Origin of the sequence: Zunongwangia mangrovi (assembly GCF_900112105.1) — a bacterium.
GTDB lineage: Bacteria > Bacteroidota > Bacteroidia > Flavobacteriales > Flavobacteriaceae > Zunongwangia > Zunongwangia mangrovi.
Genome location: NZ_FOKV01000001.1, coordinates 516,960 through 574,630, shown reverse-complemented (window position 1 = coordinate 574,630; position 57,671 = coordinate 516,960). Strand labels below are relative to the sequence as shown.

Sequence of the window (57,671 nt, the reverse complement as noted above, 5' to 3'; positions counted from 1 at the left end):
AGCGGAATATCGTATTTATCTAATTCTTGCTCGAACATTGGGAAGTAGTAATCACTTAATGCCATTAAGCGTTCCATAGCCTGTTTATTGCGCTTTAAATACATTTTTATAACACTTTCCAGACTTGGGTTGTATTCAATGTTAAAAGGCGTTCTGGCGTTTAATTTTGCTAATCGAGCTTTTAAAGTATCAGTAGGCAAATCATCAAAAACAACTTCTTCGTAATCCTGTTCTGCTATGGATTTTTGAATAGTTTCATATAGATCTGAATTAGTAAGCTCTGCTCGCCAAACAGAATCTATTTTTGCGGCATGAGGCATATCACTTAGCGAAACTTTGGAAGAATCTCTGATCACTGCAGAAATTGGTAATTTTTCCTGAAATTCTGGATCTGGATCTGCAAGTATGATCTCTGTACTATCTACTTTTTGAAAAATCTGAACTCGGAAATTGGCTTTTTCTACCTGTTTTTTAGATTTTTCTTTTTCCTGAGCACTCACAGCGAAGGCTGCAAATAATCCCAGTAATAAACACACTTGCTTCTTCATATCTCGTTTAGAACCTATTTTTCCTACGTTTAAGGATTTAAATTTAATGTTTACAAACTTTTAATCTCGATTTCTAACTAAGAACCTCGAAAGCTTATTTCGAGGTTCTTAAAATTAGTTAAAATTTTGATCAAAAAGTATACCTTGTTTTATCGAAAATCGGTATTTCAATAAAGGTTTATTTGCTAATAGCTTCAATACCTGGTAAAGATTTACCTTCTAGCATTTCTAGCATTGCACCACCTCCGGTAGAAACATAACTAACTTTATCTGCAAAGCCAAATTGTTTTACCGCAGCTACAGAGTCTCCTCCTCCAACTAGAGAGAAAGCACCGTTTTTAGTAGCTTCAGCAATCGCTTTACCAAGTTCGATCGTTCCTTTTGCGAAAGTTTCCATTTCGAATACTCCTAACGGACCATTCCAAAGAATTATTTTAGATTCTGCGATAACATTAGAGAAATGTTTTAAGGTTTCTGGCCCAACATCTAATCCCATCCATCCATCAGGAATATTATCTACAGATTCTACCTGAGTGCTTGCCTGTTCAGAAAAACTATCTGCAATTATAGAATCTACAGGAAGATGTACCTGTACTCCTTTTTCTTTTGCTTTTTTAAGAATATCTAAAGCTAATTCCTGCTTATCCTCTTCCACAAGTGAATTACCAATAGATCCTCCCTGCGCTTTGATAAAAGTATATGTCATACCACCACCAATAATCAGGTGATCTACAGCATCAAGAATATTTTCGATTACTGTTATTTTAGAAGATACTTTAGCTCCTCCTAACACGGCAGTTACCGGCTTTTCCTTACTATTTAATACTTTATCTAAACTTTTTATTTCTTTAGCTAATAAATAACCAAAGCATTTATCTTCAAAAAATTGCGCTACAATTGTAGTTGAGGCATGAGCTCTATGCGCCGTACCAAAAGCATCGTTTACATAGATATCACCAAGTTCTGAAAGTTGTTTTGCAAAATCTTCGTCACCTGCTTTTTCTTCACTATGAAAACGTAAATTTTCAAGTAAAAGAATTTCTCCAGATTCTAGCTCATCTGCTGCTTTTTTTACATCTGCACCTACGCAGTCTTCTACAAATTTTGGCTCTACACCAACAACTTCAGAAACTTTACTAACGATATTTTTTAAAGAGAATTTTGCTTCTTTACCGCTAGGACGACCAAGGTGAGACATCAATACAACACTTCCGCCGTCTTCTAAGATTTTTAAAATAGTTGGTTTAGCAGCTTCAATACGGTTAGCATCGGTTACTTTAAGATCATCATTAAGTGGTACGTTAAAGTCCACACGAATTAAAGCTTGTTTATCTTTAAAATTAAAATCGTCTACTGTTTTCATAATTTCGGTTTATTACAAATATAATTTTTTCCGAAGATATAAAACCGCATATAACTTTTATATTTGCTCATGCTTTTTTCAGAAATTGTAGGATTACCACATATTAAAAATCATCTTACCACTACGGCAGATAATAATCGCATACCTCATGCCCAGTTATTTGTTGGTAATAGTGGTAGTGGCACCTTGCCAATGGCAGTCGCTTACGCACAATACTTACTTTGTAAAAACCAAGACGGAGAGAACCAAAATGGAAACGCATCCTGTAATTTAAAGTTTACCAATATTTCACATCCAGATCTTCATTTTGCTTTTCCGGTGGCTACTAATCAAACCGTAAAAAGTCATCCGGTTTCAGCGAATTTTATGGAAGACTGGCGTAGCTTTATTAAGAATAATCCCTACGGAAGTTTAACCGATTGGTATGAGCATATTGGTATAGAAAACAAACAGGGACAAATTGGGGTAGATGAAGCCCAGGATATCGTGAAATCTTTATCCTTAAAAGCGTACGAGGGCGGCTTAAAAGTAATGATTATCTGGATGGCAGATCGTATGAACACGGCTGCAGCGAACAAACTTTTAAAGCTTATAGAAGAACCACCAAATAAAACCATTTTTATTCTGATTGCTGAAGACGAAGAGCAAATTATACAAACGATTAAATCGAGATGCCAAACCTTAAGCTTCCCTCCTCTTGCTGAAGCCGATATTGCTGAAAAACTAATAGCTTCACAAAATTTAGAAACTCAGGAAGCCAGTTTAATTGCGCATCAATCTAACGGAAGCTACACAAGAGCATTGCATCTTTTGCAAAATGATACGGCAGATGATCAATATGAACAATGGTTTATCGATTGGGTACGAACGGCATTTAAAGCCAAAGGAAATAAAGCAACCGTGCTGGAATTGATAAGCTGGAGTGAAGAGATTGCTACGATGGGCCGTGAAAAACAGAAAAGCTTTTTGTTGTATTGCCTGGATTTTTTCAGGCAGGCCTTAATGCTGAACTATAAAGCCGAAGATTTGGTGTTTTTATCACCTAAAACCAAGGGATTTCAGCTTAAAAAATTCGCTCCTTTTGTGCATGGCAACAATATTCTACCCATCACAAAAGCAATTGAAGACGCTATTTATCACATCGAAAGAAACGGAAATGCAAAGATTGTTTTAACCGATCTTTCTATTAGGCTTACCAGATTTTTACATATAAAAGCAGCTTAAAAAATGGCTAAAATTTATTTTAATGTCGCTTTACTGCTAATATTGGTCTTTTTGCTTATCACTTTTTTTATGTCGTTTTTAGAAAAAGTAAGTGATTATAAAGGCACAAGATCGTTTATGGAATCTCATTTTAAAGACAGCTTTTTGGCAAAAAAGATAGTCTTTCTTTTACCAATTTTGGTCTTTGTAGAGTTGATCGCGGTTATTTTGCTCATTTTAGCGATCATAAACCGAATATTTAGCTTCAGTAGCCTCAATTTTAGTCAGTTTTCGCTAATAAGCTGTGCGATAAGCCTAATGATGCTTCTTTTTGGGCAGCGCGTAGCCAAAGATTACCAAAGTTCTGCCGGAATTACCATTTATTTTATCCTTGTAATCCTGGGATTCTTCGCTTTAGGCTAATAATTCAAAAAATTACGTGATTATCGAAAATAAAAAAGCCCGGCTAAAAACCGGGCTTCAAAACCTATAATTTCAAGATCTATTATTCTGCTGAAGTTGTATCGGCTTCAGTTTCTTCAGCCGGAGCTTCTATCGTTGGCTCACCACCGTAGCTCTCGTTCAATTCTTTTAAAATTTCATCTGTAATATCTAAACCTTCTTTAGCATACATGATGTTTGCAGATTCGTTGCTTCCAAAAATATAAGTATATCCATTTTCTTCTCCGTACTCTGCTACAAAATCTTTCACTTTTTCAACAACCTCGTCGATAGCTGTATCACTATCGTTTCTTAATTGCTGACCAATCATTTGGCTTTGTTGTTGTAAACGTTGCCCTTTTTGCTGAAGCTCCTGCTCTTTCGCCTGTCTTTGTGAAGCAGACATCGAATTCATGCTTTGCTGATATTCCTGAACTTCCTGCTGAAATTGTTGCTGCGGACCAGTAATTAATTGTGTTAATGAATCTCTTCGGGATTCAAACTTAGCTTCCACATCTTTCATTTCTTTATAATCCTGAATAACTTTTGTAGTATCTACATAAGCTGTTTTTTCCTGGTTACAAGAAATTAATGAAATTGCTACTGCTCCTATTGCGATTAATTTTTTCATCTTAAAAATTTTTTAGTCGGCAGCAAATGTAAAAAAAGTATTTTAAGTGAAATGCTTAGTACAATAAGAGAAAGTAAATCCAAAAACTTTTTAGATTGAAAGTTTAAATTCTTGGTTGATATACTCAATTTCATTGAAATTAAACATTATAAAGTATAATTATCTAAAATTAAAATATAATAAGAATACTTTATTAAAATTAACCAATTATAAGAAGATTTTAGAGCGTTTTAAAATTTCAATATAGAATTTACTGTTTCAAAGGCTAAATAGTGCTTAAATCGGCTTATTTCGCTTACTTCGATGATTTTTTAAAGAAATAGACCATCGAACTGTATTCACCGGTATTAGCAGCAGCTAAATTTGATTTTAGACCATTTTTAAAGGCAGAAAATAATTTTTGCTTTCCCGAGCGATGTTTTTCTGAAAGCATACTTACATAAAATGAATCAAATTTTAATCCGGTAGAATTATAGAGTTGAAATCCATTTTCCAAAAATAATGTCTGAATTCCAATTTTTGAAAAATGCCATAAATGTCGAGGAACATCAAAAGCCGCCCAGTGCTCTTTATAAATTTCAGCATCTTTACTTTTATAATTAGGAACCGCAATAACTAAAATTCCGTCATCTTTTAGTAATCGATGAAATTCTTCAATTTGATGATTAAGATTTGGCACGTGTTCTAAAACATGCCACATACTAATTACATCGTAAGTATCAGAAATTTCTGATAGATCAGATTTTAAATCCAGATCCTTCTTATTAGCATTTGCTCTGGCAATTTCACTTGGCTCTACTCCATTAACTTCAAAATAACGAGAAGCCGCATTTAAAAAATCTCCAGTACCTGCTCCAATGTCCAAAAGTTTTCCGCTAGATTTTTCTTTTAATATCCAGCCGACTTTTTTCTGAAGCATATAGGCTTTTACAATATTGTATAATTTATCGGTAAAAGATTTTGATGCGTCTGTATGAGAAATATAATCTTCACTTTTATAATAAGCGGAAAGATTTTCTGGAACAGGTTCCGTCTTTAAAATATCGTAATGTTTCCATTTTTTTAATCGATATTCTTCTCCGCTTACTAAATGATCTTTGCAATAAATTGTTGAATCTTCCACTTAAGGTAATGCTTTATAATTTTTCTGATATTTGAAAAAGTCGATTTCTAATTGCTGAAGAAAATTTCTAACTCTGCTTGAATATAAAGATGAGGTTGAAATATGATCGTTCCCTTCGTTATCTGAAATTGTAATATTCACAAAGAATTTTATTGGACCTGTATTATCGTCACGACCCTTTTTATTAAACTCTGATTCCTAATAATTATTTTCGTCATCATCATTTCCCAATAAACCATCGAGTATTTTTTCGGCAACAGGAATATCGGTATAGACTTCTCGATCATCTTTAACGTTAATCGTTACCAAAAATTCTTTTTCTAATTCAGGAAAAAGAATAATTTCAGAACGAATTAAATCATCTTCCCTATTTAAATCTAAATAATTTTTGAACCAGGATTTTGCAATTGGGCGTTGAAGTTTTGTTTGAAATAGATAATAATTTTGTCCGCTATCTGTCTCGACAATTCTAGAACCTTCAATATTAGGAACCGAATGTGTTGTAATTCGGCATCCAGCTAAACTAAAAATTAGAGCTAAAATTATACAATATCGATACATAGAAAATTAGATGTTCCACGTGGAACGTTCAGAATTTAACGTCCCATATAAACTAATAAAACAGATACATCGTTTGGACTAACACCACTAATTCTTGAAGCCTGCGACACATTTGCCGGTTGTACTTTATTTAGTTTTTCTCGAGCTTCAAAAGACATAGATTTAATCTTGGAATAATCAAAATTCTTCGGAATCTTTACATCTTCCAAACGATTCAATTTATCGGCATTATTCTTTTCCTTTTCAATATATCCAGAATACTTTACCTGTATTTGTGTTTGCTCTAACATTTCAGTATCCAAAGCATTTTCCTGAATATACTCTTCTACTCCTGGAAATTTCCGAACATCTTCCATCGCAATTTTTGGTCTTGAAAAGATCTTAAAAATCTTATCAGATTGTTTCATTGGTGAGGAATTATAATCAGCTAAAACTGGATTTGCATATTCAGGAATTACAGAAGTATCTTTTAAGAAAGAAACAAAAGAAAGCGATTTCTCCTTCTTCTCTTCCATTTTTCGCATCCTATCTTCAGAAGCCATACCTAAATTATAAGATCTTTCTGTTAATCTAAAATCGGCATTATCCTGTCTTAGTAAAGTTCGATATTCAGCTCTAGAGGTAAACATACGATAAGGTTCTTCTGTACCCTTGGTAATCAGATCATCGATAAGCACACCAATATAAGCTTCATTTCTTTGCAGAATAAAAGGATCTTTTTCCTGTACTTTTAAAGCCGCATTTATACCCGCCATCATTCCCTGGCAAGCTGCCTCTTCATAACCGGTGGTTCCGTTTATCTGACCGGCAAAATATAATCCTTCAACCAATTTAGTTTCTAAAGTATGTTGCAATTGTGTTGGTTGAAAATAATCATATTCTATCGCGTAACCAGGTCTAAAGAACTTCACATTCTCAAAACCGGCAACAGATCGCAAAGCATTATATTGAACGTCTTCTGGAAGCGAAGTTGAAAATCCGTTCACATAAACTTCAACCGTATTCCAACCTTCTGGCTCTACGAAAAGCTGGTGACGATCCTTATCTGCAAAACGATTAATTTTATCTTCAATCGAAGGACAATAACGCGGACCTAAACTTTTAATTCTACCATTAAACATTGGAGAACGATCAAAACCGGAGCGTAAAATATCATGTACCTCGTTTGAGGTATACGTCATATAACAAGAACGTTGTTTACTTAATGGTTTTGTTTCATCTGAATAAGAAAACTTACCAGGAACTTCATCGCCCGGCTGTTCGATCATTTTAGAATAATCTAAAGATCTACCATCAACTCTTGGCGGTGTACCGGTCTTCATTCTACCAGCTTCAAAGCCTGCATCGATAAGATCTTTTGTGATTCCGGTTGCAGCAGCTTCCCCTGCTCTACCGCCACCACGTTGCTTATCTCCAATATGAATTAATCCATTTAAAAAAGTACCATTGGTACATACTACAGATTTAGCTTTTATCTCAATTCCCAGAGAAGTACGAACACCCGTAATCTTATGATTTTCGATAATTAAACCATGTACCATTTCCTGATAAAAATCAAGATTAGGAGTTTGTTCTAAACGCAATCTCCAATCTTCAGCAAAACGCATACGGTCACTTTGTACACGCGGACTCCACATCGCTGGCCCTTTTGATTTGTTCAGCATTTTAAACTGAATAGCGCTGGTATCACTTACCAAACCACTATATCCTCCCATGGCGTCAATTTCCCGAACGATCTGACCTTTAGCAATTCCGCCCATAGCAGGATTACAACTCATTTGCGCGATATTCTGCAAATTCATCGTAATTAGCAAGGTACTACAGCCCATATTCGCGGCTGCAGCAGCAGCTTCACTACCGGCATGTCCAGCTCCTACAACAATAACATCATACTCCGTATTGAACATAAAATCTAATAATATTTAAAATTGTTCCACGTGGAACAATTTAATTTTTTCACTCTCTTTTCTACGCATTAATGCAGCATCCTCTTCAGACTTATCTTTGTAACCACAGTAATGCAAAATACCATGAACGATGACTCTTTTTAATTCCGTGTCAAAGTCTTCATTAAATTCAGCAGCATTCTCCTTCACACGTTCTGTACTTATATAGATATCTCCATTCAAAAGATTACCCATAGAATCATCAAAACTAATAATATCGGTGTAGCTATCGTGATCTAAAAAACGCTGATTGATATCTAACAAATATTCATCGTCACAAAAAATATAACTTATCTCTCCAAGTCGTTTTTCTTCAGAAGAAATTACACGCAGTAACCAATTTTTGTATAAATCAGTATTCTCTAAATTAAAGTCGTTTTCAGAATAAAAATTGATTATACCGTCTTCGCTATTCATTGAAATAAGTATTGATACGTTTCTTTAAATTCGGGCGCAAAGGTAATGTTTGTCTATCTAATATTTCAATGCTATTAAAATAATCTTTAATATCGATATTTGGCTCATAAGACTGATTATCAAAACGGCGTAAATTAGATTTGCTTTTTCTTTCTTCCAATTCCCCTTTCTGATTAATAGACTGTTTAAGGTATAACATTTTTTGGTTTATTCTATCTAAAGATTCAAGAGAATTTTGATTGAGATTGTTGTTGAGAATATCCTTTTCCAAAGAATCATAATCCTGCTTCAAATCCTCTAAATCCATACCATTCTGTTGCAGGATTTCATTAAGCTCATTGCGGATTTCTTCCTGCCTTTTATAAATTTCAAAAAGTTCAGATTGCGCTCCCTCTCCTTCCTGCTGTTGAGAACCCTCTTGACTCTTTTGAATTTGCTCCTGAATATCATCCCCAAGCTGTTGCTGTTTCTTTATAACATCAGGAAGTTGCGGACCTCCACCTTCACCTCCACTTCCGGCAGAACCGGAACCATTACCAGAGCCAGAATTCATTTGATCATTCATATTATCCAAAATCTCGTTTAAAAGCACCGCAAGATCATTGGCTCCGGTAGTTGTGTATTGTTGAGAAGAAAGTGCTTTAGATAAGCGAACATCCGCAAGCTCATCTAAAGAATTATCGAGATTGAATGAAACCTCTTCTAAATATTCGAAAACTTTCTCTGCTATAAACTCATTGTTCAATCCTAAAGTAAATAAACTATCGTCTATATGTTCAAAGTTCTCTTTTAAAACATATTGATTCTTTAATTCTGAAGAAAACTCGGGGCTACTAGAATTAATTTCTCTAAAACGATCCATTAGATTCTCCTGTTCAAAAGAAAATATAACAAGATTGTCCAAAACTTTACGCAAGGCTTCTGTATCAGCCTGTAGCATTTCCATTTCCATACTCGAAGAACTTTGTCTCATTTCCTTTGCAAGCTCTTTCATTTTTTCGCCGGCATTTTGCTGGCCTTTCTTTTTTTGTTCTTCGCTAGAATTATTCTCGTTGGACTTTAAATCTTCTAAATCCTTATTGATATCCTGTTCAGATTCTTTATTCCTTTCGAGGGATTTTGGTCGTTTTAGATCCTGATTTTTATTTTGAAGTTCATCCAAATCCTTTTGTATTTGTTTGAATTTAGAATTTATATCTTCCTGAGAACTTTCAGACTTCTCTAAATTTTCTTGCTCCTGCCCTAACCTATTTATTTTATCAACTAACTGATTATACTTTTGCTCAACATAATATTGTTTAGTTAATTCTACCAGTTGCTCTAAACTTCTTTTTGAAGACTTCTTGTTTTTTGATAAATTTCGAAGCTTTTTTTGAAGATTTTCATCTTGAATTTTATCCGAATATTCCTTTAGCTCGTCCAAAAGCTTGTGATTATCTTTAAGTTTATCCTGGCTATTTTCCAGCCGATCTTTTAAGTTCTTAGCATCTTTATTTTCAGGATCAGCGTCAGAAAGTTTCTTTTCAATGCTCTTAGAAAATTTCTTCATTAACTCATTTTCTCTTTCCTGAGATTTTATAAATGACTCTAACTTTTGCTTTTGCTCATAATCAAATTCTTTATTTTCTAATTGATCATTAAGCAAATTATTAAGCTCATCTTCCTCTTTAAATTTTTCAAATTCCTTAGATAAATTATCAATATTCTCTTCTTGATCTTGTAATTCTTGATCACTAATTTCTTCTGATGTTTTATTATAAAAAGTAAAAAATTCTGAAGAAGCCGATTTACTTCCATTCACCTCATCATTGTCAAAAACCTGAAAAAAGTATTCATAACTACTCCCTTCTTCAACTTCTAAATCTCCAGGAAAAGAAGAATAAAACTGACTTACATTTCCTCTATTAAAACTGATTGATTTAGACTGAAATTCTTCCTCTCCTACTTTTCTATATTTCAATCTTAAATTAGAAATACCATGATCGTCACTAATCTTTCCACCGTAAAATTTTGAAGAACGATTTATAGAATCTACTTTCTCTTCAACCGTAATTTTTGGGGAACGATCTTTTACAATTTCTAACTGAAATGATAGTGGCTGGTAATTTTTTAGAACTGCATTCGAAGTAGATAAAGTATAATTTAAAGATTGGCTAAAATGATCTTTAAAATTATTTTCTACTTCTATTAAAGTGTCAGGAAATTGAAGATTTACAGTTTTTGTATTACGATGCTGAAAGTTCCATTCCAATTCTGTTCCTTCAGGAATAGTTAAACTTCCTTCACCGTTGATTTCTTCATTTTCTAGATCTAAATATTCAGGATATTGAATTTGAATATTAAAATTAACCAATTCAGGAACCGGAATAATTGCTAAATTATAAGTTTCAGAACTTATATTATTAGTTTTAAGTTTAAATTCCTGATTTTCAGTAACATTCCTAAATATATGAGTAAAGCGTCCAGGTTCTAGTTGCTTCATAAAGTATTCGGCATCACCAACATTTATTTTTACCTGATTAGGAACTTCCTCACCTACTACATTAACTTCCAATAAATAATCTTCACTTTCAATAACTTTAAGATCTTCGTTATTAAGGATAAAACTAAAAGGAGCTGGTTTTGTATACACCTGGTCATAATTTTTAATACGATCAAACGAATTGAATAACCACTCCCCTTTTCCACTAATTACAAAAGCTAGAATTAGTAAAACAGGAATCGAAGCTGCCAACATATAATTTCGATATTGGCTAAAATTCACAGCCTTTTTAAAATTATAAAATTTAAGCTCGGATGCTCTTTGTCGAATTGCTGCCTCAAGGAATTCTGAATTTCGTTGAGATTTCAACTCTATTAAATTCAGCAAACGATCATCGATTTCAGGAAAATATCTACCAATTAGAATGGCGGCTTCCTTATCTGAAATAGCACGATTAAGATCTAAAACTTTTAGTAAAGGTAAACCGATAAAGAAGATTAATAGGATTAATTCAACCACCAAAAATGATACGAACAGCACAAATCTAAAACTGGTGTCAAACCAAATAAAATTCTCTAAACTCAATACAAGCAAAAAAAATAACAGCCCACTCAAAACAAACAAAGCACTTCCTTTTATAAGAAGGTTTAATTGATACTTTCTTATAAAGGATTGTAATTGATCTTTAACTGCTTCAAATTCTGCCATAAAATTCATTCTTCATTTCCCCGGGTTTGGGCTAAATTCAATTTTTAAAAGTTCACAGTTTAGAAATTTAAAAAATGAAAAGTAAATAACTCTGCTCCTATCTAATTGATTAGCCTAAATGTAAGTAATATTCAGCATAAATAACAGTCGTTTAATATTTGAAAAATTACCAAAATCCCAACAACACATATTTTAGGATTGCATCATTTAGGTTGTATCTTTGCCACAAAAATAAAACCATTTATGTCTTCTAACGTACGCGTAAGATTTGCACCAAGTCCAACGGGGCCTTTACACATTGGCGGAGTAAGAACAGCTTTGTACAATTATTTGTTTGCTAAAAAACATGGCGGTGACTTTATTTTAAGAATTGAAGATACCGATCAAAACAGATATGTTGAAGGAGCCGAGCAATATATTATCGATTCTTTAAACTGGTGTAATATTCCTTATGATGAAGGACCAGGAAAGGAAAAAGATTGTGGGCCATATCGCCAAAGCGAACGCAAAAGCCTTTATAAAGCTTATGCCGATAAATTAATTGAAAGTGGTAATGCGTATTACGCTTTTGACAGTGCTGAAGATCTAGACAAGCATAGAAAATCTCACGAAGCTGAAGGTAAAACTTTTATTTACAACTGGCACAATCGCGAAAAATTAGACAATTCTTTAGCCTTACCAGAAGCAGATGTTAAAAAAAGAATTGAAAATGGCGAAAACTATGTAGTACGTTTTAAGTCTCCACAAGACGAAATTCTTAAAATTTCTGATGAAATTAGAGGAAATATGGAGATCGATACGAATATATTAGATGATAAAGTTTTGTATAAAAGTGATGGGATGCCGACCTATCACTTAGCGAATATTGTAGATGATCATTTAATGAAGATCTCTCATGTAATTCGTGGTGAAGAATGGTTACCTTCTTTAGCATTACACTTTATGTTGTATCGCGCTTTTGGATGGGATGCACCAAAATTTGCACACTTACCACTTATTTTAAAACCACAGGGTAAAGGAAAATTAAGTAAGCGTGATGGTGATAAATTAGGTTTCCCGGTATTCCCTTTAGAATGGAAAGATCCAAAAAGCGAAGAAGTTTCAGCTGGATATCGTGAAGACGGTTATTTTCCAGAAGCGGTGACCAACATGTTAGCTTTCTTAGGATGGAACCCGGGAACAGAACAGGAATTCTTTTCTTTAGCCGAACTAGCTGAAGCTTTTGATCTTAAAAGAGTTCATAAAGGCGGAGCTAAATTTGATCCAGAAAAAACAAAATGGTTCCAACAACATTATTTACAGGAAGCCGATAATGATTTTATTGCTGAAGAATTTTTAAAGATTTTAAAGCACAAAGAAATTGAAGCTACCAAAGACTACACAAAACATGTAGTTGAATTAGTAAAAGAACGAGCTGTTTTTATTGAAGATATTTGGGAACAGGGATTTTATTTCTTCATCTCCCCTACTTCTTACGATCCAAAAAATGCTAAAAAAGCATGGAAAGAAGGAACCAACGAACTAATGAACGAACTTATTGAAGTTCTGGAAAGTGTTGAAGATTTTAAAGCGGCGATAATTTCTGAAAAAGTAAAATCCTGGATACAATCTAAAGAAGTAGGTTTTGGAAAAGTAATGCAACCTTATAGAATTTCTTTAGTAGGATCTCTACAAGGTGTAGATATTTTTGAAATTTCTGAAGCTATAGGAAAACAGGAAACTATAAACCGAATTAAAACGGCAACAAAAACTTTGAGCTAAAATTCGATTATTTTATAAAAAACAAAAGGCTTCTAAAATTAGAAGCCTTTTTTAATACTTTTAAGCCTATTTCTCTATTTAGATGAAGTTACTACTCGTTTTACTCCAAATATCTTCGCTACAGCCTTTAAAACGATCGCTTTTTGAGCAATTGCTCCAATGGCATTTCCAAAGACACGAACAGGAGAAAGAGAATCTTTAACTTCTTCTACAGTTAGTTTAATTTCCTCTTTATCGATCTGTGTTTGTAGTTTTAGGATCTTTAGATCTCTATCTATTTCTTCAAAACTGGTATATTGTTTCATTAATCGTCTTCATTAAAGATTTCACGTGAAAACTTCTTCAGCATAAACTTCGTTAAAGGTTTTTTGCCAAAGATCACGAACACAACTATCATTACCAGATAAAAACCACCTACAATAAAAAATCCAGAGGATGGCTGCTCTAAAGCTGCGCTAATTGCAAAAGCAATACCCATAGATACAAATGCCACTGCTGTACTTAGCGCAAAAGCAACAATCAAAAAAGTTACCAGTGAAATGGCAGACTTTGATGATTGCTTAAATATTAAAAGTTTGTAATATTCGGCATTAGAATGCGCAAATGCCTTTACATTATCGTTAAGTTCGTCAATACTATTAGTTAGTTTTTCAAACGCCATAAATATTAGACCACTACTTTATTCGCTTTCGTTTCAGCCTCTTCTTTCTTTGCTTCTTTTTGCAGTTTAGCGTTTTGCTTTCTTAACTCTTCAAGTTTAGATTCCATCGCAGATAAGATATCATCAGCTTTATAACTTGCGCTAGATAATGTTTCTTCTAATCTTTCTTCGAAATCTAATTTCGCTTTTTTAGCTTTTTCGGTAAGATTTGATGCTGTTTCGTTGTACTTTTTGTTGAAACGATCCTGAGCATCTAATGCATCTTCTCTTAATTTCTTTCTTGTTTTTTCACCTTTATCGGGAGCATATAATAAACCAACTCCAGCTCCAATAGCTGCTCCGGTTACTAATGCTAACAATGTGCTTCCTGTATTTGCCATAATAAAATAAAGTTTTTGATTAATACTTTCTCTCAAATATACAGTATGAACAGGTTACCCCTTGTTAATAACCGGTTAATATGTATTTTAGCTATACTAAAATATTCTTAAACAAGAACTTATACAAGGATTACTTCTGTTTTTTAGCCCAACTATCTCTTAGGGTTACTGTTCTATTGAACACTAAATGATCTTTTGTGCTTTCTTTATCGATACAGAAATACCCTATTCTTTGAAACTGAAATTTCTCTAATTCTTCTGCAGAACTTAAGCTTGGTTCTACATAACCGGTAATTACATTTAACGAATCTGGATTTACAAATTCTATAAAATCTCTATCCTTTACGCCATCTGGAGCTTCTTCTGTAAATAAGCGATCGTAAAGACGAACCTCAGCTTTTATCGCATGTTTTATAGAGACCCAATGTAGTGTTCCTTTTACTTTTCTAAGAGATTCTTCTGTACCACTTCCACTTTTACTTTTAGGGTCGTAAGTACAGTGAATTTCTAGTATATTACCTTCTTCATCTTTAACTACATCTTCTCCTTTAATGATATAGGCATTTTTAAGCCGAACTTCCTTATTTAATGTTAACCTAAAGAATTTACGATTAGCGCTTTCTTTAAAGTCTTCTCTTTCGATATATAATTCACGGCTAAAAGGAACCTGTCTAGATCCTGCAGCTTCATCTTCAGGATTATTTTCGGCTTCCAGCCATTCTTCTTCTCCTTCAGGATAATTAGTGATCACCAATTTTACAGGATCTAAAACACCCATAACTCGTGGTGCTTTTTTATTTAAATCTTCACGTACACAAAATTCTAAGTGAGAAACATCGATCATATTCTCACGTTTTCCTACACCGATAGATTCAGCAAAATTCTTAATAGATTCTGGTGTGTACCCTCTTCTTCTTAGTCCAGAAATGGTTGGCATTCTTGGATCGTCCCAGGATTCTACAATTCCTTTTTCTACCAGTTGCGCAAGCTTACGCTTACTTACCACAGTATGACTAAGGTTTCTACGCGCAAATTCTCGCTGTTTAGGGATAAACTCTCCCGGTTTGCTCACTTTGCCAATAAACCAGTTATACAATTCTCTATGTGGTAAAAATTCTAGCGTACAAAACGAATGTGAAACCTGCTCGATAAAATCACTTTCACCATGCGCCCAATCATACATAGGATAGATTTTCCATTCCCCCTCTGTACGGTGATGCGGTTTATGTACACAACGATACATAATTGGATCTCGCATAAGCATATTTGCACTGGCCATATCTAATTTTGCACGAAGTACATGAGCACCTTCTGTGGTTTCTCCATTCTTCATTTGCTCGAAAAGATCAAGGTTTTCCTCAGTGCTTCTGCTTCGATAAGGACTTTCTGTTCCCGGTTGGGTTGGTGTTCCTTTTTGCTCTGCAATAGCTTCAGAAGTTTGGCTATCTACATAAGCATCTCCATTCTTAATTAATTCTACTGCCCAATCGTATAATTGCTGAAAATAATCTGATGCATAACATTCCTTAGCCCACTGGTAGCCAAGCCATTGCACATCTCTTTTTATCGCATCAACAAACTCTCTTTCTTCCTTAATAGGATTGGTATCATCAAATCTTAGATTAACAGGAGCGTTATATTTCTCTCCCAAACCAAAATTTAAACAAATCGAAGAAGCATGTCCAATATGCAGATAACCATTAGGTTCTGGTGGAAAACGGAACATTAAATTTTCCTTTTTATAATCTGCCTTTAAATCTTCTTCTATGATTTGCTCAATAAAATTGAGTGATTTTTTTTCTTCAGCCATACGTTAAATCAGCATCCCAATTACAGGATATGAATAAATATTAGTTCAAATTTTATAAAATTTCATCCAAATTTTAAGGATAAAATTAATTGCTCTTTCCTTCAGTTTTCAATTTGAATTCTGATAAAATCAACTACCAGATCAAATCTCGAATACCAAATAAATTACCTAGAAGCAAGCCTACAAGGTATTTGTTGGAAATAAATTTTTAATTTCCAGGCAAACCTTAAGGTATTATACCCTTTGGCGTTGCCCATAAAATAAGTTACAAAGTTATCAAAAATTAATGCATCGCATAAAGTTATCTTAAGCAGAATTATATATCGAATCTTTAAATGAAAATTACTACGGAAGAAAACAATTCAGCATAAATAATTTTAAAGAATTAAAACAGTCCTATCTTTGCTAAAAACATATTTGTGGGAAGTATAAAACTGAAAAATATTAGGGTATTTGCTTATCATGGCTGCCTTGTTGAGGAAGAAAAAATAGGAAGTGATTATCGCGTAGATCTTAAAGTTAAAGGAGATCTGTCTAATTCGGCTACATCAGACGAGTTAATAGATACGATCGACTATGTACATTTAAATAAGATCGTAAAAGAAGAAATGGCTATACGATCTAAACTTTTAGAAAGTGTGGCCGAACGGATTAATAATCGCGTACTACAAGAAATCATTATGGTGCAAAAGGTAAAGGTTTCAGTATCAAAAATTAACCCGCCAATTGGAGGTAATGTGGCTATGGTTAGTGTAACCCGAAGTAAATCCAGATAGATTTTTAGTTTTAGAACTTAAAATTTTTATTACATTTGCGTTCCCAATTAAAAGGGCATCGTGGCCGAGTGGCTAGGCAGTGGTCTGCAAAACCATGTACAGCGGTTCGAATCCGCTCGATGCCTCTTCAAACAAAAGGCTTTCCAATAATCTGGAAAGCCTTTTTTTACTGCTTTTTTTGATAATTGCTATTGAAAAACTTTTTCTTCAGGTCAACTAAACTTCAACTTAAATTCCAGATCATTTTTAAAAAACAAATGCTGAAATTCGATAATTTCAGCATTAATTATTTTCTTCCGAAGTATATAAAATGATCAGGATTTATTTTCGAATAATCCTATCCCGTCACCGGGAGTAATATTATCGATCTGTTCGCGAATCTCGTTCACTTCACCAGGGAAAGCACCCTGTGAAATCAAAACAATCCCAAAAACCACTAACATCACGCTAATTCCCTTCTTCATCACGTAAATTCGCTTAGGCGTAAGTTTTCTATTAAGTTTTTTAGCCAGTAAGATCTTAAATACATCAACAATTAGATAAGTTACTAAAACTGTACTAAAAAACACTAAAATACGATCGCTTTGCATTTCTAGCCTGGGTCCAAAAACAATAATTAATCCCAACCAGAAACCAAGCACACCAACGTTTATAAAATTCAGTAAAAAACCTTTTAAAGCCAGGCCTAAATAATCGCTTTTACCAAGCTTTCTAATATCTGGACTTTCTTCTTCCTGTGGTAATGCCTTTTTGGTTTGAATAAAGGTCATTACACCGTAAGTGGTAAGAATCACACCTCCAAAAATGAACAATGCAGGATCATCTTTTATACGTTCTAAAAGCTTCGTAGTACTTAAATATGCAATAAACAAGAATACCGTATCTGCTATAATTACGCCCAGATCGAAAGATATAGCCGCCCTAAAGCCTTTTATTGCTGCGGTCTCCAGTAATACGAAGAAAACTGGTCCCAACATAAAAGCCAGAAATAAGCCTAATGGCATGGCTGCTAAAATATCATGTAGCATAAGCTGTATTTAGAATGCAAAAATAAAAGATTAGTTTTTTCTCAATACTTTACCACCAAACAATGTGCTTTTATCGATCTCTTCTGGATCACCATACACGTTTACGGTACCTCCTGCTTTAACCTTAGCAGTTACTTTTCCAGACACTGTAACATCAGCCACGCCGCCTGCTTTAATATCTACATTTAGATACTCAGATTGCAGGTTTTTAGCATAATATTTTCCGCCGGTGTTAATATTTACTTCTTGGTGGTTTACTTTTCCTGAAGGTGTTAATTTACCACCACTTCTAATTAGCGCTATTAAATTATCAACTTCAAACTCACCTGTAATATCGCCACCTTCCTGAGCTTCCAGCGTAAAAAATTCAGCATTAATTTTATCGGCTATAATTATCGAAGCATTTTGTTTGGCTCTTACTTCGTCGATACTTTTGTAGTAAAGTAGCACCTGCGTATCATCATCGTCATCAAAAATATTATCGATACCTAACTTTATTTTTAAAGTAGCATTTTCGATATCAAATTCTACATCTTCTCTACTCTCTCCGGTTACCACGGCTTTATTTTCATTCCCTCTAACGAGTTTTACCGGTAAACCATCGTAAACAAATATCTTCTGAAAATCTGCAAGATCGTGTTTGGTTTCCTGTGCACTAAGGTTTAATCCTAAAACCATAAATGCAATAATCATTATCTTTTTCATGCTTTTTAAATTATTCTATCCTTCAAAATCTTCTTTTAGGCCCAACATAGTAAAGTCAAGATGACGTTTTACCAGATCAGCATTTTTTACTTTTACATAAACCTCGTCACCTAACTGATAAGTTTTATTAGTTTTTCTACCAATAACGGCATAATGCTCTTCGTTAAATTCGTAATGATCGTCTGTTAGATCACGTAAACGAATCATGCCTTCACATTTATTTTGTTCAATCTCTACAAAAATTCCCCAATCGGTTACTCCAGAGATCACACCTAAAAACTCTTCGTCCTGGTGATCCTGCATAAATTTAACCTGCATGTATTTTATCGAATCCCGCTCGGCATTAGACGCCAGATTTTCCATTTCACTACTGTGGTGACATTTTTCATCATAAACATCTTCACTGGCAGAATCTGCTCCATCGAGATAATGCTGTAACAAACGATGTACCATAACATCTGGATATCGACGAATTGGCGAGGTAAAATGCGTGTAATAATCGAAAGCTAAACCATAATGGCCAATATTCTCTGTACCATAATAAGCTTTGCTCATCGTTCTAATCGCAAGCGTATCTACAAGGTTTTGTTCCTTTTTACCCTGTACATCCTTTAAAAGACTATTTAGAGAGCTTGTAACACTTTTTCTATCGGTTAGATTAAGCGAATGTCCAAAACGACCAACAACAGTTTGTAAGGATGCTAATTTTTCTTCATTTGGCTCGTCATGGCAACGGTACACAAAAGTTTTCTTAGGCTTTTGTTTTCCTATATATTCGGCTACTTTTTTATTGGCGAGCAGCATAAATTCTTCGATAAGCTTATTGGCATCTTTAGAGGTTTTGAAGAACACTCCTACTGGTTCGTTTTCTTCGTCTAAATGAAATTTCACTTCTACTTTATCGAAAGAGATCGCTCCTTCCCGCATTCTTACCGAACGCATTTTCTTAGCTAAGCGATCTAATTCTAAAACAGCTTCAACGATATCATCATTAACTTGATAAGCACCTTCTTCGCGAATCGAAATATATTCAGGGATCGTATTCTCTTTGGTTTCTATAATATGCTGCGCTTCTTCGTATGCGAATCTAGCATCAGAATAGGTTACCGTTCTACCAAACCACTGGTCTTTTACTTTTGCATTTTTATCTAATTCGAATACTGCAGAAAAGGTATATTTCTCTTCATTTGGTCGTAAAGAACAAGCCCCATTCGATAAAATTTCTGGTAGCATTGGTACTACCCGATCTACTAAATAAACCGAAGTTGCACGTTCGTAAGCTTCTTCATCTAAAATCGTATCGGGTTGCAGGTAATGTGAAACATCGGCGATATGAACACCAAGTTCTATATTTCCGTTTTCTAGTTTTCTAAAACTTAAGGCATCATCAAAATCCTTGGCATCCTTTGGATCAATCGTGAAGGTTAAAACATCGCGCATATCACGACGCTTTTTAATTTCATCTTTAGTAATCGAAAGATCGATCTTATTTGCAAATTCTTCTACTTCTTCTGGAAAATCTGCTGGCAAGCCGTATTGTGCTAAAATCGAATGAATTTCAGTATTATGATGTCCAGGAGTTCCTAAGACCCTCGTAATAATTCCGAAGGGCGAATCGGCACGTTTTGGCCAATCATCAAACTCCACCAACACCTTATCACCATCCTGTGCTTCTCCTAGTTTGTTTTTCTGAACAAAAAAGTCGGTATACATTTTTGGATCATCAATCACTACAAATCCAAAATCTTTCTTCAACTGCAAAACACCAACAAAACTGCTTCGTTTACGTTTGATGATTTTGGTGATTTCACCTTCAGATTTCTTTCTTCTTCGGTGTTTATAAACATAGATCTCTACCTCATCGCCATGAAAAGCAGCGTTTAAGTTTTGCTGCGGAATCATAATATCATCTTCAAACTCATCCACAATTACAAAACCATAGCCTTTGGTAGACATATCTAAAATACCGGTGTGGTAATTCGCACCTTTTTCTACCATAAATTTTCCGCGATCTACCTGGTTGATCTCTTTTTTTGCCGCTAACTGCGCTAATTTCTTGGTAATTTGATTTCGGCTACTAGGATCGCCTACGCCTAATTTTGCCGCAATTTGTTTATAATTATAAGCTTTACCGGCATCCTTTCTTAGAATATCGGTGATCTTTTTATCAAGATTTCCCAGCTTTCCGCCAGATTTATTCTTTTTCTTCTTTCGTTTCATTCCCATATACAGGTAAAATTAGTGTATATAACTGATTTTAGATGAAAATGAATGTAAAGTTTTGTTAAGTCACTTCGTAAAATCTGGCATTCAATTTTTCGAATTCTACGTTTTGGGATAAAATAAAAATGAATTACGTACGTTAAAAATGTTATAGTTATCTTAATAATTTCTTAATTTTGCAAAACGATTTTATAAAGTTATTTAGCTAATTTTAATGTAATGAAGTTGTTAGCCTCCAAATCTAGAAGATTCTTTCTTTTATTTTTCCTCATTTTTTTAGTTGGGGTGATTGGCTTTGTGACCTATATCAACCGCTCTTTAAATCAAAGATCTGAGCTTGATCCCAGACATACTTCCGTTCAGCATAAAATCTCTCATCATAATTAATAAATAAAGTGTATCTTTAAGTACCTATCAATCAGGTGCATGAAAGATTATATTTACCTTCAAAGCTTTACGTATTCTCACGAATGTCACGTTGTTAAACATCTTTTAGACAACGAAGATATTTTCTATCACTTTAAGAACGAAACAGTTATAGATCTTATCCCTTTATCTTCCTTTGGCCTTGGCGGCATTAAACTTTACATTCATCCATCACATCTAACTAAAGCAAAAAAAATCTTAGATCAAACTTTTAGAAACAATAGCCATCTTCGTATCGTTTAATCTTCAGTAGTTATTCACATTATATATATCTATTATTTTTCTTTTCTTTTTTTTAAAACTTAAATGATGATATATGATTGCGTGTTAATTTGTGCAATAAAATTTTGTTGATTTATTTGGAATTTGACTTGTGATTAATTGATAACAACTTATCAACAGGTGTTCATATTCTTAAGTACTTGATGCTCTTATATTTTTAAGCTTTACTTAACAATTCTGAAATTTTAAATTAACATATAGATTCTTGAAATTTTAAAATTCACAGGCTGTTTATAACCTGTTGTTAGTTGCTGAAAACTTGAAGAAAAATAACCGACTTATAATTTGGATATATGCTACCATAGCTGGCTTTGTAATTTTTTCTGAATAAACCAAATTAGGTTTTTATTTTCTCATCAAAGGTTATTCACATGTTATTGTCAATTCTAAATACCTGATAATAAAGGTTATTTTAAAAGTAATTAACAATGCAATATTCTTAGGTTAATAAGCACTTTTTATACCTTTGTAAGTAGTTAATAAAACCAGAATTATGAAAATCTCCATTGGTAATGACCACGCCGGGACGCAGTATAAGAATCTAATACAACTGTATCTAGAAAAAGAAGCCGGTATCGAAGTAAAAAATTATGGTACAAATACAGATGATAGTGTAGATTATGCCGATTTTGTTCATCCCGTAGCAGAAGATGTTGAAAACGGAGAAGCAGATTTTGGAATTATCATTTGCGGTAGTGGTAATGGCGCCAGCATGACGGCCAACAAACATCAAAAAATACGTTGTGCATTATGTTGGACGGGAGAGATCACAAAATTATCAAGAGAACATAACGATGCTAACATTTTAAGTATCCCTGCACGTTTTGTTTCTACACAACAGGCCGTAGATATGGTAAAGATTTTTTTAAATACTGAATTTGAAGGTGGTAGACACCAAACAAGGATTGATAAGATTCCCTGCCAGTAATTAACGATCAAGCAAAATAATATATCCCGATTTTATATAAAATCGGGATTCATTTTTTAAAGCCTAATAATGAACATTAGTATTAAGAAATTCAACGAGCTTAGCTTGAGTGAGTTATATCAAATATTACAATTGCGATCTGAAGTTTTTGTGGTAGAACAAGATTGTGTATATCAGGATATCGATGGCAAAGACGATAAAGCTTTACATATTATAGGTGAAGTAAATGGTGAAATTGTAGCCTACACACGTTGTTTTGATAAAGGATTTTATTTTGAAGAATCTGCTATTGGTCGTGTCGTGGTTAAAGACAACCAACGAAAATATGGTTATGGTCACCAGATCATGAAAGCTTCTATAGAAGCCATTAAAGATCATTTTGGTACTGAAAATATTAAACTTTCTGCACAACAATATTTAATTAAGTTCTATGAAAGTCATGGTTTTACCAGTATTGGTGAAGGATACCTTGAAGACGGCATCCCACACATAGCCATGGTAAAATAGTGCTTAATTTTGTAGAATCTTAGCATACTGGCCAGGGTTGTTTAAAACTTCCTTGGCTTTTTTTATTTCTTCGCCATTAGCTACATGATTTTGATATAAACCTTCCTGGTAAAAATAATGTTTAATGATCTGGTCTTGTAAAACCGATTTAATTTCTTCTTTCTTGTTATCTAGATCTTCAGCCTTACTTTTATCGATCTCAGTACTTATTTGTTTATAACTATCAAGTATATCTTGCTGAAAACCTTCAGATTGTGCAGTTATCAACAATTCCTCTAACTCCTGTTCAGTATCGGTTTTATAGTTGAAATCTGATGTTTTTAAATAGGCTTTAAAATCATTAAAATCTGCATCGCTAAACTCGTAAGTTACGGGATCTTCAACATTATGTTGATAATAGTAATTGGTGGCATAATTAAAAATCGCATTTTTCTCCAAAAGCGCTCTGGTAATACTACTATATTCTGAAGATTCTAAGCGAACATCTGGTAAAATTCCACCGCCATCGTAAACTGTTCTTCCGTTTTTGGTTTTAAAAGCATTATAATCTTCCACCTTTGTACGAACAGCTTCGCCATTTTCATCTCGTTTGCGGTAATCTAAAGCCTGTATACAGCGTCCGCTTGGTGTATAATAGCGAGAAATGGTAATTTTAAGTTGCGTACCGTAAGCGATCTCTTTTGGGCGTTGTACCAATCCTTTTCCAAAAGTACGTGCACCAACCACTACTCCTCTATCCAGATCCTGAATAGCTCCTGATACGATCTCACTAGCCGAAGCACTTTGCCCATTCACTAAAACCACTAACGGAATTTTAGTATCTATTGGTTCTTTTTGCGTATAATATTCTTTGTTATATTTCTCGATCACAGATTTGGTGCTGGTAATAAGTTCTCCTTTATCAAGAAAAATATTGCTCACATTTATCGCTTCGCTTAATAAACCACCGGGATTTCCTCTAAGATCAAGAATGATCTTATCTGCACCCTGGCTTTTAAGATCCTTAACCGCTCTACTGGTTTCTTCGTAAGCTTTTTGATTAAATCTACTTAAAACCACATAGCCACTATTATCTTCTAAAAGACTGTAAAACGGCACCGCTTTTAATTCAACTGAACTTCTTTTAATGCTGGTTTGTTGCGTTTTTCCCTGTCTTTGGTAAGTGATATTAACTTCAGAATTTAAAGAACCGTTTAATAAAGTTTGTGCACCTTCAGTAAAATCTGAAACTTTGGTATCCCCAATTTTAGTGATCTTATCGCCAGGTTTTAATCCGGCTATATCTGCTGGGTAATCTTTATAAACTTCAGTTATTAACAGGATATCATCATCTGGTTTTAAAGCTGCACCAATGCCAGTATATTCTCCTTCCATATTAATTCTGGAGCTTTGTACATCCTGCTCGCTCCAAAAATTAGTATAAGGATCCAGATCTGTTAACATTGATTTTATCGCGGTATCCATAAGATCTGCCGGGCTGGTTTCATCAACATAATTCATGTTGATCTCTTTAAAAAGCGTGGTAAAAATTTCAATTTGTTTAGCGATCTCAAAGAAATCAGATTTAAAACCAAAACTTGTGAATAACACCACTCCGCTTGCAGCTAAGATTAGTGTTTTTTTATAGAGATTTTTTTTCATCTTCATTAATAATTTAAGGATGAATACCAACTTCATCTTACTCGATAATCGAGATTAAATGCTCTTAGGCTTACCTCGATATAAAGACGATTTTTTAAAAAAATGCCTCAGGCTTTTGCCCTCAGGTAGTTTACTATTTTAAAACGCTTATTTTTTCCTTTTGTTTTAAGCGTTCCAGTAAGTTAAGCATTAGCTGCTCCATCTTTATTTGAGAAATGTCTTCGCGGGAAAGATAGATAAACATCAATGCATATTGCTGTTTTGCCCCGGTCATAACAATATACTTATTTTTTCTGAAAGATTCTCGCATCAGTCTTTTGATGCGATTGCGTTGTACAGCGGTTTTAATAAATTTCTTCGGAACAGAAAATCCAGTCTTAAAATATCGATTTTTAGCTGAAACTGTCACAGAATCCTGGGAAGTGATAGGAATATAGACCAATCTAAGCGGATAATTCTTTATCGAAATACCTTCAGCAAAAAGCTTATCGATAAGAATTTTACTCTTTAATTTTTCATGTTTTTTGAAGCCTTCTTCCATGCCCCAAAAATAGGTATTGTAAATGGATAATTACAAACTAAACCTTAAGCTGATTATTAGTTTCTTTTTCGGCTTTAAAATCTTTGATGTTCTGTATGGTGACCTCAGCAATTTGCTGTAATGCTTCTTTGGTTAAAAATCCCTGGTGTGCGGTAATAAGAACGTTTGGGAAGGAAATTAACCGAGCGATAATATCGTCTTTGATCACACTTTCAGAAAGATCTTTAAAAAACAATTGTTCTTCCTGCTCGTAAACATCGATACCTAAGTAACCTAATTTACCAGATTTAAGTGCTTCGATAGTATCTACGGTGTTAATTAATGGGCCACGGCTGGTGTTAATTAACATCATACCATCTTTCATTAATTTAAAGCTTTCTTTGTTGATGATGTGCTTGGTTTCTGGATTTAGCGGGCAGTGTAAAGAAATAATATCAGATTGTTCTAGTAATTTTTCAAAAGAAACATAAGTACCGCCTTGCGCTATGATCTCTTTATTTTCAAACTTGTCGTAAGCGATAATCTTACAGCCAAAACCTGTCATATTTTTCGCAAAAATACTTCCTATTTTACCGGTCCCAATTACCCCTATGGTTTTCCCGTGAAGGTTGAATCCGCGTAAACGCTCTAAAGAAAAATTTCCTTCTCTAATACGATTATATGCTTTGTGTGTTTTTCTATTTAAAGTAAGAATAAGCGCAACGGCATGTTCTGCTACGGCTTCTGGAGAATATGCCGGTACACGATATACTTTTATACCATATTTTGCCGCTGCAGCAAGGTTTACATTATTAAAACCGGCACAGCGCAGTACCACAAATTTAACCTTGTTTTCAGCTAAAATCGCTAAAGTTTCTTCATCCAGATCATCGTGGACAAAAACGCAAACACCATCGTAACCTTTGGTAAGATCTGCAGTGTCTTTGTATAATCTAACTTCAAAATATTTAAGATCTATTTCCTGTTTGTGATAAGGATCAAAGAATTCTTTATCATAAGATTTGGTGCTAAAAAACGCTAATTTCATATTCTTGAGGTTGGATTGGTATTCTAAAAATATAAAATAGATCGACTAAATAAAATTTAATCTATCATTAAAGGTTTAATTTCCTGTAGTTCTTGATTATGGAAGCTTTTTAAAACAAAAAAGTCCGGCATTTGCCGGACTTTCTATTCTAGATAAGAAATATTCTTATTCTGAGTCTACCTGTCCGTAAGTATTATTGTTACGGTTTACATCTGCCATAAGCTGAGATTCGTCAATTTCGATCGATTTTATATCTGCTTTTGCAGCATCGATTTCCAACTCGTAAGTAGGAAATGCCCACGGCCAGTCTTCTTTTAAAATACGCTCTACATCTCCTTCAGCTGGTTTTTCCCAACGCATCATGCGCAATGGCATATAGTATAATTTTTTACTACCATCGTTTAAAGTTACTGTAACTTCAACAGGCATTGGCATTAAAGCTTTTCTTTCTAAGGTAATTTTGGTTCCGTTTTCTGCATCTTCAACGCTATTAATAGCATAATCAATTTGATTGGTAGTTTCGGTCCAATCTGTTAGATACCAGTGTAATTCGGCTCCAGAAACTTTTTCAGCAATTCTTATAAAATCGTTTGGTGTTGGATGTTTAAATTTCCATTCATCATAATAACGATTTAAAGTTTCAGCTAAATTATCCTGACCAATAACATAACCAAGTTGCGATAAGAAAACCGCTCCTTTACTGTATGCAGCAATAGAATATGCAGTATTGATATCGTAACGATCACCATGCGTAGTTTGTGGTTGCTCCATACCAGAAGTTGCAATATAGTTGTAACCTCTGTACGATCCAGCGGTTGGATTTCCTGAAGTTCCCTTGATCGTTTTTTGTGCTAATCCAGAAATATAAGTAGTAAAACCTTCGTCCATCCACGGATGCTGAGATTCGTTTGTTCCTAATAATTGCTGAAACCAAGAATGTGCAAACTCATGTGCGGTAGTTCCTAATAAACTATTGTAGCTTTCGCCACCGGTAATTAAGGTACACATGGCATACTCCATACCACCGTCACCACCTTGAATAATTGAATATTGTGGCCATGGATAAGGACCAATATGCTCGTTAAAGAAAGCTAGTAGTTTTGCAGTTTCTGGCTGAATTCTTTGCCATGCATCAGTAACTTTTGGGTCGTCCTTATATAAAAAGTGAAGTGTTACTCCGCTTTCAGTTTCCAATTTGTCGTGGATATATTCTGGATCTGCAGCCCAGGCAAAATCGTGAACTTTTTCAGCTTTAAAATTCCAGGCTAGTTTTTTGCCTTTACGCTTTACTTTAGTTCCTTCTTCTTCGTAACCATAACCAATTTCTTCAGGGTTTTGTAAAACTCCTGTACCACCAATAATATAATCTTTGTCGATATTAATGGTTACATCAAAATCTCCCCAAACGCCATGAAACTCTCTGGCGATATAAGGATCTGCATGCCAGCCTTCAAAATCATATTCGGCTAATTTAGGATACCATTGTGTCATAGAAAGTGCAACACCATCGGCGTTATTTCTACCAGATCTTCTAATCTGAACAGGCACCTGGCCTTCAAATTCCATTTTAAAAGTAGTAGATTTTCCAGGTAAAATTGGTTCAGCAAGATGAACGATAAGAATCGTTTCTTCGTCTTCCATCTCTACTTTCTTACCATTCTGAGTTAAAGAAGTGGCTCTTAAATAACCAATTTCGTCTTCATTAAGTTTGGCAATTCTACTTTCGTAATCTGGATTTTGACGATCTCCTTTGTTGTTTACCATTCTCCCATCTGGATCCTGAATATCCTGTAAACGAGTATCCATTTCGCTTCCTGGTTGGAAAGCGTTAAAGAACATATGATAATATACTTTGGTTAAAGTATCTGGAGAATTATTGGTATAAACCAACTCCTGTGTACCGGTATATTGGTAATTTTCAACATTCATATCTACGTCCATATCGTAGTCTACATGCTGTTGCCAGTAACTGGTATTATTTTGAGCCTGCGAAAATGCAGTGGCCAATAGAGCCAGACTAAAAATTAGTTTTTTCATAAATTTGGGTTATTATTTAGAAACTTTTGAGGCTAAAATTAATGCATTATATAAATTAGCAATCTTTCCAGAGGTAGAAAGTTCACTAAATTCCTTTGTGTTTAATCGATCACCGCCAACAATTACATTCGCCTGAACCGGTAAACCACTATCCATAATGATCTTTTTAACCTGTGGAGCGGTTAATTTAGGAAAATAAGATCTAATCATAGCCGCTACACCCGCAACCGCCGGTGAAGCCATAGATGTTCCCTGTAAATATTCGTATTCATTATTTGGTGTGGTAGACCAAATTTTATTTCCGGGAGCAAAAACATCAACATTTTTCTTTCCGTAGTTAGAAAAATCGGCTACCAGTTTAGAACCATAATCGTAATTTAAAGCACCAACCGTTAAGAAGTTATCGCTAATTTCTACAGAATTTTCTGGTGTTTGATCGTTAGGATACACCATTTTTTCATCTAGATTCAAACTTTCGTTACCTGCTGCATTTACGATCAAAACATCATTCTCTGCTGCATATTTAACGGCTTCTCTTACCCATTCTGGATGCGTAGAGAAATATTTTCCAAAACTGGTATTTATTACTTTAGCACCATTATCTACGGCATATCTAATAGCAAGAGCAATGTCTTTATCGTACTCATCGCCATTAGGGACAGCTCTAACGGTCATGATCTCTACATTTTGGGCAACACCGTCCATTCCAATACCGTTATTTCGTTGTGCAGCGATAATCCCAGATACGTGCGTACCATGTTTAATATTTTCCTTATCAGCTTCAGGTCCCATTACGTTATTATTTCCGTAATCACGATCGCTAAGATCATCTGGATCGTCACCAACGATGGCTCTTCCATCAAGCTCTAAATTCAAATTGATTTCGAGCATTTCTTTATAATAATCAATTGCTCCATCCAGTTCTTCAATCGCTTTTGGAATATTTTCGTTCACATTTTGCTGAATCTGAAGCAACATGGCTTTATACTGGCTTAAAGGTTGCGCAGTAGCCTGCATGGCTCTTAATTCTTCCATAGTATAATCTTCTTTCCCTAATTGAGAAGAAACCGCCTGATGCGCTGCTACCAATTGCGATTTTATTTGCTCATATTGAGAAACATTTTGCTGAGTTTCGTTTAGTTCTTTACGATATTCTTCTTCAGCTTCTTTATATAAAATGAATTCTTCCCGATTTGCAGCACTAACTGTACTTGCAGATTTTCCTTCATATTTAGGTTTTAATTCTCTATAAATTCGAACATATTCCAGGTTTTCATCTACAGCATCGCCTAAAAAGTTCCAACCGTGAACATCGTCGATGTAGCCATTGTTATCATCATCAATTCCGTTCCCGGGAATTTCGTCTTCGTTGGTCCAAAGCACGTTTTTAAGATCTTCGTGCTCGATGTCTGTACCACTATCGATCACTCCAACAATAACTTTTTTACCTTTTTGATCTTTAATTATTTCTGAATAAGCTCTATCTACACTCATTCCAGGGATGGTATCATAAATAAGATCTGCTTCTGGCCAGTTTTTAAACTGAGCATCTGTAAGTGCAGTAACCTTAAGCGGAATGGTATCGATATTAGCGATTGGGGTTGAAACTATTGCAGGAGCACTACTCCCACAAGACGCAAGAATGGCTGCTGAGGTAGCAGCCAGTAATGGTTTATAAAATGGAATTTTCATTTTAGTTAAATAATTCATTAAACGTGTATGTTTGATCATGTCTCACACCTTTTTCAGTGTGTTTTACGGTTATAACTTCGTTGTGAGCGTCATGTTGCATAAACAAATAGATTTCTTCATCTGCTGCTTTATCTAAAAAGCTTTGCTTTTCAGGTAAAGTAAGTAAAGGCCTGGTGTCGTATCCCATCACATAGGGTAAAGGAATATGACCCGCGGTTGGCAAAAGATCTGCCATAAAAACCAGTTTTTTCCCTTTATACTCCAGGTGTGGTATCATTTGTTTGTCGGTATGTCCATCTACAAAGAGCACGCCAAAGCCAAGATCTGGTATTTTGGTGAAATTTTCTTTGTCTTTTCGATCTACAAAATGAAGTTGCCCACTTTCTTCTATTGGTAAGATATTTTCTTTTAAAAATGATGCTTTTTCGCGTGCATTAGGTTTTGTGGCCCAGTCCCAGTGATCTTTATTACTCCAGTATTTAGCGTTTTTAAATACGGTTTCGTAACCGGTGCGATCTTTATTCCATTGCACGCAGCCACCGCAGTGATCAAAATGAAGATGTGTAGTAAAAACATCGGTAATGTCGTCGCGATGAAATCCGTTTTTTTGTAAAGATCTATCTAGAGAATCATCACCCCACTGATAATAATAACTAAAGAATTTGTCGCTTTGCTTATCCCCAAGTCCTGTATCGATAAGAATTAGTTTATTTCCATCTTCGATCAAAAGGCTTCTGGCGCCAATATCGATCATGTTATTGCTATCTGCAGGATTGGTCTTTTGCCAGATACTTTTAGGAACAACGCCAAACATAGCACCGCCGTCCAGTTTAAAATTTCCTGCTTCGATAGGATATAATTTCATAAAAAATCAAATTTTCACAATATATCGCAAATTATTAAATCAAATTCTCAAAAGCAGTTTATTAGCCTGATTTAACATGAGATTAGAAATAAATCGAGTTTAAGACGAGCTTAGGAGCAAACTAAACTATTTTTAATATTTTTAGCATTTAAATCAAACCGAAAAGATTAATGTTAGAATTAGCAGGTATAGTAATTTTAGGAATATTGGCACAATGGGTGGCGTGGAAGTTTAAAATTCCTGCAATCCTTCCGTTGATATTGATTGGTCTTTGTGTGGGACCAATTGCGACCATATTTACAGAGGATGGAAGTAAGCTTATAGAACCTATCTGGAATGGCGAATCTGGATTATTCCCGGGCGAAAGTTTATTTTATTTTGTCTCTCTCGCCATAGGGATCATTCTTTTTGAAGGTGGTTTAACGCTTAAAAAAGGTGAAATCTTAAATGTGGGTTTCGTGATTGTGAAGCTTATAACAGTCGCTGTAATTATCACTTTTATTGGTGCCGGTATTGCTGCACATTATATTTTTGATCTCAGCTGGCAAATTTCGTTTTTATTTGCCTCGCTAATCATTGTTACCGGGCCTACGGTAATTACACCTATTCTTAGAAATATTCCGCTTAAAAAGGATATTTCAACGATCTTAAAATGGGAAGGAATCTTAATCGATCCTATTGGTGCTTTGGTTGCTGTACTGGTTTTTGAGTTTATAAGTGCCGGGAAAGGAAAAGAATATACTTCAACCGTATTGTTAGAATTTGGTAAGATCGTGCTTTTTGGATTCACTTTTGGATTTACTTTTGCCCATGCCCTCGCCTACAGTATCAAGAAAAATATCATTCCGCATTATTTATTAAACGTACTTACACTGGCCGCAGTACTTGGTGTTTTTGTATTGTCTGATCAATTTGCACACGAAAGCGGACTTCTAGCCGTGGTTGTGATGGGAATGGTGATGGGAAATATAGATTTACCAAATTTAAAAGAGCTGCTTTATTTCAAGGAATCTTTAAGTGTTCTTTTAATTTCGATCTTATTTATACTGCTGGCTGCAAATATTAATATGGAAGATCTTTACTTGGTATTTACAAGTAAAGCGATTTGGTTATTTGCAGTGATCGTTTTCGTAGTAAGACCGCTGGGTGTTTTTATAAGTAGTATTAATTCTTCGCTTAAATTCAACGAAAAGTTATTTATAAGCTGGGTTGGTCCTCGAGGTATCGTAGCTGCAGGTATTGCTTCGCTATTTGGTATAGAATTAGCAAATCAAGGTGTAGAAGGAGCCGAATATATTACGCCTTTGGTGTTTATGATCGTATTGGGGACAGTACTATTAAATGCTACGACGGCACGTTTATTTGCTCAGCTCGTAGGCGTATTTTTGAAAGATTCTGAAGGAATTTTAATTATTGGAGCTTCATCTTTCTCAAGGATCATTGGTAAATACATGGAAGAAAATGGTCGTCATGTTGTTTTAGTAGATAACAATGGGATGAATGTTAGAAAAGCGAAAAGCATGGGATTAGATGCGATCGAAGAAAATGTATATTCTGAAGATCTTATTAATAATATCGAGCTTAATGATATAGGTTATTTGATGGCCATGACCAGTAACAGTGAGATTAATAAAAATGCCATAGAAAAGTTTAGAAAGCATTTTGGTGAAAATGGATCTTTTAGAGTGGTTTCTCCTGAAGAAATGCAGGATCCAGAAAATAATCCAAAAGAAGGATTGTTCTCTCAAACAGATGATTACGTAAAACTTACGAATCTTGCCCGCAAGTACTCGCAAGTACACGAGGTTACTTTAAATTCTAAAGAGCATTACGAAGGATTAATTGAAATTTCTAAAACCGATTCTGATATTATTCCGCTGTTTGTAAAAAATACTGAAGGAAATCTTAGTATCATTCCGTCTAATAGTAAAGAAGTAGAAATCGAAGAAGGCTTTAAACTTGTTTATCTAGGAAAACAGATGGAAGTTGAAGATAACTCGAATACTGGCGACGAAGAAGATACGAAAACCAAAACCGATGATGATTAGTAAAATAATAGACTAAGCCATAAATTGTGATAAAAATGCCCAATTTTAAATATTAAAATTGGGCATTTATGGTTTATATTTTTTAATGGGATTTAATCTTCATCCATAGCGTCGATAAGATCGTCTGTAATTTCAAGGTTATGATATACGTTTTGAACGTCATCATCATCTTCAAACTTTTCGATGAGGTTTAAGATCTTTTTAGCGTCCTCCACCGGCAGTTCCAAGGTATTTAAAGGAATTCGTTGTACTTCAGAAGATTTTGTTTCGATCTCTAATTCTTCAAGCTTAGAAGACATCAGTCCAAAATCATTAAAATCGGTATAAACTGTTATTAGATCATCTTCTTTTTCGATTTTGGTGGCACCACCTTCTATAAGTTCGAGTTCAAATTCCTCAAGATTCATTTCAATTTTTTCTTTTTCAAGAACAAAAACTCCTTTTTTATCGAATAAAAATTCTAACGAACCATTGGTACCTAAACTTCCGCCATTTTTAGTGAAAATGGATCTCACAGAAGCTACGGTTCTATTGGTATTATCTGTGGTGCATTCAACAAAGATTGCGATTCCGTTAGGTCCATAACCTTCAAAACTTACTGTTTCGTAGTTATCGGCATCTGCCCCACTTGCTTTTTTAACAGCTCGATCTATGGTGTCTTTGGGCATGTTTACCCCTTTTGCATTGCTTATTGCATTACGTAAACTTGGGTTAGCTTCAGGATCTGCACCGCCACCTTCTTTTACAGCAACACTAATTTCTTTAATTGCTCGGGTAAATTGCTTTGCACGTTTTTTATCCTGCGCTCCTTTGCGGTGTTTTATATTCGCCCATTTACTATGTCCAGCCATTTTATTCTCCTTTTTCGCGTTTTTTAATCAGTTTTGGTTCAATTTAAGTCGATTTTGGTCAAAAATGAAGCAATTTTCACAAATTTAAGAAATTGAGAAATCAATAAGAAATAAGGGGGATTTATACCCTATTTTATTCTGAGGCAGATTTTAATGCTACCAATTGGTTATATTGTAGATGAAAATTCACTCTTAATCAATCAAAAAATGAAGAAGTTATTTTTAATACCAATGTTGTTGGTATGTTTTCTATTGGGCTCTTGCGGTAGTGATGACGACAATGATTCTGAAATTTCTAACGAAATTAATGGAACCTGGGAAGTTTCTAACGTTTATTACGAAGGTGATATGAATTATGGCAATTTGGATTACCAATTTATAGGCCAGTCCGTGAGTTTTGATGATTATATCTTCGATTTTAAAGAGGACGGTACATTTACATCTTCTGGAGCTTATACAGTCGAGTTCACCATGATCATGAACGGCCAGGAGTACACTAGTGAAGAAGCTGTACCATATTCATCGGTATCGGGTAATTACTCGATAGTTGATGACAAACTATATTTGGAAACACAATCTGAAGAACATGAGGTTGAAATCATAGAACTGAGTTCTAATAGAATGATCCTTAACGCTTCAGGAAGTGCAGCCTTAACCGGCGGAATGGAAGGTACTGCAAATGTAGATGTAATGGAGATCACACTTCAGAAGCAATAAGCATAAAACAAGTAAAAAATAAAAACCCTCATAGTTTTTAAGCTATGAGGGTTTTTATATAAAATCAGTTTATAACTGTTATTAATCGTTTAGTTTTAAAACGGCCATAAACGCTTCCTGAGGAATTTCTACGTTTCCTACTTGGCGCATACGTTTTTTACCCTTTTTCTGCTTCTCTAATAGCTTTCTTTTACGAGAGATATCTCCACCATAACATTTTGCGGTAACGTCTTTCCTAAGGGCTTTTACAGTTTCTCTGGAAATGATCTTAGCCCCGATCGCCGCCTGAATAGGAATATCAAACTGCTGTCTTGGGATAAGTTCTTTCAGTTTTTCACACATTTTCTTACCAATATCGTAAGCATTGTCCTGGTGTAATAAAGCTGATAGTGCATCTACTTTATTGGCGTTAAGAAGTACATCTACTTTTACCAGTTTAGAAGCACGCATTCCTATTGGTGAATAATCGAAAGATGCATAACCTCTGGAAACTGTTTTTAGGCGATCATAAAAATCGAAAACAATTTCTGCTAAAGGCATATCGAACGAAAGTTCTACACGCTCTGTAGTTAAATAAGTTTGATTTGTAATTTCTCCTCGTTTCTCAATACAAAGCGACATTACTGGCCCAACATAATCGGCTTTGGTAATAATTGTAGCTTTAATAAACGGTTCTTCTACTCTATTTAAGGTTGATGGTTCTGGTAGATCTGATGGATTGTTTACCAAAATCATCTCATCTGGCTCCTTATTGGTATAAGCAAAATAAGAAACGTTAGGTACGGTAGTAATTACCGTCATATCGAATTCACGCTCTAATCGTTCCTGAATAATTTCCAGGTGAAGCATTCCTAAGAATCCACATCTAAAACCAAATCCTAAAGCTGCAGAACTCTCTGGAGTGAATACTAAGGAAGCATCATTAAGCTGAAGTTTCTCCATCGATGCTCTAAGCTCTTCGTAATCTTCTGTATCTACAGGATAAATTCCCGCAAATACCATTGGTTTTACATCTTCGAAACCGGCAACGGCCTCTGTCGTAGGATTTTTAGCATCGGTAATGGTATCCCCAACTTTTACTTCACGGGCATCTTTTATTCCGGTAATTAGATATCCAACATCGCCAGTTTTGATCTCCTGTTTTGGATGCTGAATTAATTTTAAAGTACCAACTTCATCTGCTGAATAATCTTTGCCTGTAGCAACGAATTTTATGTGTTGATTCTTTTTTATGCTACCATTTATTACTCTAAAGAAAGTCTCTACGCCGCGGAATGGATTGTAAACCGAATCAAAGATTAAGGCTCTTAAAGGAGCATCAACTTTACCACTTGGTGCAGGAATTCTGGTAATAATAGCATGTAATATTTCTTCGATCCCGATACCTGTTTTTGCACTGGCAGGAATCACCTCTTCACGATCGCAACCTAAAAGATCTACAATATCGTCTGTAACTTCTTCTGGATTGGCACTGGGAAGATCAACTTTATTTAAAACCGGAATGATCTCCAGGTCATTTTCTAAAGCCAGATAAAGGTTAGAAATCGTTTGTGCCTGGATACTTTGTGCGGCATCTACCACCAATAAAGCGCCTTCACAGGCAGCAATAGATCTAGAAACTTCGTAAGAAAAGTCTACGTGTCCCGGGGTATCGATAAGATTTAAAACGTATTGTTCACCTTCATGAATGTAATCCATTTGGATTGCATGACTTTTAATAGTGATACCACGCTCCCGCTCCAAATCCATACTATCCAAAAGCTGTGCTTGCTTTTCTCTCTCTGTTACCGATCCTGTAAAATCTAAAAGGCGGTCTGCCAACGTACTTTTACCGTGATCGATATGGGCGATGATACAAAAGTTACGAATGTGTTTCATGCAATTGTGAACATTTTAAATTATATCCAAACTTGGATGTAGCTGAGGTTTTCCCTCAATATCTTTTAAATAATTCGTTTTAAATAGGATAGCTTGTAATTTGTAAAACCATCATTTTAAAGCGAACCCAAATTTTATGATCAAAAATCAATCAAAATATTATAATATTTGACAGTATAGTTATAAAATTTTTGGGCTGCAAATATAGTTTATTTCAAATACCTGATGTAAACTTTAAATGGCTCTTTAAAAATTCAAGTTTTGGCTCGAAATTATAGATAATTCTAAATAAAAATTTAGATTATGTTCTTTTTAATTATAAAAAAAGTTAATAAAGTGTTTAAGTTTTATAAAAAAGTTTCTTTTTTTTGTAGAAAGTCTTTTTAGAAAATTTTAATGATTTGAATTTAAGCTTTTTTAAAATGCTAATTTAAAACACGAGTAAATAAATATTATGAGCGATAACTCGAAAACTTCAGGAACCAGTAAATCTATAATCATTATAGGTGTTTTATTTTTCATCTTTGGATTTGTAACCTGGTTAAACTCAGTTTTAATCCCTTATTTAAAAACAGCGAACGATCTTAATAACTTCCAGTCGTTCTTTGTAGCATTTGCATCTTACATCTCTTATTTTGTGATGGCAATTCCTTCAGCTAAAGTTTTAGAAAAAACAGGTTTCAAAAAAGGAATGGGGCTTGGATTAGTTGTGATGGCAGTTGGTGCTTTAATATTCATCCCGGCTGCAGCATCAAGAACTTATGCTTTATTTTTAACAGGATTGTTTGTTCAGGGAACAGGTTTAGCTTTATTACAATCTGCTGCAAATCCATATATCACCGTTTTAGGCCCAATAGAAAGTGCTGCGAAGCGTATTAGTATTATGGGTATTTGTAATAAGGTTGCAGGTATTTTAGCACCTTTAACGATTGGAGCCATATTACTTAAAAATATGGATCAGGTGGAAGCGAAACTTAGCACCTTAACCGGAGCCGAGCGTGAAGCCGAATTAGATTTGCTTTCTTCACGAGTTGAGATGCCTTATATCGTAATGGCGATCGTTCTTGTAGGTTTAGCGGTTTTAATTTATTTTTCTTCTTTACCAGAAATTGAAACTGACAAAGAAGATGAAAGTTTAGCAGAAGCTAATAAAAATAAAACCAGTGTTTTCCAATTTCCTAATTTACTTTTAGGAACTTTAGCGATGTTTCTTTACGTTGGTGTAGAGGTTATTGCCGGTGATACAGTAATTACCTATGCAAAAGATGGGCAGGGAATTGCTTCTGAAGCGGCTTTACAATTTACATCCTATACACTAGCGGCAATGATCGTTGGTTATTTGATCGGGACTGTTACTATTCCAAAATATATTAGTCAGGCAAAAGCATTACAAATTTCAGGAATCTTAGGTATTATCTTAGGTTTAGCGGCTATTTTTACTGAAGGTTTTGTTTCCGTACTTTGTATATCGATGCTTGGTTTAGCAAATGCGGTTGTTTTTCCTGCAATCTGGCCTTTAGCTTTAGACGGTCTTGGAAGATTCACTAAAATAGCTTCTTCATTCTTGATCATGGCTATTGCCGGTGGTGCGATCGTTCCTTTGGCTTATGGTTCTTTAGCAGATAGCTTTGGGCTTCAGCAGGCATATTGGGTAGTGATTCCGTGTTATTTATACATTCTTTTCTTTGCCGTTAAGGGACATAAGATTAGATAAGCACATCTTGGATTTAATGAATCAAACCTCGGGGAATTAAACACTCAATGGGGGATTAAAAATATAAATATGAAACGTTCTTTCTTTTCTGTTTTCTTTTCAGTATTCATCTTTTTAGGTGTTTTAGCACAGGATAAACCGGCTATAATTCCCAAGCCTTCCAAAATTGAATGGAAAAATAGCGAATTTCAGTTTTCATCTAGGCTAACTTTTTATGCAGATGCTGAAGCTGAAAAAAGTTTAAAATGGCTAAAAGCACTATTGAATACTGCAGGAAGTGAGCTTGAAAAAGCTTCAGAAAAGGAAGCTATCGTTTCATTGAAAATCGATAAAAATCTTTCTTCTTCTTTAGGAAATGAAGGTTATCAGCTTAAGGTAACTTCAGAAAAAATTAAAATTGAAGCCGCTACTAATGCCGGACTTTTCTACGGAATAATAACGCTTCGCCAATTGTTTCCAGCTGAAGTGGAAAATGGTAAAATCACTTCAGAATTTGGTATTCCAGCGGTTAGCATTACAGATAAACCTTTTTACGAATGGCGTGGAAGCATGATCGATGTTGCCAGAAGTTTTTTCGATCTGGATTATCTAAAAAAGCATGTAGATCGTATGGCGCTTTATAAATTGAATCGTTTTCATATTCATTTAAGCGACGACCAGGGTTGGAGAATTGAGATCAAAAAATGGCCAAAATTAACCGAGATAGGAGGGCAGTCTGCTGTAGAGAATGGGCGTGCCGGTTATCTAACTCAGGCTGAATTTAAAGAATTACAGGCCTATGCAAAAGAGCGTAATGTAATAATTATTCCTGAAGTCGATATGCCGGGTCATACCTATGCGGCCCTGCAGGGATATCCAGAATTAAGCTGTGATAATTTCGAGAATTTGGAGCCAAAACGTGCAACACCACCAGAACCATTTCATGGAACCAATGTGGGATGGAGTAAATTTTGTATGGAAAAACCCGTGGTTTACGATTTTATTAGTGATGTAATTGCCGAGCTTGCTGAAATTACCGATGGTCCTTATTTACATATTGGCGGTGACGAGATCGAAGATGAGCATTACAAAGAATTTGTAGTAAAAGCTGAAAAAATTGTTCGCGAAAACGGCAAAACTGCTATTGGTTGGGAAGAAGTTACCCAGGCAAAAGTAGACGATTCGTTTATTAGTCAGCGTTGGACGGGTACCACCAAAAGTGTTGTAGATACTAGGATTATCGAATCTATTTGTAAAAATTTTTATTTAGATCACGGGAATATTCCAAATCAGCCAAATACCTATAGCTGGTGTAAAAAAGACGGAGTTTCCTTAAAGAACGTTTACGATTTTGTTTCTGAAAATGAGAATGCTATAGGTGTCGAAGCTGCGGTTTGGACAGAGCTTGTACATAGCGATGCAACTGCAGACGACCGTCTTTGGCCAAGAAGTATCGCTGTTGCCGAAGTTGGCTGGTCTTCACCGAAAAAGAAAGATTATTCTGAATTTACCAAGCGTTTAGGAACTCATGGGAAACGCCTGGATTACCTCGGAATTAACTTTTACAATACCCCAGATGTGCAGTGGAATGCAACAAAAATTAAAGGAGTATTTTCTACAGTAGAAAAATAATCGGAAATTGCGAGAGCTAATATTATCTGATGGAGAGTAAACAACCCGATACCGAAAAGCAGTCAAAATATAACGATCTTGAAAAGATGAGCACGGCAGATTTGCTGTCGAACATCAATAAAGAAGATCAAACAATTGCTGAAAATGTACAAAAGCAGCTTCCTGCTATAGAAAAGCTGGTAGATGTAATTGTTGAAAATATGCAAAAAGGAGGTCGGTTATTTTACATTGGTGCCGGTACCAGTGGTAGATTGGGAGTTTTAGATGCTTCAGAATGTCCACCAACATTTGGCGTAACTCCAGATATAGTTATTGGTTTAATTGCTGGTGGTGATACTGCTCTTAGAAATGCGGTTGAAAATGCCGAAGATGATACTTTACAAGCCTGGAAAGATCTTCAGAAGTATCAAATTTCAGTAAATGATACACTTGTTGGTATTGCAGCTTCGGGCACAACTCCTTATGTTATCGGCGGAATAAATGAGGCTAGAAAACAGGGAATATCAACAGGATGTGTAGCCTGTAGCAGTGGCAGCCCATTAGGTGAAGCAGCAGAATTTCCTGTTGAAGTAGTTACAGGACCAGAATTTGTGACCGGTAGTACAAGAATGAAAGCTGGTACTGCTCAAAAGATGGTGCTGAATATGATTTCTACCAGCGTGATGATCAAATTGGGGAAAGTTAAAGGCAACCGAATGGTAGATATGCAGCTTTCTAACAAAAAGCTGGTTGGTCGCGGTACGCAAATGATCATGGACGAGCTTAATGTACCAGAAGCTGAAGCTAAAGAGCTTTTACTGAAACATGGTAGCGTTAGAAATGTCTTACTCGATAATCGAGATTAAAAATTTCTTGTCTTACTTTAAATAAGGAATAATCTTCAAATTAACGCTCTTGGTTTTTCCCTCAAGGAGTTATCAATTATAAAAAAGAGCTCAAATAATATCGAATATCGGCTTATAGTTTAGAGCAATTTTAGACCTGCTTTTTGATATTTTTCAAGGCTTTTATCTGAAGGGTCTAATTCGGTTACCATGGTGTCTACTTGCGTAAGATCACAGATCTTATAGCGGTTTATGGTATTCAATTTTTTAGAAATACTTAGGGAAACGATCTTTTTTGAAGAATTGACCATTGCTTTCTTCATCTGAGCAATTTCCCAATCAATTTCAGTAATTCCTTTTTCTAAATCCATATAACCGGTTCCTAGAAAGCAAATATCTGCAGTAATTTCAGCTAAAGTATTAATAGAACTTCCACCGGTAGCTAATTGAGATCCTTTAGAGAGTTTTCCGCCAATTAAGTGTACTTCGCTTAGCATAGATGAATTATTAAGCAATTCTACCGCCATAGGTAGGCTGGGCGTAAAAAAGGTAAGATTCATCTTTTTTGGTAATAATTTTGCCAGTTCTAAATTTGTAGACCCACCCGTTATAAGCACAACATCACCATGATTTAAAAGGGAAATGCCTTTTTTAGCGATGACTGACTTATTTTCATACTCATAGATCTCTCGATTTTGATCAGAGTGTATATTGAAACCATTAGATACCGCGCCGCCGTGAACCTTTTTTAATTGTTTTTCTTTATCCAATTCTACAAGATCTCTTCTTACAGTATCCATAGAGACATTAAGAATATTAGTTAAGTCGCTTAGCAGTACTCTGTTATGTAAATGAACTTCGTTTAAAATAATCTCGTGTCGTTCTTTTTTTTTCATTGTAGGAATAATTACAATTTGATATTTGCATAGTTTATATCAAGGCTAAATATCGATAAAAACTATACAATACGTTAAAATATAGATGATTTATTAAAAAATAATTTTTATTGAAACATGGTAAAATGCTGCTTTTTATCGCAATAAATATATTATTTAACTTTAAATATTGCATTATTTTTTAATAAATGCTACTTTTTATTGCTTTTAGAAAATTTAAATAATAAGTTTGTTTTATAACTAATTGTTAACGAACTACTATGAAAAGACAATTCAAGCGACCAGTCTTGTTGCTATTCTTATTGTTTTCAATACAGATTTGGGCACAGGAGAGAGACATTTCAGGAACAGTTGTGGATGAAGATCAAATTCCGCTTCCTGGAGTGAATGTTCGGGTAAAAAATTCGAATATAGGTACAGTAACCGACTTTGACGGTAAATTCAGTTTAAGCATTCCAAATGCTGAAGGTGCAATTCTAGTATTTTCTTCCATAGGTTTTACTACTCAGGAGGTACAAGTAGAAGATCAGTCTGCTTTTAATATTACCATGGCCGTTGATACAGAAAGTTTAAACGAGGTTGTTGTTACATCTTTTGGTATAGAGCGAGAGAAAAAAGCTCTAGGTTATTCTGTACAAGAAGTAACTTCAGAAGAAGTTTTAGAAGGAAATCAGCAAAACGTGGTAAGTGGTCTGCAAGGTAAAGTCTCTGGGGTAACTATAGGAAATTCTGGTGGAGCTCCTGGTTCTTCTTCAGTGATCCTAATTCGTGGAGGTACATCTATTACCGGGGACAACCAGCCATTATTCGTAGTAGATGGTATTCCTATTGATAACTCTACTGGATCTAGTTTGACTGTAGCCAGCATTAACCGCGCTGCCGATTTAAATCCTGAGGATATAGAAAATATATCTGTTCTAAAAGGACCTGCAGCGGCTGCTCTTTATGGTATTCAGGCTGCAGAAGGAGCTGTTATTATTACAACTAAAAAAGGAAAGGCCGGTAGTAGCACGGTTTCTTACTCAGGAACATTTTCTGTAGACGAAGTTTTAGGCACTCCAGACGTACAGCAAAATTATGGACAGGGAACACAAATATTGAGTACAGATGGATTTAGTTATGAAACTCAATCTCCGTTTAGTTGGGGACCAGAAGTTTCGGGGGCACAAACCTATGATCATATCAGCGATTTTTATCAAACCGCGGTTACACAAAATCATAATGTGAGCTATTCTGGAGGTACAGAAAAAGGAACAATGTATTTATCTATTGGTGATCTTTCTCAAGATGGTGTAATTGACGGAACAAGTTATGATAAAACTTCTTTCAAGATTAATACCAGTTCTCAAGTAAATGATAAACTAACTGTAGGTGCATCTGCAAATTATATTGTAAGTGAAATAGGAAGTACCAGACAAGGAAATGCCAGTGGTAGTAGTTATAGTAGTTTATTGTCCTATCCTGTAAATATTGATATTCAGGATTACTATAATGACGATGGCTCTCAAAGAATGTTTTATAATGATCAGACTTTTGATAATCCATACTGGAGTTTAGAAAATAGTCCTAATGAAAATAAAGTAAATCGATTACTGGGAATTGTGAATGTAAGCTATGATTTCCTAAATGATTTTAATATTTCCTATAAGCTGGGAACAGATTATTTTAGGGAATTTAGTAAACAGGTTATTGGTACTGGTTCACTAATCGAAAACAGATCAGAAGGTTATATAAGTCAGTTTGAAAGAGAAAATAGAAGAACTACGTCGAATTTAATTATTAGCTATAATAAAGATATTACAGAGGATTTTGCTGTAGATGCTTTAGTAGGTAATATGGTAGAAGACTTAAAAGTTCATACAGTGTATACTTATGGAGATGGTTTTCAGGCACCAGGAATTTATAGTATTGGTAATGTTTCTCAGGAAAATCAATCAATAACAGAAATTATTAGAAGAAGAAGGGCCGTTGGGGTTTTTGGAGAAGTAAAATTTGGATGGAAAGATGCTTTATTTTTAAACTTTACCGGTAGAAACGACTGGAGCTCAACTTTACCACAAGAAGATCGTTCATTCTTTTATCCTTCGATAGGTTCATCTGCAGTTCTAACAGATTTATTGAGCCAGGGAGGTAATGATATTACTTCAGATAATGGATTAACCTATTTAAAATTAAGAGCTACTTGGGCAAAAGTAGGTAAAGATGCTCCAATTGGTGCTTTAGAGAGCTTTCTTGGAACAAATATTAACTCACTTGCAAGTTCTGCCTATACTTATAACGGGGTCGATATTGGTAATCCAGAGTTAGAACCTGAATTTACGAACAGTTATGAATTTGGATTTGACTCCCGATTTTTTGAAAACAGATTAGGACTCGATATGAGTTTTTATTATAGTAAGTCTGAAAATCAAATTTTGGAGGATATTAGGGTTCCACCATCGGCAGGAACTTTCTATGCGACTTTAAATGGAGGTTCCATTGAGAATAAAGGTATAGAAGCCTTATTAACAGCTAAGTTATTTCCTAGGGAAAGTGATTTTCAATGGGATATGACCTATAATTTGGGAGTGAATCAAAGTGATGTTATCGAATTGCCTGGGCAGTTAGACGAAGTATATTTATCAGATTCATGGACATTTGGTAATACTGCTGCTGGTGCTGCTATACTTGGAGGTTCTCTATTTGGACTTCGAGGTTATCAGGCGGTTAGAAACGATGCAGGAGAATTTATAATTGGTGCAGATGGATTACCAGAATTAGAAACAGTAATCTACGATGATGTAAATAGATTACCTGATTGGACTTTGGGAATAACAAATACACTGTCTTACAAAAACTTTAATTTTACATTCCTTCTGGATATTGTACAAGGACAGGAGGCTTATAATGCTACAAAATCTGCTCTAGCCTATTATGGTTTAGCTGAAGAAACTTTGGGGAGATCTACAGGAGGAACGAGAGTAGTTGAAGGTGTAACTGCAAATGGAAATCCAAATACGGTAGAGGTTACAGATCAGCAATATTTTCAGCAATATTATTCTCAAAATGCAGAAAATTTTATAGAAGATGCTTCATATGCAAGATTAAGATATGTAACGTTTTCATATGATTTACCTTCAGATTTTCTGGATAAATTTAATGTAGTTTCAGCTCAGCTTTCTGTAACGGGAAGAAACCTATTTACTATAACAGAGTATTCTGGAGTAGATCCAGAAGTTAATACGTATGGTGCCGGTATACAGGGAGCAGGATCTATGGGTATTGATAATTTGGGTACACCAAACACAAGAGGATTTGATGTAGGATTACGATTTAAATTTTAAGAATTATGAAAAAGATTTATAACTATATATTTGCTGTTTCTGCATTGGTAACATCGTTTTCATGTAGCGATGATTATTTTGATGTGAACAGTTCAGTAACTCAACCTACCAATACAGGGTTGGCCCCACAATATAGAATTGAAGGAGCTATAGAAAACACTGTTGCAACTGCGCAATATAGAGGAGTTAGAGAAGTACTGGGAGTCGTGCAATATGGTTCTCAAAATACGGCAGCATATTATTCAGAATCCTGGAATACTTTTTTGACTACAGGTAATTATTTTTTGTGGCAAAATGTATATGTTTATGCATTGCCAAATACGGCAGATCTAATTTATTTAGGTGAAGAGTACAATTCACCACATTATACTGCAGTAGGAAAGATACTTAGAGCTTATCTTTTTGGAATGGCCACAGATCAATATGGTTCTATAGTTATGGACGATAGCTATGATCCAGAACAAACGATAGAATTAGAGCCAGAGTTTTCTACTCAGGAAGAAGTTTACGAAAGAATTTTTCAATTATTAGATGAGGCTTTACTGGAGCTAGATATGGAGAGTGAATTAGGCCTGGACAATGAAGGTGGAGATATTTTATATCATGGCGATTTAGCACAATGGAGACGTTTTGCAAACTCTATTAAAGCTAGATATTTGAATCATCTTACTAAAAAATCTTCTGGAGAACATGCTTACGATCCACAAGCCGTTATTACAGCTGCAGAAAATGGGTTTGTTTCTAATGAAGATAATGCGCTTATTGAATACGGTGGAGGAGAAGCCAGTAACGATAATCAGCCATTTAGTGTTAGTGGTTATGGCTCTACCAGATTCGATTATTTTTCTGAATTTTTTGTAGAACTTTTGCAGGATCCATTGAACATTGAAGAAGATTTCGAAGATCCCCGGTTATCAGTAATTGTTCCAGAGGCTGTTAACGGAGGCTATCAGGGTGTGCCAACGGGAGCAGGAGTAGATGCAGAAGAAGCAGATAACTATTCTATTGGATATGGCGGATTCTATACCTCGCCAGATTCACCTACTTTTATGATGACTTTTTCTGAAGTAAAATTCATTGAAGCTGAAGCTAGATATCGAAGCGGTGATGTAGCAGGTGCATATTCTGCTTATTTGGAGGGTGTAGAGGCAGATCTGGAAAAATTAAATATTTCTTCTGAAGAAATTTCAGCATATATGTCTACAATCGATGAAGAAATTGGTCAGGAAAGTTTTGACTTATCTCAGATCTTTGTTCAAAAATATATTGCAAATATGCTAAACCCAGAAACTTGGGTAGATTTTAGAAGGGTGGATTATAGTGATGACATTTATCCAGGTTTAGAACGTCCGGAAAATGTGAACGTTAGTATCTTCCCTGGCGAAGATGATTGGTTAAGAGCAATGATGTACGAGTACAATGAAGAAGATCGTAATTACGAAAATATGCCAAATAATGATCCTGCAATACGATTAACGACACCAGTTTGGTGGGATACCGAAGAATAAATTTTTCAGGTTAGATTTATAAAGCTTGTTCGAGATTAATTAATTTTGAGCAAGCTTTATTCTATAATTAGAACTGGCTAATTGAACTTAACCACTAATTATGCGTCAGCATTCAATAATGAAAAGACCCTACCTGTTAAGAAGTAGTTTATTTATTTGGAGTGTTTTGCTCCTTTTCTCCTGTAAATCACAGCAAACGGTGCAAACTTCAGCGCCAGAAAATCAGCCGGAAGTTGTAGAAACGCAAATTCCTGAAGCCGATAATGAAACTGAAGTTGACACCACAATACCTGCTGAGGTTAGCCCAGAAGAATTACCAAAAGAAGTTGAGGTAGAAGAAGAAATTATAAAGAGTGAACCACCAATCGATGTAGCCGAATTTCGAGCGGCATGGATTGCAACTGTAGCCAATATCAACTGGCCTTCACGCTCTGGTTTACCAACCGCTCAGCAACAAAGTGAAGCCATAAAATTGTTAGATTTTTTAGCGAATCATAACTACAATGCAGTGATCTTTCAGGTGCGTCCGCAAGCCGATGCGTTGTATCAAAGTGATATCGAATCCTGGTCGTATTACATCACCGGGCAGCAGGGAAAAGCACCGCAACCTTTTTACGATCCGCTAACTTTTTGGATTAACGAAGCACATAAACGCGGTATGGAATTGCATGTATGGTTAAATCCATATCGTGCTTATCATACCACAGGTGGCGAAATTAGCGAAGCTTCCGTAGTGAAAGAAAATCCAGAGATGGTAGTAAAGCTACAAAACGGAATGTACTGGATGGATCCTGCTCGCAAAGATGTTCAGGATCGTACGGCAACGGTTGTCGAAGATTTGGTTAAACGTTATGATATAGACGGAATTCATTTCGACGATTATTTTTATCCTTACGATTCTTATAATGGCGGGAAAGATTTCCCAGACGATCAAAGCTGGAATGCCTATAAAGCTGAAGGTGGAAAATTGAGCAGGGGAGACTGGCGTCGTAAAAACGTAGATGATTTTATCGAACGTGTGGCGAAATTGGTTAAAAAAGAGAAGGATTTTGTAAAATTTGGTATTAGTCCGTTTGGGATCTGGCGTCCCGGTTATCCGCAATCTATCGCCGGTTACGATCAATACGAAAAGTTGTACGCCGATGCTAAAAAATGGCTAAACGAAGGCTGGGTAGATTATCTAACGCCACAGTTGTACTGGAAGACCGACCAAACTCCGCAGAGTTTTCCGGTTTTATTAAACTGGTGGGAAGAAGAAAATACTAAAAACCGACATGTTTGGCCAGGAATTAATGCCGGTTTGATCGAAGAAGAAGGTTACGAAAACGAGTTGTTCAATCAGATCCTGATCACTCGCGGAATGTTAGCTAAAGATCCTGGAGCGGTATTGTGGAATCTTAAGGCGTTGATGAATAACAAAGAAGCTGAAAAAGCTTTAGCTGAAAACTATTTCAGAAAACCAGCTTTGGTGCCACCAAGCCCGTGGATGGATAACAAAGCGCCAAAATCGCCTGAAGTTTTAACCAATCTTGATGGAAATACACTGCGGATTTCCTGGCAACATCCCGATGAAAATGATGTTTTTAGATGGGTGTTATATTTTCAGTACGAAGGCAGTAAATGGGACTTTAAGATCCTGAATAACGATCAGCTTTCAGAACTTAAAACCACGCTTTCTTACCTGGTGGGAGAAAAGAAGGTGAAATTATCGAAAATCGGTATTACAGCGGTAGATCGCACCGGGAATCAAAGTGATTTTAAAGAAATTATTCTGGAATAAATTATAAAATGAAGATCGAATATCACCAATATCAACTGCAGTTAAAGGACACCTTTAGGATTAGTCATGCTTCGCGTGATGTGCAGCCAAGTTTGGTGGTTTCTGTATCTCATAATGGTTTTACCGGTTTTGGCGAAGCAGCCGCAACTTCGTATTATGGGGTAAGGGTAGAAGGGATGATTGAGTCGCTGAAAAAAGTCGAGAAAATCGTCGAAAATCATATCGAAGAACTTCCCGAAGTTATTTGGGAAAAGCTTTATCCTGAATTAAAGGCCGAAACTTTCGCACTTTGTGCTTTAGATATGGCCTTGCACGATCTCTACGGAAAAAGAAAGCAAAAACCGCTCTATAAATTGTGGAATTTGGATCCTTCTGAAGCGCCACAAACCAGTTATACGATAGGAATTGCTTCAACCGAAGAAATGATTCGTAAGATTAAGGATTTTCCGTGGCCATTGTATAAGATCAAGTTAGGAACAGATCATGATATCGAAATTATAAAAGAGCTTCGAAAACATACAAAATCGGTTTTTAGAATCGATGCAAATGTAGCGTGGAACGCAAAACAAGCGATCGAAAATAGCCATATTTTGAAAGAATTAAATGTTGAATTTTTAGAGCAGCCACTTCCGGTAGATGATCTTGATGGTCAAAAAATGCTTTATGAAAATTCAGCATTACCAATAATCGCCGACGAAAGTTGTATCGTAGAAAGCGATGTTGAAAAGTGTGCCGAACGTTTTCATGGTGTAAATATAAAACTCACCAAGTGTGGCGGAATTACCCCGGCATTACGAATGATTGCAAAAGCAAAATCTCTTGGTTTAAAAACGATGGTGGGTTGTATGACCGAATCGACCGTTGGGATTTCTGCAATTGCGCAACTTGCTCCTATGCTCGATTTTGTAGATATGGACGGTGCTTTATTGTTGAAGAATGATACTTCAACCGGAGTCAAGATTACTTCAGAAAAAGTGATTTATCCTACGGAAAATGGTACCGGTGTAAAATTGTTTAAATTTGAATAAGATTGAAATTCAGTAAAAATGAAGATAAAAAAATATAGTTTTTGGACATTGGCTTTAACTGCGGTTTTGGTAAGCTGTAATGAAAAACCGGAAACAACTTCCGAAGAAAAGAACGTAGCGCAAGTTATTATCGATAGTTTAGAAAATGTTTATGCACCTGATGGCAGAGTGGCGTTATTCGATTTTGAAGCTGAAAAAAATGCTGATGGGTTTACGATCGAAGGCGAAACCAATATGCCTGAAGCTGCTGAAGATTTAGAAAAAACACTCAATCAAAAAGGAATAAAATTTACGTCGAATATCGAAACTTTACCAGATGCTGAAGGTTTAGAAGATCAAACGATGGGAGTGATCAAAATTTCTGTAGCGAATCTTCGTGAGGAACCGCGCCATGCTTCCCAGTTGGTAACACAAGCTACTTTGGGAATGCCGGTGAAAGTGTATAAAAAGGAGGGAAGCTGGTATTATATTCAGTCGCCAGATGGTTACCTGGCCTGGGTAGATTACGGTGGTATTCAGAATATGACCAAAGAAGCGTTTGCTGCCTGGAAATCTAAAGAAAAGCTGATCTATTTAAATCCCTACGGAAAATCGCTAAAATCGGCTAAAAATGATGCTGAGGTGGTTTCAGATCTTGTTGCCGGAGATATTTTAGAATTTACTGCTGAAAACGGAAATTTCTACGAGATTTCTTATCCCGATGGCCGAACGGCTTTTGTTCCAAAATCTGATGCGAAACCTTATAAAACCTGGTTAGCCGATTTAGAAGTAGACGGAGAATCGCTTATTTCGACGGGTGAAAAATTAATGGGATTGCCATATTTATGGGGAGGAACTTCGCCAAAAGGAGTAGATTGTAGTGGTTTTACCAAAACAGTTTACTTTTTAAACGGAATGGTGATTCCGCGTGATGCTTCACAACAAGTACATACAGGAGTTTTAGTGGATTCTACTAGGAACTTTGAAAATCTTGTTGCCGGAGATTTATTATTCTTCGGAAGACCAGCTACAGATTCTACCAAAGAGCGAGTTGTTCATGTTGGAATGTGGATTGGCGATCAGAAATTTATTCATTCAATGGGCGATGTGCACATAAGCACGATGGACACCACCGCTGAAGATTTCGATGAATACAACTATAATCGTTATCTGCGATCTAAACGAATCCTAAACGAAAAAGACAAAGGATTACAGTATTTAAAAGAACAGGATATTTTTACGGAGTAGATTTTTAGTTGACTGTTCACAGTTTACAGTGAACAGTTTTTATTTGTTAGTGGTCAGTTTTCAGCGAAAATTGATGCTGAGATTGTATAATTTTGACTCCTGATTTTGGTGTCTATTTTCTAGACTCTATATTCTAATAGCGTAAGGGATCTAAATTCTAACTTAAATCCACTTCTCGATACAATTTTAGTTCCGTTATCACTTCACTAAAATCACTCGAAGTGACAATATGTTTTATTCAACATTCGAAATTTAGCATTCAAAATAAAAATTTTCTCACATCTCACATCTCACATCTCACAGCGAGCGCGTTCTAACATCTAACTTCTAATTAAAGCGATTTTCGGTATAAATTATACAGAATTTTGATCTCGTCAGCATTTAAAATACCGTCTACGTTCTCTTTTTCCTGAAGGAAATGAATTTGAAAGCTTTTGATCGCAGCATCTAGATCGTCGATATTGTAACCTATGATTCTTAGTGCTTCTGCGATATTAAAATCGTCCGGGATTAGGTTGGGAAATAAATATCTGTCCAGGAAGGCAATTCGTTGTTTAAAAACAGGATGGATATTATCGATTTTCAACGGATTTTCTGTGAAAAATTCATGCTCAAATTGAATGTTTTCGATGCGATCTTCATCATACCAAATTCCGTAGTCTTCTTCAGCTAAGCGTTTCCATGGGAAATCGGCACTTGGATCTACTTTTCTTCCGGGAGCAATATCCAGATGTCCTATAAAGTTTTCCGCAGGGATCTTATAATCCTCTTTTAATTGTTTTAAAACATCTAGCAGACTTGAAATTTGAGCTTCAGAAAAGACTTCTTTACCGTTATTGTCGAGTTCGATCCCAATAGAAGAGGAGTTAAGATCTGTAGTGTGTCCCCACTGGCCAATACCACCGTGCCAGGCACGATAATAATTATTCAGCATATGAAAAACCTCGCCATCATCACCAATAACATAGTGTGAACTTACAGAAGTTCGTGGGATGGTAAATGTATTTAAGGTTTGAATTGTAGAATCCTGGGCGGTATGATGGATCACTACAAAGTTTGGGCGTCGAAGATTAAAATTAGTAGTTCCCACAGGGTACTCACCAAAATTGAGTGCGGAATCAGTCTGGGTTTCCTCTAGTGGGAATCTACTAAGTTCTTTTGCATAGGCTTTCGCCTTCTTTTTATATACTTTGTTGGTAGTTCGGTAAGGGTTTGAAGAACATGAGATCATCAAACCCAAACCTCCTAAAATCAAAATTTTTCTAAAATATGTCATCGTAACAGTTTGTTACCAAAATACGGAATCTTGGTTAAAACTGTACTAGAATTTCCAACGAACAAAGGCTTCTATCGCCTCGTAATTTGCAAGTCCTAAATTATGGTAAGACATTGCGGTTTCGCTGTTTCTTTCTTCAGCACGTACCCAGAATTCACGTTCGTCGTCACCAGGGAATACCGGAGTGTCTTTTTGTGATTGGTGTTTAAAGATCGCTTCACGTTTTCTAGCCACTTCTTGTGGAGAAAGTGGTACCGCCATTTCGATATCATGGATATCAAATTCTTGCCATGCACCGCGATACATCCATAACCAACAGTCTTTTGTCCATTCTTCGGTTTCGCGAAGACGTTTCATCGCTTCAATAATTATATTGAAACATACAATATGAGTACCATGCGGATCTGCAAAATCACCAGCAGCAAAGATTTGATGAGGTTTTACTTTTTGAAGTAATTCCATCGTAATTTTCACGTCTTCTTCAGTCACAGGGCTTTTTACTTTTTTACCAGTTTCGTAGAATGGTAAAGCCATAAAATGAATATTATCATCTACTAAGCCTGCATAACGAGCACCAGCGATCGCTTCAGTTTTTCTAATAAAACCTTTTACGTCCATGATCTCGCGAAGATCTATATCATTTGGACGCTTTTCAGTAATAAACTTATTGAAGTTATCGTAGATCTCTTCTAGTTTGCTGGTATCTTCACCAATACTTCTATTAAAATCGATCGCAAATTCAACATAACGTAATACATCGGTATCCCAAACTGCGGTATTTCCAGAAGTTTGATAAGCCACGTGTACATCATGTCCCTGGTCTACCAATCTAATAAAAGTACCTCCCATAGAAATTACATCATCATCTGGGTGCGGACTAAAGATGATCGAACGTTTTTTAGCAGGTTCTGCACGTTCTGGACGCTGCGTATCATCTGCGTTTGGTTTTCCACCAGGCCAACCGGTAATCGTATGCTGTAATTGATTAAATACGTCGATATTAATGTTGTAAGCAGGCCCTTTTTCTGTAGCCAGCTGCGCCATACCGTGGCTGTTGTAATCTTCGTCGGTTAACTTTAAAATTGGCTTGTTAACCTCGTTAGATAACCAGATTACGGCTTTCTTAATTTGGTCTTTATCCCAGCTACAATCTTTTACTAACCATGGAGTGTCGAATCTTGTTAATTCTGAAGCTGCATCTTCATCCAAAATAAACTCTACATGATCGTTTAATTGAAGATAAGTTGCTGGTACGCTTCCAGAGATTTCACCTTCAACCGCTTTTTTAATGATTGGAGCTTTCTTTTTACTCCAGGCCATTAAAATGATTTCTCGAGCTTTAAAGATGGTACCAATTCCCATGGTAATAGCTTTGGTAGGAACATTTTCTTTTCCACCAAAATCACGGGAAGCATCACGTCTTGTAAGATCATCTAAAGTAACTAAACGTGTACCACTGTTAGGAGCAGAACCAGGTTCGTTAAAACCAATATGTCCTGTTCTACCAATACCAAGCACCTGAAGATCTAAACCTCCAACTTCAGTAATTTTCTCTTCGTATTTAAGGCAGAAATCTGCAATATCTTCTTTGGCAAGCGTCCCATCTGGGATGTTAATATTTTCTCTTGGAATATCCACATGGTTAAACAGATTTTCGTCCATGAACTTAACGTAGCTCTGGTTTTCATCTGGCTGCATTGGATAATATTCGTCCAGATTAAAGGTAATAACGTTCTTAAAGCTAAGACCTTCTTCTTTATGAAGACGTATTAGTTCTTCATAAACTTTTACAGGAGTAGCTCCGGTTGCTAGACCTAAAACAGCATTTTTTCCTTTTTCCTGTCTTTTTTTGATAATCTTAGCGATACGCTTTGCAACTTTTACAGAAGCTGAATTTTCGTCTTTGTAAACTTTTACAGGGAGCTTCTCAAAACGTGTTTCTTCTAAGAGATTTAATCTGGCCATGAGTATCTATTTTAACTTAAATGTGACTTAATCATTGTAATTTGATTCTTGAAAATACTGTCCATTACAGCGATGGTGCCGCCATAAAGACTAGAGTTATTGCCAAGATTCGATAATTCTATATTTGTTTTTTCCTTCAGCTGCATCATGCAATAAATATTCATGGATTGCTGAATTGGGGTGGTAATAAATTGTTTTGCTTTGGCGATCTTTCCTTCCAACACAATAAGTTCTGGATTAAAGATCTGTATTAAGATCGCGATACCTTTACCAAGGCTAATTCCTATTTCAGAAAGTGAGTTTATCGCGAATTGATCGCCTTTGTTGGCCGCTTCAATAATGGTATCTGGTTCTAATTTTTCAAGATCTTCAGGAGTAAGACTATTTAAAATAGAGGTTTGTCCATTTTTAAGTCCTTCTTTTACTTTTCTCACTAAAGCCAGTCCAGAAGCTTCGGTTTCTAAACAACCTCTTTTTCCGCAGTGACAAAGCATACCATCTTCTACCATTGGGATATGTCCAAACTCACCGGCAAAACCAGAAACTCCAGAGTGGATTTTTCCACCCATAATAATTCCCAGTCCAACACCCCAATCCATAGAGATCACCAGTACATTTTGTTTCTCTTTTGCTAGGCCAAAATGAAACTCGGCCAAAGAAGCACTTTTTGCATCATTTAAGATGGCTACCGGTTTTTTAAATCGTTCTTCGAATTTGTCTCGTAATGATGCAGGATCCTGTTCGGTTAAATAGTAGGTAAAGTTTTTTCCTTCTTCTGAAGACACAAGACCAGGCATACTAATGCCTACGCCCATGATCTTTTTATGATCTACTTCTGAAGCTTCAAAGAACTCCTGAGAAAAATCATATAAAAGATCTACGATATTGGAGTTGGTAGAAATCTGTGTTTCCAGAATTTCTTCTTTTACGATACTGTGATTATTATCTATAAGTGCCAGTTTTATCTTGAAGCGTTCTATATGAATACTTAGTACAAAAAAGGAATGCTCTTTTAAACCATAAAGATCGGGTTTACGGCCACCTTCAGATTTTCCACGTCCTTTTTTAATTACGATACCATCGTCCAGTAACTGGTTGATAAGTGCCATAGAGGTAGGAAGACTAATACCAAATTTTGTACAAATTTCAGCATTAGAGGTATCACCATTAAGAAACATATGCTTTATAATTCGTGTCTTTTGATGTACCTTTTTACGCTCAACATTGCTCATTTCTTCTAGTTGAGCATCTTCTATTAGAAAATCCTGTAAATTTAGACTCATACATGTCGGAAAAATGCAAGGCTTTTTCGCCTTTCGTTAAAAATTTAATTCTTATTGCAAAGAACTAAATTTCTGAAAAATAAAAGTATATAAAAAATTTAGTTTACAAAAGACTTAATGTAAAATTTTAGTGAAGATTTTTTATTTAATTAAATTTTGTACATTTAAGAAGATAAAAAAGATTTATTTTATTTTAATATATGGCTTCTCCCTCTCGCTATTTATCACTGGACATTCTACGCGGAATGACGGTTGCCCTTATGATTTTGGTTAATAATCCAGGAAGCTGGGCTACGATTTATGCTCCCTTTAAACATGCAGCCTGGCATGGGTTTACATTAACAGATCTCGTTTTTCCTACCTTTTTATTTGTGGTAGGAAATGCAATGAGTTTTAGTTTTAAAAAGATCAATACATGGAGTAACACAAAATTCTTTACGAAAACGTTTAAAAGAGCAGCGCTTATCTTTTTAATTGGTTTGGGACTTACTTATTATCCTTTTGTTCGCCGCGTAGAAGGAGAATTTATTCTGAAGAATATTCTGGATATCCGGATCATGGGTGTTTTACAGCGAATAGCCATCTGCTATTTACTAGCATCAATTGCCATTCGATTCCTGAAGAAAAAATGGCTCGTTGTTATATCGATTTTTATCCTGTTATTCTATTGGTTTTTATTACTGTTTTATGGCGGAAGCGATCCTTACAGCCTAGAAGCAAATGCCGCTTTAAAATTCGACCAGCTAATATTTAACGAGGAAAATGTTTATCACGGTTACGGAATTCCGTTTGATCCTGAAGGTTTACTTAGCTGTCTTCCGGCAGTGGTGAATGTAATTTTTGGTTATCTGGCAGGCGCTTTTATTCAGCAAAGTGCGAATAAGAAAAAACTGGTAGTTCAGTTCATTCTTGGCGGTTTGGCGATGATCGCTCTTGCACTTGCCTGGGATTTATATTTACCTATTAATAAACCTATCTGGACCAGTACCTATGTGATCTTAAGTACCGGCTGGGATCTAATTATTCTTAGTGCACTCATCGCGATTTTAGAAATTGCGAATTTTAAATCCTGGTCACGATTTTTTGAACCTTTTGGTAAAAATCCACTATTCATTTTTGTACTCTCCGGAGTTGTAGTACTAACAATGGGGCTTATATTTATTGGCGATACCTCTTTAAAGGGCTGGATTTATCAAAATTTATTTCTAAGCTGGTTATCTCCTTATAATGCATCATTTTTATATGCGTTATTATTTTTAGTGTTCATGTGGCTTATTGCCTATATTTTAGATAAAAAGAAAATTTATATCAAAGTTTAAACCTAACCCAATGCGATTATTTTCTCTTAAGAAATTATTTCTAACCACCATTGTTTGCTGCGGAATTCAATTCAGTTCTTATGCACAACAGCAACCCGAATTTTTAGAATATACCAATAGTACATGGGTAGATTCTGTAATGCAGAAGTTATCTCCCAATGAAAGAATAGCCCAACTTATTATGGTAGCAGCTTATTCTAATCGAGATTCGAAACATAAAGAAGAAATTTTAAAGTTGATCAAAGAGCAAAAGATCGGCGGACTCATTTTCTTTCAGGGAACTGCAAAAAAACAGGTGCAGTTAATGAACGATTACCAATTGGTTTCTGAAGTTCCGCTTCTTGGAGCAATTGATGCCGAGTGGGGATTGGGAATGCGTTTGGATAATACGATTAGTTTCCCTTATCAAATGGCTCTAGGTGCGATTCAGGATGACACCTTATTATATAAAATGGGAGAAGAAGTAGCGCGCCAAATTAAACGAACTGGCCTACACATGAATTTTGCTCCCGTGGTAGATGTAAACAACAATCCCAATAATCCGGTGATCAATTACCGAAGTTTTGGAGAGGATAAAGAAAAAGTAGCCAAAAAAGGAATCGCTTATATGAAAGGGATGCAGGATCAAAAGATCCTGACCACCGCCAAACATTTTCCCGGGCATGGCGATACCGATACCGATTCGCATAAAGCTTTACCACAAATAAACCATCCATTTTCAAGATTGGATAGTTTAGAGATGTATCCTTTTAAGAAATTGATCGATGCTGGGATTGGTGGTGTGATGGTGGCGCATTTAAATATTCCGGCGCTGGATAGTAGCGGCGTTCCTTCAACTTTATCTAAAAAGATCATTAGCGGAATCTTAAAAGAGAAGCTTGGTTTTAAAGGTTTGATCGTAACCGATGCCATGAACATGAAAGGCGTAACTACCGGAAATGAACCTGGCGTTGTGGATAAAAAAGCGATCATTGCCGGGAACGATCTTTTAGAGTTTACAGAAGATGTTCCAAAAGCTATTGCTGAAGTTAGAAAAGCAATAAACCAGGGTGTGATCTCTCAAAAAGATATAGATGAAAAATGCCGAAAAGTGCTGGCGGTAAAACAATGGGTAGGTTTACATAAATATGAGGCGCTTAAAACAGCGAATATCGATAAAGAATTGAATAATTCTTACGCGAAATATATTCAGCAGAAACTGGTTGAAAAATCGCTTACGGTTTTAAAAAATGAGCAGGAAATGATTCCGCTTCGAAGATTGGATACCTTAAAAATTGCGAGTATTTCAATCGGGGCCGAAAAGAAAACCACTTTTCAGGAAAATTTAGGCTGGTATACCAAAATCGACCATTTTCAGCTTAAAAATGAAGCCAGTGCGAGTCAGATTTCCGCAGTAAAAGAAAAATTAAAGAATTATAATGTAGTGATTGCCGGTTTACACGATCACAGTAAATATCCTAGAAACAGCATTCAGTATTCAAATGCGGTTTTAAAATTTATTGCTGAAATTGCACAAAATGAGCATACTATTTTCAGCGTTTTTAAAAATCCGTATACGCTGAATAAAATCGACAATATTGAAGAAGCTTCAGTATTAATTGAAGCGTATCAGGACTCTGAATTATCGCAACAAAAGGCAGCGCAACTCATTTTTGGTGGATTTAAAGCGGATGGAAAACTTCCGGTAAGCGTTGGCGATAAATTTAAGGC

46 protein-coding genes and 1 tRNA gene (2 of these 47 cut by a window edge) are annotated in these 57,671 nt (G+C 35.4%); 20 read left to right on the top strand and 27 right to left on the bottom strand.

Annotated elements, in window-relative coordinates:
• On the bottom strand, nt 1–548 hold the 5' portion of the coding sequence (locus tag BM201_RS02595) for a lytic transglycosylase domain-containing protein (RefSeq protein WP_092539823.1). It extends 1,051 nt beyond the left edge of the window; the window shows 548 of its 1,599 coding nt (coding positions 1–548); it begins with the start codon at nt 546–548; the stop codon falls past the left edge of the window.
• A gap of 178 nt (nt 549–726) precedes the next feature.
• Complete coding sequence (locus BM201_RS02590; protein ID WP_092539822.1) at nt 727–1,911, bottom strand: phosphoglycerate kinase; 1,185 nt, start codon at nt 1,909–1,911, stop codon at nt 727–729.
• A 69-nt stretch (nt 1,912–1,980) separates the two neighbouring features.
• Here BM201_RS02590 and BM201_RS02585 point away from each other — a divergent pair, with 69 nt between their 5' ends.
• Together BM201_RS02585 and BM201_RS02580 are read left to right on the top strand one after the other, a co-directional pair.
• Nucleotides 1,981–3,135 carry a DNA polymerase III subunit gene (locus tag BM201_RS02585; RefSeq protein WP_092539821.1) on the top strand — a complete coding sequence of 385 codons (1,155 nt, stop codon included), beginning with the start codon at nt 1,981–1,983 and terminating at the stop codon, nt 3,133–3,135.
• Nucleotides 3,136–3,138: 3 nt separating this feature from the next.
• Nucleotides 3,139–3,537 (top strand): DoxX family membrane protein, encoded by a 399-nt coding sequence (locus BM201_RS02580; protein ID WP_139219115.1) that lies wholly within the window; start codon nt 3,139–3,141, stop codon nt 3,535–3,537.
• A gap of 82 nt (nt 3,538–3,619) precedes the next feature.
• On the opposite strand, the gene BM201_RS02575 is transcribed toward BM201_RS02580, so the two are convergent.
• The 6 genes from BM201_RS02575 to BM201_RS02550 form a co-directional block, all read right to left on the bottom strand.
• The gene (locus BM201_RS02575; protein WP_092539819.1) at nt 3,620–4,186 is read right to left on the bottom strand and encodes an OmpH/Skp family outer membrane protein; all 567 of its coding nucleotides are present in this window, start codon (nt 4,184–4,186) and stop codon (nt 3,620–3,622) included.
• A gap of 295 nt (nt 4,187–4,481) precedes the next feature.
• Nucleotides 4,482–5,309, bottom strand: a complete 828-nt coding sequence (locus BM201_RS02570; protein WP_175486959.1) for a class I SAM-dependent methyltransferase — start codon at nt 5,307–5,309, stop codon at nt 4,482–4,484.
• A gap of 198 nt (nt 5,310–5,507) precedes the next feature.
• Nucleotides 5,508–5,870, bottom strand: a complete 363-nt coding sequence (locus BM201_RS02565; protein WP_092539818.1) for a hypothetical protein — start codon at nt 5,868–5,870, stop codon at nt 5,508–5,510.
• A 35-nt stretch (nt 5,871–5,905) separates the two neighbouring features.
• The gene (mnmG, locus tag BM201_RS02560; RefSeq protein ID WP_092539817.1) at nt 5,906–7,777 is read right to left on the bottom strand and encodes a tRNA uridine-5-carboxymethylaminomethyl(34) synthesis enzyme MnmG; all 1,872 of its coding nucleotides are present in this window, start codon (nt 7,775–7,777) and stop codon (nt 5,906–5,908) included.
• Nucleotides 7,778–7,792: 15 nt separating this feature from the next.
• Complete coding sequence (gene ybeY / locus BM201_RS02555) at nt 7,793–8,215, bottom strand: rRNA maturation RNase YbeY (RefSeq protein WP_175486993.1); 423 nt, start codon at nt 8,213–8,215, stop codon at nt 7,793–7,795.
• Between the two features lie 10 nt (nt 8,216–8,225).
• Nucleotides 8,226–11,423, bottom strand: coding sequence for a coiled-coil domain-containing protein (locus BM201_RS02550; RefSeq protein ID WP_139219113.1), 3,198 nt, complete (start codon nt 11,421–11,423; stop codon nt 8,226–8,228).
• Between the two features lie 243 nt (nt 11,424–11,666).
• Here BM201_RS02550 and gltX point away from each other — a divergent pair, with 243 nt between their 5' ends.
• On the top strand, nt 11,667–13,184 hold the full coding sequence (gene gltX / locus BM201_RS02545; RefSeq protein WP_092539814.1) for a glutamate--tRNA ligase: 1,518 nt from the start codon (nt 11,667–11,669) through the stop codon (nt 13,182–13,184).
• 74 nt (nt 13,185–13,258) lie between these two features.
• On the opposite strand, the gene BM201_RS02540 is transcribed toward gltX, so the two are convergent.
• The 4 genes from BM201_RS02540 to BM201_RS02525 all read right to left on the bottom strand — a co-directional run bounded on the left by BM201_RS02540 (nt 13,259) and on the right by BM201_RS02525 (nt 16,035).
• Nucleotides 13,259–13,489: a DUF6327 family protein gene (locus tag BM201_RS02540; RefSeq protein ID WP_092539813.1), complete on the bottom strand. Its 231-nt coding sequence runs from the start codon at nt 13,487–13,489 to the stop codon at nt 13,259–13,261.
• Nucleotides 13,489–13,845, bottom strand: coding sequence for a phage holin family protein (locus BM201_RS02535; RefSeq protein WP_092539812.1), 357 nt, complete (start codon nt 13,843–13,845; stop codon nt 13,489–13,491). Before BM201_RS02535 ends, BM201_RS02540 begins: the two co-directional genes overlap by 1 nt.
• Before the next feature lie 5 nt (nt 13,846–13,850).
• Nucleotides 13,851–14,225: a YtxH domain-containing protein gene (locus tag BM201_RS02530; RefSeq protein ID WP_092539811.1), complete on the bottom strand. Its 375-nt coding sequence runs from the start codon at nt 14,223–14,225 to the stop codon at nt 13,851–13,853.
• 130 nt (nt 14,226–14,355) lie between these two features.
• Nucleotides 14,356–16,035 (bottom strand): glutamine--tRNA ligase/YqeY domain fusion protein, encoded by a 1,680-nt coding sequence (locus tag BM201_RS02525; protein ID WP_092539810.1) that lies wholly within the window; start codon nt 16,033–16,035, stop codon nt 14,356–14,358.
• Between the two features lie 419 nt (nt 16,036–16,454).
• Between BM201_RS02525 and folB the strand changes: the two genes are divergently transcribed.
• A complete protein-coding gene (folB, locus tag BM201_RS02520) occupies nt 16,455–16,811 on the top strand; it encodes a dihydroneopterin aldolase (protein ID WP_092539809.1) in 357 nt (118 codons plus the stop codon).
• Between the two features lie 54 nt (nt 16,812–16,865).
• Nucleotides 16,866–16,936: transfer RNA gene (locus BM201_RS02515), tRNA-Cys, on the top strand.
• 189 nt (nt 16,937–17,125) lie between these two features.
• Here the strand turns inward: BM201_RS02515 and BM201_RS02510 are convergent.
• The 3 genes from BM201_RS02510 to rnr are packed head-to-tail and all read right to left on the bottom strand — an operon-like array spanning nt 17,126 to nt 20,770.
• Nucleotides 17,126–17,839, bottom strand: coding sequence for a LysE family translocator (locus tag BM201_RS02510; protein ID WP_092539808.1), 714 nt, complete (start codon nt 17,837–17,839; stop codon nt 17,126–17,128).
• 30 nt (nt 17,840–17,869) lie between these two features.
• Complete coding sequence (locus BM201_RS02505) at nt 17,870–18,544, bottom strand: head GIN domain-containing protein (protein WP_092539807.1); 675 nt, start codon at nt 18,542–18,544, stop codon at nt 17,870–17,872.
• Between the two features lie 15 nt (nt 18,545–18,559).
• On the bottom strand, nt 18,560–20,770 hold the full coding sequence (gene rnr, locus BM201_RS02500) for a ribonuclease R (RefSeq protein WP_394333726.1): 2,211 nt from the start codon (nt 20,768–20,770) through the stop codon (nt 18,560–18,562).
• Nucleotides 20,771–21,193: 423 nt separating this feature from the next.
• Between rnr and BM201_RS02495 the strand changes: the two genes are divergently transcribed.
• The 3 genes from BM201_RS02495 (at nt 21,194) to BM201_RS02485 (ending at nt 22,910) form a co-directional block, all read left to right on the top strand.
• Nucleotides 21,194–21,436 (top strand): hypothetical protein, encoded by a 243-nt coding sequence (locus BM201_RS02495; RefSeq protein ID WP_092539806.1) that lies wholly within the window; start codon nt 21,194–21,196, stop codon nt 21,434–21,436.
• A gap of 532 nt (nt 21,437–21,968) precedes the next feature.
• Complete coding sequence (locus tag BM201_RS02490) at nt 21,969–22,403, top strand: RpiB/LacA/LacB family sugar-phosphate isomerase (RefSeq protein ID WP_084841997.1); 435 nt, start codon at nt 21,969–21,971, stop codon at nt 22,401–22,403.
• A gap of 69 nt (nt 22,404–22,472) precedes the next feature.
• Entirely contained in the window at nt 22,473–22,910 is a 438-nt protein-coding gene (locus BM201_RS02485; protein WP_092539805.1) for a GNAT family N-acetyltransferase, read from the top strand.
• A gap of 3 nt (nt 22,911–22,913) precedes the next feature.
• Here BM201_RS02485 and BM201_RS02480 read toward each other — a convergent pair whose 3' ends face one another.
• The 6 genes from BM201_RS02480 to BM201_RS02455 form a co-directional block, all read right to left on the bottom strand.
• Complete coding sequence (locus BM201_RS02480; protein ID WP_092540592.1) at nt 22,914–24,551, bottom strand: S41 family peptidase; 1,638 nt, start codon at nt 24,549–24,551, stop codon at nt 22,914–22,916.
• A gap of 133 nt (nt 24,552–24,684) precedes the next feature.
• The gene (gene rnpA / locus BM201_RS02475) at nt 24,685–25,092 is read right to left on the bottom strand and encodes a ribonuclease P protein component (RefSeq protein WP_084842000.1); all 408 of its coding nucleotides are present in this window, start codon (nt 25,090–25,092) and stop codon (nt 24,685–24,687) included.
• 37 nt (nt 25,093–25,129) lie between these two features.
• A complete protein-coding gene (locus BM201_RS02470) occupies nt 25,130–26,119 on the bottom strand; it encodes a 2-hydroxyacid dehydrogenase (protein WP_092539804.1) in 990 nt (329 codons plus the stop codon).
• A 165-nt stretch (nt 26,120–26,284) separates the two neighbouring features.
• A complete protein-coding gene (locus tag BM201_RS02465; RefSeq protein WP_092539803.1) occupies nt 26,285–28,156 on the bottom strand; it encodes a M1 family metallopeptidase in 1,872 nt (623 codons plus the stop codon).
• A gap of 12 nt (nt 28,157–28,168) precedes the next feature.
• Entirely contained in the window at nt 28,169–29,848 is a 1,680-nt protein-coding gene (locus tag BM201_RS02460) for a S8 family peptidase (RefSeq protein ID WP_175486992.1), read from the bottom strand.
• A gap of 1 nt (nt 29,849) precedes the next feature.
• Entirely contained in the window at nt 29,850–30,713 is an 864-nt protein-coding gene (locus tag BM201_RS02455) for an MBL fold metallo-hydrolase (protein WP_092539802.1), read from the bottom strand.
• A gap of 170 nt (nt 30,714–30,883) precedes the next feature.
• On the opposite strand from BM201_RS02455, the gene BM201_RS02450 reads away from it, so the two are divergent.
• Nucleotides 30,884–32,761, top strand: coding sequence for a cation:proton antiporter (locus BM201_RS02450; RefSeq protein ID WP_092539801.1), 1,878 nt, complete (start codon nt 30,884–30,886; stop codon nt 32,759–32,761).
• Between the two features lie 92 nt (nt 32,762–32,853).
• Here BM201_RS02450 and BM201_RS02445 read toward each other — a convergent pair whose 3' ends face one another.
• Entirely contained in the window at nt 32,854–33,612 is a 759-nt protein-coding gene (locus BM201_RS02445) for a YebC/PmpR family DNA-binding transcriptional regulator (RefSeq protein WP_092539800.1), read from the bottom strand.
• 207 nt (nt 33,613–33,819) lie between these two features.
• Here BM201_RS02445 and BM201_RS02440 point away from each other — a divergent pair, with 207 nt between their 5' ends.
• The gene (locus tag BM201_RS02440) at nt 33,820–34,329 is read left to right on the top strand and encodes a lipocalin family protein (protein WP_175486958.1); all 510 of its coding nucleotides are present in this window, start codon (nt 33,820–33,822) and stop codon (nt 34,327–34,329) included.
• Between the two features lie 81 nt (nt 34,330–34,410).
• Here BM201_RS02440 and lepA read toward each other — a convergent pair whose 3' ends face one another.
• Nucleotides 34,411–36,207 carry a translation elongation factor 4 gene (gene lepA / locus BM201_RS02435; RefSeq protein WP_092539798.1) on the bottom strand — a complete coding sequence of 599 codons (1,797 nt, stop codon included), beginning with the start codon at nt 36,205–36,207 and terminating at the stop codon, nt 34,411–34,413.
• A 454-nt stretch (nt 36,208–36,661) separates the two neighbouring features.
• On the opposite strand from lepA, the gene BM201_RS02430 reads away from it, so the two are divergent.
• The 3 genes from BM201_RS02430 (at nt 36,662) to murQ (ending at nt 40,377) form a co-directional block, all read left to right on the top strand.
• Nucleotides 36,662–37,921, top strand: coding sequence for a sugar MFS transporter (locus BM201_RS02430; protein WP_092539797.1), 1,260 nt, complete (start codon nt 36,662–36,664; stop codon nt 37,919–37,921).
• 69 nt (nt 37,922–37,990) lie between these two features.
• On the top strand, nt 37,991–39,532 hold the full coding sequence (locus tag BM201_RS02425; protein WP_092539796.1) for a beta-N-acetylhexosaminidase: 1,542 nt from the start codon (nt 37,991–37,993) through the stop codon (nt 39,530–39,532).
• Nucleotides 39,533–39,561: 29 nt separating this feature from the next.
• Nucleotides 39,562–40,377 (top strand): N-acetylmuramic acid 6-phosphate etherase, encoded by an 816-nt coding sequence (gene murQ / locus BM201_RS02420; RefSeq protein WP_092539795.1) that lies wholly within the window; start codon nt 39,562–39,564, stop codon nt 40,375–40,377.
• A 119-nt stretch (nt 40,378–40,496) separates the two neighbouring features.
• On the opposite strand, the gene BM201_RS02415 is transcribed toward murQ, so the two are convergent.
• Nucleotides 40,497–41,252, bottom strand: a complete 756-nt coding sequence (locus BM201_RS02415; RefSeq protein WP_092539794.1) for a DeoR/GlpR family DNA-binding transcription regulator — start codon at nt 41,250–41,252, stop codon at nt 40,497–40,499.
• 260 nt (nt 41,253–41,512) lie between these two features.
• On the opposite strand from BM201_RS02415, the gene BM201_RS02410 reads away from it, so the two are divergent.
• From BM201_RS02410 to BM201_RS02390, 5 genes are all read left to right on the top strand, one after another.
• On the top strand, nt 41,513–44,575 hold the full coding sequence (locus tag BM201_RS02410) for a SusC/RagA family TonB-linked outer membrane protein (RefSeq protein WP_092539793.1): 3,063 nt from the start codon (nt 41,513–41,515) through the stop codon (nt 44,573–44,575).
• 5 nt (nt 44,576–44,580) lie between these two features.
• Nucleotides 44,581–46,083 (top strand): SusD/RagB family nutrient-binding outer membrane lipoprotein, encoded by a 1,503-nt coding sequence (locus tag BM201_RS02405; RefSeq protein ID WP_092539792.1) that lies wholly within the window; start codon nt 44,581–44,583, stop codon nt 46,081–46,083.
• 118 nt (nt 46,084–46,201) lie between these two features.
• Complete coding sequence (locus BM201_RS02400; RefSeq protein WP_092539791.1) at nt 46,202–47,863, top strand: glycoside hydrolase family 10-like protein; 1,662 nt, start codon at nt 46,202–46,204, stop codon at nt 47,861–47,863.
• Between the two features lie 8 nt (nt 47,864–47,871).
• On the top strand, nt 47,872–48,891 hold the full coding sequence (locus tag BM201_RS02395; RefSeq protein WP_092539790.1) for a dipeptide epimerase: 1,020 nt from the start codon (nt 47,872–47,874) through the stop codon (nt 48,889–48,891).
• A gap of 18 nt (nt 48,892–48,909) precedes the next feature.
• The gene (locus BM201_RS02390; protein ID WP_092539789.1) at nt 48,910–50,118 is read left to right on the top strand and encodes a C40 family peptidase; all 1,209 of its coding nucleotides are present in this window, start codon (nt 48,910–48,912) and stop codon (nt 50,116–50,118) included.
• Between the two features lie 331 nt (nt 50,119–50,449).
• On the opposite strand, the gene BM201_RS02385 is transcribed toward BM201_RS02390, so the two are convergent.
• From BM201_RS02385 to BM201_RS02375, 3 genes are read right to left on the bottom strand one after another with little or no spacing between them, the layout of a single operon-like run.
• Nucleotides 50,450–51,394 carry an N-acetylmuramoyl-L-alanine amidase gene (locus tag BM201_RS02385; protein ID WP_092539788.1) on the bottom strand — a complete coding sequence of 315 codons (945 nt, stop codon included), beginning with the start codon at nt 51,392–51,394 and terminating at the stop codon, nt 50,450–50,452.
• A gap of 45 nt (nt 51,395–51,439) precedes the next feature.
• Nucleotides 51,440–53,359, bottom strand: a complete 1,920-nt coding sequence (gene nagB, locus BM201_RS02380) for a glucosamine-6-phosphate deaminase (protein ID WP_092539787.1) — start codon at nt 53,357–53,359, stop codon at nt 51,440–51,442.
• An 11-nt stretch (nt 53,360–53,370) separates the two neighbouring features.
• Complete coding sequence (locus BM201_RS02375; protein ID WP_092539786.1) at nt 53,371–54,642, bottom strand: ROK family transcriptional regulator; 1,272 nt, start codon at nt 54,640–54,642, stop codon at nt 53,371–53,373.
• 200 nt (nt 54,643–54,842) lie between these two features.
• Here BM201_RS02375 and BM201_RS02370 point away from each other — a divergent pair, with 200 nt between their 5' ends.
• Together BM201_RS02370 and BM201_RS02365 are read left to right on the top strand one after the other, a co-directional pair.
• Nucleotides 54,843–55,961: an acyltransferase family protein gene (locus BM201_RS02370; protein ID WP_092539785.1), complete on the top strand. Its 1,119-nt coding sequence runs from the start codon at nt 54,843–54,845 to the stop codon at nt 55,959–55,961.
• Nucleotides 55,962–55,971: 10 nt separating this feature from the next.
• Nucleotides 55,972–57,671, top strand: partial view of a serine hydrolase domain-containing protein gene (locus BM201_RS02365; RefSeq protein ID WP_092539784.1) — the 5' portion only. Its footprint extends 1,249 nt past the window's final position; 1,700 of the gene's 2,949 nt are visible here — the first part of the coding sequence; it begins with the start codon at nt 55,972–55,974; the stop codon falls past the right edge of the window.

Coding starts and splice junctions, on each gene's coding strand:
- gltX (WP_092539814.1), top strand. CDS start 11,667: ATGTCTTCTAACGTACGCGTAAGATTTGCACCAAGTCCAACGGGGCCT.
- BM201_RS02370 (WP_092539785.1), top strand. CDS start 54,843: ATGGCTTCTCCCTCTCGCTATTTATCACTGGACATTCTACGCGGAATG.
- BM201_RS02410 (WP_092539793.1), top strand. CDS start 41,513: ATGAAAAGACAATTCAAGCGACCAGTCTTGTTGCTATTCTTATTGTTT.
- BM201_RS02450 (WP_092539801.1), top strand. CDS start 30,884: ATGTTAGAATTAGCAGGTATAGTAATTTTAGGAATATTGGCACAATGG.
- BM201_RS02405 (WP_092539792.1), top strand. CDS start 44,581: ATGAAAAAGATTTATAACTATATATTTGCTGTTTCTGCATTGGTAACA.
- BM201_RS02550 (WP_139219113.1), bottom strand. CDS start 11,423: ATGGCAGAATTTGAAGCAGTTAAAGATCAATTACAATCCTTTATAAGA.
- BM201_RS02445 (WP_092539800.1), bottom strand. CDS start 33,612: ATGGCTGGACATAGTAAATGGGCGAATATAAAACACCGCAAAGGAGCG.
- BM201_RS02535 (WP_092539812.1), bottom strand. CDS start 13,845: ATGGCGTTTGAAAAACTAACTAATAGTATTGACGAACTTAACGATAAT.
- BM201_RS02430 (WP_092539797.1), top strand. CDS start 36,662: ATGAGCGATAACTCGAAAACTTCAGGAACCAGTAAATCTATAATCATT.
- BM201_RS02395 (WP_092539790.1), top strand. CDS start 47,872: ATGAAGATCGAATATCACCAATATCAACTGCAGTTAAAGGACACCTTT.
- BM201_RS02375 (WP_092539786.1), bottom strand. CDS start 54,642: ATGAGTCTAAATTTACAGGATTTTCTAATAGAAGATGCTCAACTAGAA.
- BM201_RS02565 (WP_092539818.1), bottom strand. CDS start 5,870: ATGTATCGATATTGTATAATTTTAGCTCTAATTTTTAGTTTAGCTGGA.
- BM201_RS02505 (WP_092539807.1), bottom strand. CDS start 18,544: ATGAAAAAGATAATGATTATTGCATTTATGGTTTTAGGATTAAACCTT.
- mnmG (WP_092539817.1), bottom strand. CDS start 7,777: ATGTTCAATACGGAGTATGATGTTATTGTTGTAGGAGCTGGACATGCC.
- BM201_RS02390 (WP_092539789.1), top strand. CDS start 48,910: ATGAAGATAAAAAAATATAGTTTTTGGACATTGGCTTTAACTGCGGTT.
- BM201_RS02525 (WP_092539810.1), bottom strand. CDS start 16,035: ATGGCTGAAGAAAAAAAATCACTCAATTTTATTGAGCAAATCATAGAA.
- BM201_RS02465 (WP_092539803.1), bottom strand. CDS start 28,156: ATGAAAAAACTAATTTTTAGTCTGGCTCTATTGGCCACTGCATTTTCG.
- BM201_RS02385 (WP_092539788.1), bottom strand. CDS start 51,394: ATGACATATTTTAGAAAAATTTTGATTTTAGGAGGTTTGGGTTTGATG.
- BM201_RS02460 (WP_175486992.1), bottom strand. CDS start 29,848: ATGAAAATTCCATTTTATAAACCATTACTGGCTGCTACCTCAGCAGCC.
- BM201_RS02480 (WP_092540592.1), bottom strand. CDS start 24,551: ATGAAAAAAAATCTCTATAAAAAAACACTAATCTTAGCTGCAAGCGGA.
- lepA (WP_092539798.1), bottom strand. CDS start 36,207: ATGAAACACATTCGTAACTTTTGTATCATCGCCCATATCGATCACGGT.
- rnpA (WP_084842000.1), bottom strand. CDS start 25,092: ATGGAAGAAGGCTTCAAAAAACATGAAAAATTAAAGAGTAAAATTCTT.
- nagB (WP_092539787.1), bottom strand. CDS start 53,359: ATGGCCAGATTAAATCTCTTAGAAGAAACACGTTTTGAGAAGCTCCCT.
- BM201_RS02485 (WP_092539805.1), top strand. CDS start 22,473: ATGAACATTAGTATTAAGAAATTCAACGAGCTTAGCTTGAGTGAGTTA.
- BM201_RS02455 (WP_092539802.1), bottom strand. CDS start 30,713: ATGAAATTATATCCTATCGAAGCAGGAAATTTTAAACTGGACGGCGGT.
- BM201_RS02580 (WP_139219115.1), top strand. CDS start 3,139: ATGGCTAAAATTTATTTTAATGTCGCTTTACTGCTAATATTGGTCTTT.
- BM201_RS02540 (WP_092539813.1), bottom strand. CDS start 13,489: ATGAAACAATATACCAGTTTTGAAGAAATAGATAGAGATCTAAAGATC.
- BM201_RS02425 (WP_092539796.1), top strand. CDS start 37,991: ATGAAACGTTCTTTCTTTTCTGTTTTCTTTTCAGTATTCATCTTTTTA.
- BM201_RS02510 (WP_092539808.1), bottom strand. CDS start 17,839: ATGCTACATGATATTTTAGCAGCCATGCCATTAGGCTTATTTCTGGCT.
- BM201_RS02490 (WP_084841997.1), top strand. CDS start 21,969: ATGAAAATCTCCATTGGTAATGACCACGCCGGGACGCAGTATAAGAAT.
- BM201_RS02440 (WP_175486958.1), top strand. CDS start 33,820: ATGAAGAAGTTATTTTTAATACCAATGTTGTTGGTATGTTTTCTATTG.
- BM201_RS02575 (WP_092539819.1), bottom strand. CDS start 4,186: ATGAAAAAATTAATCGCAATAGGAGCAGTAGCAATTTCATTAATTTCT.
- BM201_RS02585 (WP_092539821.1), top strand. CDS start 1,981: ATGCTTTTTTCAGAAATTGTAGGATTACCACATATTAAAAATCATCTT.
- BM201_RS02400 (WP_092539791.1), top strand. CDS start 46,202: ATGAAAAGACCCTACCTGTTAAGAAGTAGTTTATTTATTTGGAGTGTT.
- BM201_RS02590 (WP_092539822.1), bottom strand. CDS start 1,911: ATGAAAACAGTAGACGATTTTAATTTTAAAGATAAACAAGCTTTAATT.
- rnr (WP_394333726.1), bottom strand. CDS start 20,770: ATGGGAATGAAACGAAAGAAGAAAAAGAATAAATCTGGCGGAAAGCTG.
- BM201_RS02495 (WP_092539806.1), top strand. CDS start 21,194: ATGAAAGATTATATTTACCTTCAAAGCTTTACGTATTCTCACGAATGT.
- BM201_RS02415 (WP_092539794.1), bottom strand. CDS start 41,252: ATGAAAAAAAAAGAACGACACGAGATTATTTTAAACGAAGTTCATTTA.
- BM201_RS02470 (WP_092539804.1), bottom strand. CDS start 26,119: ATGAAATTAGCGTTTTTTAGCACCAAATCTTATGATAAAGAATTCTTT.
- murQ (WP_092539795.1), top strand. CDS start 39,562: ATGGAGAGTAAACAACCCGATACCGAAAAGCAGTCAAAATATAACGAT.
- BM201_RS02530 (WP_092539811.1), bottom strand. CDS start 14,225: ATGGCAAATACAGGAAGCACATTGTTAGCATTAGTAACCGGAGCAGCT.